Source organism: Pasteurella sp. WM03, assembly GCF_004570945.1.
Classification (GTDB): domain Bacteria; phylum Pseudomonadota; class Gammaproteobacteria; order Enterobacterales; family Pasteurellaceae; genus Rodentibacter.
In genome coordinates this window covers 173015-229560 of sequence record NZ_SPPO01000003.1, presented here as the reverse complement: position 1 = coordinate 229560, position 56546 = coordinate 173015, and the positions used below count along the sequence as shown (strand labels likewise).

Annotated in this window: 64 protein-coding genes, 3 tRNA genes, 2 pseudogenes and 1 riboswitch (2 of these 70 running past the window's edge); of the genes and pseudogenes, 28 read left to right on the top strand and 41 right to left on the bottom strand. The window is 40.0% G+C overall.

Annotation, left to right across the window (positions count from 1 at the left end; translation table 11 throughout):
* From secE to rplA, 4 genes are all read left to right on the top strand, one after another.
* Positions 1 to 219: the 3' portion of a preprotein translocase subunit SecE gene (gene secE / locus E4T92_RS05080; RefSeq protein WP_135093680.1), read on the top strand. Its footprint begins 195 nt before the window's first position; only the last 219 of its 414 coding nucleotides appear in the window; its start codon lies off the left edge, out of view; the stop codon is at positions 217 to 219.
* 1 nt (position 220) lies between these two features.
* A complete protein-coding gene (gene nusG / locus E4T92_RS05075; RefSeq protein ID WP_077542580.1) occupies positions 221 to 778 on the top strand; it encodes a transcription termination/antitermination protein NusG in 558 nt (185 codons plus the stop codon).
* Positions 779 to 1028: 250 nt separating this feature from the next.
* On the top strand, positions 1029 to 1457 hold the full coding sequence (rplK, locus tag E4T92_RS05070; protein ID WP_007241834.1) for a 50S ribosomal protein L11: 429 nt from the start codon (positions 1029 to 1031) through the stop codon (positions 1455 to 1457).
* A 4-nt stretch (positions 1458 to 1461) separates the two neighbouring features.
* Complete coding sequence (rplA, locus tag E4T92_RS05065; RefSeq protein WP_077542579.1) at positions 1462 to 2151, top strand: 50S ribosomal protein L1; 690 nt, start codon at positions 1462 to 1464, stop codon at positions 2149 to 2151.
* A 265-nt stretch (positions 2152 to 2416) separates the two neighbouring features.
* Here rplA and aspA read toward each other — a convergent pair whose 3' ends face one another.
* Positions 2417 to 3835 (bottom strand): aspartate ammonia-lyase, encoded by a 1419-nt coding sequence (aspA, locus tag E4T92_RS05060; RefSeq protein ID WP_135093679.1) that lies wholly within the window; start codon positions 3833 to 3835, stop codon positions 2417 to 2419.
* 218 nt (positions 3836 to 4053) lie between these two features.
* Here aspA and E4T92_RS05055 point away from each other — a divergent pair, with 218 nt between their 5' ends.
* From E4T92_RS05055 to galU, 8 genes are all read left to right on the top strand, one after another.
* A complete protein-coding gene (locus tag E4T92_RS05055) occupies positions 4054 to 4344 on the top strand; it encodes a co-chaperone GroES (RefSeq protein WP_135093678.1) in 291 nt (96 codons plus the stop codon).
* Between the two features lie 72 nt (positions 4345 to 4416).
* A complete protein-coding gene (groL, locus tag E4T92_RS05050) occupies positions 4417 to 6060 on the top strand; it encodes a chaperonin GroEL (RefSeq protein ID WP_077542576.1) in 1644 nt (547 codons plus the stop codon).
* Positions 6061 to 6173: 113 nt separating this feature from the next.
* Positions 6174 to 6722, top strand: a complete 549-nt coding sequence (locus E4T92_RS05045; RefSeq protein ID WP_077542575.1) for a YecA family protein — start codon at positions 6174 to 6176, stop codon at positions 6720 to 6722.
* A 57-nt stretch (positions 6723 to 6779) separates the two neighbouring features.
* Complete coding sequence (gene pepP, locus E4T92_RS05040; protein WP_135093677.1) at positions 6780 to 8075, top strand: Xaa-Pro aminopeptidase; 1296 nt, start codon at positions 6780 to 6782, stop codon at positions 8073 to 8075.
* Between the two features lie 96 nt (positions 8076 to 8171).
* Positions 8172 to 8597: a universal stress protein UspA gene (uspA, locus tag E4T92_RS05035; RefSeq protein ID WP_077542573.1), complete on the top strand. Its 426-nt coding sequence runs from the start codon at positions 8172 to 8174 to the stop codon at positions 8595 to 8597.
* 253 nt (positions 8598 to 8850) lie between these two features.
* Positions 8851 to 11475 (top strand): alanine--tRNA ligase, encoded by a 2625-nt coding sequence (alaS, locus tag E4T92_RS05030; RefSeq protein ID WP_135093712.1) that lies wholly within the window; start codon positions 8851 to 8853, stop codon positions 11473 to 11475.
* 81 nt (positions 11476 to 11556) lie between these two features.
* Entirely contained in the window at positions 11557 to 11748 is a 192-nt protein-coding gene (csrA, locus tag E4T92_RS05025; RefSeq protein ID WP_077414339.1) for a carbon storage regulator CsrA, read from the top strand.
* 30 nt (positions 11749 to 11778) lie between these two features.
* Positions 11779 to 12666, top strand: coding sequence for a UTP--glucose-1-phosphate uridylyltransferase GalU (galU, locus tag E4T92_RS05020; protein WP_135093676.1), 888 nt, complete (start codon positions 11779 to 11781; stop codon positions 12664 to 12666).
* 154 nt (positions 12667 to 12820) lie between these two features.
* On the opposite strand, the gene xerC is transcribed toward galU, so the two are convergent.
* Complete coding sequence (gene xerC / locus E4T92_RS05015; RefSeq protein WP_135093711.1) at positions 12821 to 13711, bottom strand: tyrosine recombinase XerC; 891 nt, start codon at positions 13709 to 13711, stop codon at positions 12821 to 12823.
* The gene (locus E4T92_RS05010) at positions 13711 to 14145 is read right to left on the bottom strand and encodes a GNAT family N-acetyltransferase (RefSeq protein WP_135093675.1); all 435 of its coding nucleotides are present in this window, start codon (positions 14143 to 14145) and stop codon (positions 13711 to 13713) included. Before E4T92_RS05010 ends, xerC begins: the two co-directional genes overlap by 1 nt.
* A gap of 173 nt (positions 14146 to 14318) precedes the next feature.
* On the opposite strand from E4T92_RS05010, the gene tpiA reads away from it, so the two are divergent.
* Complete coding sequence (gene tpiA / locus E4T92_RS05005; protein ID WP_135093674.1) at positions 14319 to 15089, top strand: triose-phosphate isomerase; 771 nt, start codon at positions 14319 to 14321, stop codon at positions 15087 to 15089.
* 134 nt (positions 15090 to 15223) lie between these two features.
* Here the strand turns inward: tpiA and E4T92_RS11210 are convergent.
* Positions 15224 to 15444: pseudogene (locus tag E4T92_RS11210) on the bottom strand (IS200/IS605 family transposase); the annotation flags it as partial.
* A 20-nt stretch (positions 15445 to 15464) separates the two neighbouring features.
* Here E4T92_RS11210 and E4T92_RS11065 point away from each other — a divergent pair.
* Positions 15465 to 15629 carry a hypothetical protein gene (locus tag E4T92_RS11065; RefSeq protein WP_167754009.1) on the top strand — a complete coding sequence of 55 codons (165 nt, stop codon included), beginning with the start codon at positions 15465 to 15467 and terminating at the stop codon, positions 15627 to 15629.
* Positions 15630 to 15733: 104 nt separating this feature from the next.
* Here E4T92_RS11065 and E4T92_RS05000 read toward each other — a convergent pair whose 3' ends face one another.
* The 16 genes from E4T92_RS05000 to ftsY form a co-directional block, all read right to left on the bottom strand.
* Entirely contained in the window at positions 15734 to 15979 is a 246-nt protein-coding gene (locus E4T92_RS05000) for a S24 family peptidase (protein ID WP_228063553.1), read from the bottom strand.
* 108 nt (positions 15980 to 16087) lie between these two features.
* On the bottom strand, positions 16088 to 16618 hold the full coding sequence (locus E4T92_RS04995; protein WP_077658350.1) for a helix-turn-helix domain-containing protein: 531 nt from the start codon (positions 16616 to 16618) through the stop codon (positions 16088 to 16090).
* Between the two features lie 308 nt (positions 16619 to 16926).
* Entirely contained in the window at positions 16927 to 17184 is a 258-nt protein-coding gene (gene rpsQ / locus E4T92_RS04990; protein WP_005625886.1) for a 30S ribosomal protein S17, read from the bottom strand.
* Entirely contained in the window at positions 17184 to 17375 is a 192-nt protein-coding gene (gene rpmC / locus E4T92_RS04985; RefSeq protein ID WP_018356233.1) for a 50S ribosomal protein L29, read from the bottom strand. Before rpmC ends, rpsQ begins: the two co-directional genes overlap by 1 nt.
* On the bottom strand, positions 17375 to 17785 hold the full coding sequence (gene rplP, locus E4T92_RS04980; protein WP_018356232.1) for a 50S ribosomal protein L16: 411 nt from the start codon (positions 17783 to 17785) through the stop codon (positions 17375 to 17377). Before rplP ends, rpmC begins: the two co-directional genes overlap by 1 nt.
* A 13-nt stretch (positions 17786 to 17798) precedes the next feature.
* Positions 17799 to 18506 carry a 30S ribosomal protein S3 gene (gene rpsC, locus E4T92_RS04975; RefSeq protein WP_077542566.1) on the bottom strand — a complete coding sequence of 236 codons (708 nt, stop codon included), beginning with the start codon at positions 18504 to 18506 and terminating at the stop codon, positions 17799 to 17801.
* Between the two features lie 17 nt (positions 18507 to 18523).
* Positions 18524 to 18856: a 50S ribosomal protein L22 gene (gene rplV / locus E4T92_RS04970; protein WP_018356230.1), complete on the bottom strand. Its 333-nt coding sequence runs from the start codon at positions 18854 to 18856 to the stop codon at positions 18524 to 18526.
* Positions 18857 to 18867: 11 nt separating this feature from the next.
* Complete coding sequence (rpsS, locus tag E4T92_RS04965; RefSeq protein ID WP_005539416.1) at positions 18868 to 19143, bottom strand: 30S ribosomal protein S19; 276 nt, start codon at positions 19141 to 19143, stop codon at positions 18868 to 18870.
* A 25-nt stretch (positions 19144 to 19168) separates the two neighbouring features.
* Positions 19169 to 19990 (bottom strand): 50S ribosomal protein L2, encoded by an 822-nt coding sequence (gene rplB, locus E4T92_RS04960; protein ID WP_077426744.1) that lies wholly within the window; start codon positions 19988 to 19990, stop codon positions 19169 to 19171.
* A 17-nt stretch (positions 19991 to 20007) separates the two neighbouring features.
* On the bottom strand, positions 20008 to 20307 hold the full coding sequence (rplW, locus tag E4T92_RS04955; protein ID WP_018356228.1) for a 50S ribosomal protein L23: 300 nt from the start codon (positions 20305 to 20307) through the stop codon (positions 20008 to 20010).
* Positions 20304 to 20906 (bottom strand): 50S ribosomal protein L4, encoded by a 603-nt coding sequence (gene rplD, locus E4T92_RS04950; protein WP_077436054.1) that lies wholly within the window; start codon positions 20904 to 20906, stop codon positions 20304 to 20306. The genes rplW and rplD overlap by 4 nt, the downstream gene beginning before the upstream one ends.
* Before the next feature lie 15 nt (positions 20907 to 20921).
* Positions 20922 to 21548 (bottom strand): 50S ribosomal protein L3, encoded by a 627-nt coding sequence (rplC, locus tag E4T92_RS04945; RefSeq protein WP_018356226.1) that lies wholly within the window; start codon positions 21546 to 21548, stop codon positions 20922 to 20924.
* Positions 21549 to 21564: 16 nt separating this feature from the next.
* Positions 21565 to 21876, bottom strand: coding sequence for a 30S ribosomal protein S10 (rpsJ, locus tag E4T92_RS04940; RefSeq protein ID WP_001181005.1), 312 nt, complete (start codon positions 21874 to 21876; stop codon positions 21565 to 21567).
* 321 nt (positions 21877 to 22197) lie between these two features.
* Positions 22198 to 23130 (bottom strand): permease-like cell division protein FtsX, encoded by a 933-nt coding sequence (gene ftsX, locus E4T92_RS04935; RefSeq protein WP_135093673.1) that lies wholly within the window; start codon positions 23128 to 23130, stop codon positions 22198 to 22200.
* 9 nt (positions 23131 to 23139) lie between these two features.
* Positions 23140 to 23796 (bottom strand): cell division ATP-binding protein FtsE, encoded by a 657-nt coding sequence (gene ftsE, locus E4T92_RS04930; protein ID WP_077494150.1) that lies wholly within the window; start codon positions 23794 to 23796, stop codon positions 23140 to 23142.
* Between the two features lie 9 nt (positions 23797 to 23805).
* Entirely contained in the window at positions 23806 to 25113 is a 1308-nt protein-coding gene (gene ftsY / locus E4T92_RS04925; RefSeq protein WP_167754014.1) for a signal recognition particle-docking protein FtsY, read from the bottom strand.
* 97 nt (positions 25114 to 25210) lie between these two features.
* On the opposite strand from ftsY, the gene rsmD reads away from it, so the two are divergent.
* Together rsmD and trmL are read left to right on the top strand one after the other, a co-directional pair.
* Complete coding sequence (gene rsmD, locus E4T92_RS04920; protein WP_135093671.1) at positions 25211 to 25792, top strand: 16S rRNA (guanine(966)-N(2))-methyltransferase RsmD; 582 nt, start codon at positions 25211 to 25213, stop codon at positions 25790 to 25792.
* An 8-nt stretch (positions 25793 to 25800) separates the two neighbouring features.
* Positions 25801 to 26280 (top strand): tRNA (uridine(34)/cytosine(34)/5-carboxymethylaminomethyluridine(34)-2'-O)-methyltransferase TrmL, encoded by a 480-nt coding sequence (trmL, locus tag E4T92_RS04915; protein ID WP_135093670.1) that lies wholly within the window; start codon positions 25801 to 25803, stop codon positions 26278 to 26280.
* A gap of 27 nt (positions 26281 to 26307) precedes the next feature.
* On the opposite strand, the gene xylB is transcribed toward trmL, so the two are convergent.
* Complete coding sequence (xylB, locus tag E4T92_RS04910) at positions 26308 to 27789, bottom strand: xylulokinase (RefSeq protein WP_135093710.1); 1482 nt, start codon at positions 27787 to 27789, stop codon at positions 26308 to 26310.
* A gap of 56 nt (positions 27790 to 27845) precedes the next feature.
* Complete coding sequence (gene xylA / locus E4T92_RS04905) at positions 27846 to 29165, bottom strand: xylose isomerase (protein WP_135093669.1); 1320 nt, start codon at positions 29163 to 29165, stop codon at positions 27846 to 27848.
* Between the two features lie 238 nt (positions 29166 to 29403).
* Between xylA and xylF the strand changes: the two genes are divergently transcribed.
* The 4 genes from xylF to E4T92_RS04885 all read left to right on the top strand — a co-directional run bounded on the left by xylF (position 29404) and on the right by E4T92_RS04885 (position 34353).
* Positions 29404 to 30402 (top strand): D-xylose ABC transporter substrate-binding protein, encoded by a 999-nt coding sequence (gene xylF / locus E4T92_RS04900; RefSeq protein ID WP_135093668.1) that lies wholly within the window; start codon positions 29404 to 29406, stop codon positions 30400 to 30402.
* Between the two features lie 45 nt (positions 30403 to 30447).
* Complete coding sequence (gene xylG / locus E4T92_RS04895; RefSeq protein WP_135093667.1) at positions 30448 to 31959, top strand: D-xylose ABC transporter ATP-binding protein; 1512 nt, start codon at positions 30448 to 30450, stop codon at positions 31957 to 31959.
* A 3-nt stretch (positions 31960 to 31962) separates the two neighbouring features.
* Positions 31963 to 33090: a sugar ABC transporter permease gene (locus E4T92_RS04890; protein ID WP_135093666.1), complete on the top strand. Its 1128-nt coding sequence runs from the start codon at positions 31963 to 31965 to the stop codon at positions 33088 to 33090.
* A gap of 99 nt (positions 33091 to 33189) precedes the next feature.
* Positions 33190 to 34353, top strand: a complete 1164-nt coding sequence (locus E4T92_RS04885) for a XylR family transcriptional regulator (RefSeq protein ID WP_135093665.1) — start codon at positions 33190 to 33192, stop codon at positions 34351 to 34353.
* Positions 34354 to 34411: 58 nt separating this feature from the next.
* Here E4T92_RS04885 and ribB read toward each other — a convergent pair whose 3' ends face one another.
* A complete protein-coding gene (ribB, locus tag E4T92_RS04880; protein WP_135093664.1) occupies positions 34412 to 35059 on the bottom strand; it encodes a 3,4-dihydroxy-2-butanone-4-phosphate synthase in 648 nt (215 codons plus the stop codon).
* A gap of 88 nt (positions 35060 to 35147) precedes the next feature.
* Positions 35148 to 35316: riboswitch (FMN riboswitch) on the bottom strand.
* Here ribB and nadR point away from each other — a divergent pair.
* Positions 35311 to 36529 (top strand): annotated as a pseudogene (nadR, locus tag E4T92_RS04875) (multifunctional transcriptional regulator/nicotinamide-nucleotide adenylyltransferase/ribosylnicotinamide kinase NadR). It overlaps the preceding riboswitch by 6 nt.
* Before the next feature lies 1 nt (position 36530).
* Positions 36531 to 37214, top strand: coding sequence for a metallophosphoesterase (locus E4T92_RS04870; protein WP_077542552.1), 684 nt, complete (start codon positions 36531 to 36533; stop codon positions 37212 to 37214).
* Between the two features lie 59 nt (positions 37215 to 37273).
* Here the strand turns inward: E4T92_RS04870 and E4T92_RS04865 are convergent.
* The 7 genes from E4T92_RS04865 to waaA all read right to left on the bottom strand — a co-directional run bounded on the left by E4T92_RS04865 (position 37274) and on the right by waaA (position 41719).
* Positions 37274 to 37350 (bottom strand) — tRNA-Arg (locus E4T92_RS04865).
* 55 nt (positions 37351 to 37405) lie between these two features.
* A tRNA-Arg gene (locus tag E4T92_RS04860) sits at positions 37406 to 37482 on the bottom strand.
* A gap of 20 nt (positions 37483 to 37502) precedes the next feature.
* Positions 37503 to 37595: transfer RNA gene (locus tag E4T92_RS04855), tRNA-Ser, on the bottom strand.
* Positions 37596 to 37741: 146 nt separating this feature from the next.
* A complete protein-coding gene (rep, locus tag E4T92_RS04850; RefSeq protein ID WP_135093709.1) occupies positions 37742 to 39754 on the bottom strand; it encodes a DNA helicase Rep in 2013 nt (670 codons plus the stop codon).
* Positions 39755 to 39759: 5 nt separating this feature from the next.
* Positions 39760 to 39972, bottom strand: a complete 213-nt coding sequence (locus E4T92_RS04845) for a YceK/YidQ family lipoprotein (RefSeq protein ID WP_135093662.1) — start codon at positions 39970 to 39972, stop codon at positions 39760 to 39762.
* Positions 39960 to 40439, bottom strand: a complete 480-nt coding sequence (gene coaD / locus E4T92_RS04840) for a pantetheine-phosphate adenylyltransferase (protein WP_135093661.1) — start codon at positions 40437 to 40439, stop codon at positions 39960 to 39962. Before coaD ends, E4T92_RS04845 begins: the two co-directional genes overlap by 13 nt.
* Entirely contained in the window at positions 40436 to 41719 is a 1284-nt protein-coding gene (waaA, locus tag E4T92_RS04835; RefSeq protein WP_135093660.1) for a lipid IV(A) 3-deoxy-D-manno-octulosonic acid transferase, read from the bottom strand. Before waaA ends, coaD begins: the two co-directional genes overlap by 4 nt.
* Before the next feature lie 61 nt (positions 41720 to 41780).
* Here waaA and E4T92_RS04830 point away from each other — a divergent pair, with 61 nt between their 5' ends.
* The 4 genes from E4T92_RS04830 to E4T92_RS04815 all read left to right on the top strand — a co-directional run bounded on the left by E4T92_RS04830 (position 41781) and on the right by E4T92_RS04815 (position 44319).
* Positions 41781 to 42539, top strand: coding sequence for a glycosyltransferase family 2 protein (locus E4T92_RS04830; RefSeq protein WP_135093659.1), 759 nt, complete (start codon positions 41781 to 41783; stop codon positions 42537 to 42539).
* A gap of 117 nt (positions 42540 to 42656) precedes the next feature.
* Entirely contained in the window at positions 42657 to 43109 is a 453-nt protein-coding gene (gene exbB, locus E4T92_RS04825) for a TonB-system energizer ExbB (RefSeq protein WP_077542547.1), read from the top strand.
* Between the two features lie 2 nt (positions 43110 to 43111).
* Positions 43112 to 43534: a TonB system transport protein ExbD gene (gene exbD, locus E4T92_RS04820; RefSeq protein WP_077542546.1), complete on the top strand. Its 423-nt coding sequence runs from the start codon at positions 43112 to 43114 to the stop codon at positions 43532 to 43534.
* Between the two features lie 8 nt (positions 43535 to 43542).
* On the top strand, positions 43543 to 44319 hold the full coding sequence (locus E4T92_RS04815) for an energy transducer TonB (RefSeq protein ID WP_135093658.1): 777 nt from the start codon (positions 43543 to 43545) through the stop codon (positions 44317 to 44319).
* Positions 44320 to 44372: 53 nt separating this feature from the next.
* Here E4T92_RS04815 and rhlB read toward each other — a convergent pair whose 3' ends face one another.
* The 11 genes from rhlB to efp all read right to left on the bottom strand — a co-directional run bounded on the left by rhlB (position 44373) and on the right by efp (position 55333).
* A complete protein-coding gene (gene rhlB / locus E4T92_RS04810) occupies positions 44373 to 45620 on the bottom strand; it encodes an ATP-dependent RNA helicase RhlB (protein WP_167754007.1) in 1248 nt (415 codons plus the stop codon).
* Positions 45621 to 45809: 189 nt separating this feature from the next.
* The gene (gene fis / locus E4T92_RS04805; protein WP_135093656.1) at positions 45810 to 46109 is read right to left on the bottom strand and encodes a DNA-binding transcriptional regulator Fis; all 300 of its coding nucleotides are present in this window, start codon (positions 46107 to 46109) and stop codon (positions 45810 to 45812) included.
* Positions 46103 to 47083, bottom strand: a complete 981-nt coding sequence (gene dusB, locus E4T92_RS04800) for a tRNA dihydrouridine synthase DusB (RefSeq protein ID WP_135093655.1) — start codon at positions 47081 to 47083, stop codon at positions 46103 to 46105. The genes fis and dusB overlap by 7 nt, the downstream gene beginning before the upstream one ends.
* 162 nt (positions 47084 to 47245) lie before the next feature.
* The gene (gene prmA / locus E4T92_RS04795) at positions 47246 to 48133 is read right to left on the bottom strand and encodes a 50S ribosomal protein L11 methyltransferase (RefSeq protein ID WP_135093654.1); all 888 of its coding nucleotides are present in this window, start codon (positions 48131 to 48133) and stop codon (positions 47246 to 47248) included.
* Positions 48134 to 48332: 199 nt separating this feature from the next.
* Positions 48333 to 49205, bottom strand: a complete 873-nt coding sequence (locus E4T92_RS04790) for a DMT family transporter (RefSeq protein ID WP_077542541.1) — start codon at positions 49203 to 49205, stop codon at positions 48333 to 48335.
* A gap of 101 nt (positions 49206 to 49306) precedes the next feature.
* Positions 49307 to 50767: a sodium/pantothenate symporter gene (gene panF / locus E4T92_RS04785; protein ID WP_135093653.1), complete on the bottom strand. Its 1461-nt coding sequence runs from the start codon at positions 50765 to 50767 to the stop codon at positions 49307 to 49309.
* Positions 50764 to 51021 carry a DUF997 family protein gene (locus E4T92_RS04780; protein ID WP_077542539.1) on the bottom strand — a complete coding sequence of 86 codons (258 nt, stop codon included), beginning with the start codon at positions 51019 to 51021 and terminating at the stop codon, positions 50764 to 50766. The genes panF and E4T92_RS04780 overlap by 4 nt, the downstream gene beginning before the upstream one ends.
* 15 nt (positions 51022 to 51036) lie before the next feature.
* The gene (locus E4T92_RS04775) at positions 51037 to 52470 is read right to left on the bottom strand and encodes a surface lipoprotein assembly modifier (protein WP_135093652.1); all 1434 of its coding nucleotides are present in this window, start codon (positions 52468 to 52470) and stop codon (positions 51037 to 51039) included.
* 70 nt (positions 52471 to 52540) lie between these two features.
* Entirely contained in the window at positions 52541 to 53485 is a 945-nt protein-coding gene (locus tag E4T92_RS04770) for a Slam-dependent surface lipoprotein (RefSeq protein WP_135093651.1), read from the bottom strand.
* A gap of 294 nt (positions 53486 to 53779) precedes the next feature.
* Positions 53780 to 54586, bottom strand: a complete 807-nt coding sequence (locus E4T92_RS04765) for a Slam-dependent surface lipoprotein (RefSeq protein ID WP_135093650.1) — start codon at positions 54584 to 54586, stop codon at positions 53780 to 53782.
* A 180-nt stretch (positions 54587 to 54766) separates the two neighbouring features.
* Positions 54767 to 55333, bottom strand: coding sequence for an elongation factor P (gene efp, locus E4T92_RS04760; protein ID WP_135093649.1), 567 nt, complete (start codon positions 55331 to 55333; stop codon positions 54767 to 54769).
* A gap of 34 nt (positions 55334 to 55367) precedes the next feature.
* Between efp and epmB the strand changes: the two genes are divergently transcribed.
* The gene (epmB, locus tag E4T92_RS04755; RefSeq protein ID WP_135093648.1) at positions 55368 to 56384 is read left to right on the top strand and encodes an EF-P beta-lysylation protein EpmB; all 1017 of its coding nucleotides are present in this window, start codon (positions 55368 to 55370) and stop codon (positions 56382 to 56384) included.
* 102 nt (positions 56385 to 56486) lie between these two features.
* Positions 56487 to 56546, top strand: partial view of an opacity-associated protein OapA gene (gene oapA, locus E4T92_RS04750; protein ID WP_135093647.1) — the 5' end (the start) only. Its footprint extends 1260 nt past the window's final position; 60 of the gene's 1320 nt are visible here — the first part of the coding sequence; it begins with the start codon at positions 56487 to 56489; its stop codon lies off the right edge, out of view.

Here is a 56546-nt window from a genome sequence, read left to right as displayed (position 1 = left end):
TTTGTTTTTGCTGCGATCACGAATCAGGGTACAAAAGCGCGTCATTTCTTTAAAGAAGCAAAAAATGAAGCGCGTAAAGTGGTATGGCCGACTCGTTCAGAAACGCGTCAAACGACGTTAATTGTCATGGGGGTGACTGTCGTGGCCTCATTGTTTTTCTGGGCGACAGACTCTATTATCGTATCAATTATTAACTTCTTAACCGATTTGAGATTCTAAAATGACGGAAGAAACAACAGTATCAAAAAAACGTTGGTATGTACTACAAGCGTTTTCCGGTTTTGAAAGCCGTGTTGCATTGACTTTACGTGAATATATTAAACAGCACCAAATGGAAGATCAGTTTGGTGAAGTGCTAGTGCCTACTGAAGAAGTTGTAGAAAATGTTGCGGGCAAACGTCGCAAAAGTGAACGTAAATTCTTTCCTGGCTATGTGCTTGTTGAAATGGAAATGAATGATGATACGTGGCACTTAGTGAAAAGTGTCCCACGCGTAATGGGCTTTATTGGTGGAACGCCAGACAAACCCGCTCCGATCTCTAAACGTGAGGCAGACATTATTTTAAACCGTTTAGAGCAAACTGCGGATAAACCTCGCCACCGTAACGAATATCACCCGGGTGAGGAAGTTCGAGTTACGGAAGGACCATTTGCTGATTTCAATGGCACGGTAGAAGAAGTCGATTATGAAAAAGGTCGATTGAAAGTATCTGTTTCCATCTTTGGTCGTGCAACACCGGTTGAGTTGGAATTTGGTCAAGTGGAAAAAACGCTCTAATCTCAATTTTTCCAATTATATTGAACTATAACCGCATTTTTATTCTTAAAGTGCGGTTGTTTTTTAGCAATTTTCCTATGTTTTTATTTGAATTGCTTGAAAAGCAATCGCCCTTTTTATATAATCCGCAACCTGTTTATAAGCCGTTTATCGGCTTATATTTTTGTATGACACAGTATCTTTTATGAACAGTGTCGAAATCATCGGGGAGCTATTTATAGCGCTATGACCCAATTAGAGGAAAACTAAAATGGCAAAAAAAGTCCAAGCCTACGTTAAGTTGCAAGTTGCAGCGGGTATGGCAAACCCATCACCACCGGTTGGTCCGGCATTAGGTCAACAAGGTGTAAACATTATGGAATTCTGTAAAGCATTTAATGCTCGTACTGAGAGCTTAGAGAAGGGTTTACCGATTCCTGTTGTTATCACTGTCTATGCTGACCGTTCATTTACCTTTATTACTAAAACTCCACCGGCTGCCGTATTATTGAAAAAAGCAGCAGGCATCAAATCTGGTTCTGGTAAGCCGAACAAAGACAAAGTGGGTAAAGTAACTTTAGATCAAATCCGTCAAATTGCTGAAACTAAAGCAGCAGATATGACTGGTGCGACTATTGAAACCAAAATGAAATCAATCGCTGGTACTGCTCGTTCTATGGGCTTAGTGGTGGAGGAATAATACGATGGCTAAATTGACTAAAAAAATGAAAGCAATCAAAGCTGGCGTAGATTCTACTAAAGCATATGAAATCAACGAAGCAATTGCGTTATTAAAACAATTCGCAACCGCTAAATTCGTTGAAAGCGTTGATGTTGCAGTAAACTTAGGTATTGATCCTCGTAAGTCTGATCAAAACGTGCGTGGTGCAACCGTGTTACCACATGGTACAGGTCGTGAAGTTCGCGTAGCTGTATTCACTCAAGGCGCAAACGCAGATGCGGCAAAAGCAGCGGGTGCTGACTTAGTGGGTATGGAAGATTTAGCAGAGCAAATCAAGAAAGGTGAAATGAACTTTGATGTGGTTATCGCTTCTCCTGATGCAATGCGTGTTGTAGGTCAATTAGGTCAAGTATTAGGTCCACGTGGTTTAATGCCAAACCCTAAAGTTGGTACTGTAACACCAAATGTTGCTGAAGCAGTAAAAAATGCGAAATCTGGTCAGATCCGTTATCGTAACGATAAAAACGGTATCATCCACACCACCATTGGTAAAGCAAACTTCTCTGAAGAACAATTAAAAGAAAACCTTCAAGCATTATTGGCAGCTTTAACAAAGGCAAAACCAAGCACAGCAAAAGGTATCTTCATTAAGAAAGTCAGCATCTCTACTACTATGGGTGCAGGTGTCGCAGTTGACCAAGCATCACTATAATTGTGACTAACACTCTGAAAAATTTAACCGCACTTTTATTGAAGTGCGGTTTTCTTTTGTCTATTTTTTATCAAAGTTCCAACTTGAATAGATAAATTGTAATTAAATAATAAAATATTCATTCTAAAAAATTCTTGGATTGCTCTAAACATCAGATAATCGGGATTTTCATCAGCTCATATGGGGTTAATGTTGAAAAGAATAAAAAAGTGCGGTTAAAATCCGTTAAGAATTTTAATCGCACTTCATTTATCATTCTATGAAACTATTTATTCAATTTCGCTTTGTAAGTCGGGTTCATTAGGTTTTCAACGGAAAGAATATCGTCTAATTGTTCCGCCGTTAATAATCCTTTCTCTAACACAACTTCACGTACACCTTTACCGGTTTCGGCACAGATTTTACCCACTAAGTCACCATTGTGGTGACCGATAAATGGATTTAAGTAAGTCACAATACCGATTGAGTTGAATACATAGTTTTCACAAATTTCTTTGTTGACGGTAATGCCGTCCACGCATTTATCACGCAAGTTCACACAGGCATTGGTTAGTATGTCGATAGATTCAAACATGGCTTGACCAATTACTGGCTCCATCACATTCAATTGTAATTGACCGGCTTCAGATGCAAAGGTGACAGTGGTGTCATTGCCAATCACTTTAAAGCAGACTTGGTTGACTACTTCAGGGATCACCGGATTCACTTTAGCCGGCATAATAGAAGATCCGGCTTGCAATTCCGGTAGATTGATCTCTTTTAAGCCCGCACGAGGACCGGAAGAAAGTAAACGTAAGTCATTGCATACTTTAGAAAGTTTCACGGCAGTACGTTTTAATGCACCGTGTACCATGACATAAGCGCCACAATCGGAGGTAGCTTCAATGAGGTTTTCTGCTGGTGTGCAAGGTAAGCCCGTTACGTTTGCCAAGTGCTTGACGACTAATTCGGTATAACCTTGTGGCGTATTTAATCCCGTTCCGATAGCAGTTGCTCCGAGATTCACTTCTAACAACAATTCTCCGGTTCGTTTTAAATTGCGTACTTCTTCCTCAAGCAATACGGCAAAGGCTTTAAATTCTTGCCCAACGGTCATTGGTACGGCATCTTGCAATTGAGTACGTCCCATTTTTAATACGTTGCTAAACTCTTTTGCTTTATTTTCAAAACCTTCTTGTAAGTATTGAATTTTATCGACAAGTTTCAAAATACTGTTATAAACAGCAATACGGAATCCTGTTGGATAGGCATCGTTAGTCGATTGGCTGGCATTGACGTGATCCATCGGGTTGATGATATGGTAATCGCCTTTTTGGTGACCTATTTTTTCCAGTGCAAGATTTGCCACAACTTCATTGGTATTCATATTCACCGATGTCCCCGCTCCACCTTGGTAAACATCCGATGGGAATTGATCTAAGCACTTTCCTGTTGTCAGAATTTCATCACAGGCCTCCACAATGGCTTTTGCAATGTTTGTTGGAATTGCACCTAATTCACCGTTGGCGAGAGCCGTCGCTTTTTTAACCATCACCATCCCACGTACAAACTCCGGTACATCAGAAATAGTGACATTGGAAATATTAAAATTTTCAACCGCTCTTAGTGTATGAATGCCCCAGTAAGCCTCTGCAGGGACTTCGCGTTCACCAAGTAAATCGACCTCTGTTCTAAATTGAGCCATGTTAATCCACCTATATTGGTTAGTTAATTTGTGTTAATTATAGGAATTTCTGCAATAAAAAGATTGATAAAGATCACATTTTTAAAATGTGGTATCACGACATATTTTCATTTTTCGCATTAGTTTTTTTAGGGCAAATTTTTTTATTTTCCCCTTGAAAGGACGATTTTGCACCCTATTATAGTAAACGCATTTCAAACTTTAGAAGGAAATTAACAATGAATATTCGTCCATTACATGATCGTGTCATTATCAAACGTGAAGAAGTGGAAACCTTATCCGCAGGCGGTATTGTGTTAACCGGTTCTGCTGCAACAAAATCGACTCGTGCAAAAGTGTTGGCGATGGGGAAAGGTCGCATTTTAGAGAATGGTACCATTCAGCCTTTAGATGTAAAAGTAGGTGACACTATCATTTTCAATGAGGGTTATGGCGCAAAAAGTGAAAAAATCGATGGGGAAGAGGTCTTAATCATTTCTGAAAGTGATATTTTAGCGATTGTCGAATAATTTAGTGTAGGGTGGGAATCTCACCTAAGATGCATTTAATCGGATGTATAAATAATAAAAGGAAAGAAGAAAATGGCAGCAAAAGACGTAAAATTTGGTAATGATGCTCGTGCAAAAATGTTGAAAGGCGTGAATGTGTTAGCGGACGCAGTAAAAGTCACTCTTGGACCGAAAGGGCGTAATGTGATTTTAGATAAATCATTTGGCGCGCCAACTATCACTAAAGACGGTGTATCTGTCGCACGTGAGATTGAATTAGAAGATAAATTTGAAAATATGGGCGCACAAATGGTGAAAGAGGTTGCCTCTAAAGCTAATGATGCGGCCGGTGATGGTACAACGACTGCGACGGTTCTTGCACAAGCGATTGTTAGCGAAGGATTAAAAGCCGTGGCTGCGGGTATGAACCCAATGGATTTAAAGCGTGGTATTGATAAAGCGGTAAGTGCGGTTGTTTCTGAGCTTAAAACCCTTTCTAAACCTTGCGAAACTTCAAAAGAAATTGAACAAGTGGGGACGATTTCTGCAAATTCAGATAGCGTAGTGGGTCAATTGATTGCTCAGGCGATGGAAAAAGTGGGGAAAGAAGGTGTCATCACGGTAGAAGATGGTACCGGTCTTGAAGATGAATTAGCGGTTGTGGAAGGTATGCAATTCGATCGCGGTTATCTCTCTCCATATTTCATTAACAAACCGGAAACCGCAACCGTTGAATTGGATAATCCATATATCTTGTTAGTGGATAAAAAAATTGCCAATATTCGCGAATTACTACCTGTATTAGAAGCGGTGGCGAAAGCGGGTAAACCATTACTAATTATTGCTGAAGATGTGGAGGGTGAAGCCCTTGCGACTTTAGTGGTGAACACGATGCGTGGTATTGTGAAAGTGGCTGCGGTGAAAGCGCCGGGCTTTGGTGATCGTCGTAAAGCCATGTTGCAAGATATTGCAATCTTAACTGCTGGTACAGTGATTTCTGAAGAAATTGGTATGGAGCTTGAAAAAGCGACATTAGAAGATCTTGGTCAAGCAAAACGTGTGGTGATTAACAAAGATAACACGACTATCATTGATGGGGTGGGTGAGCAAGCTCAAATTAATGGTCGAGTAGCTCAAATTCGTCAGCAAATTGAAGAATCTACCTCTGATTATGACAAAGAAAAACTTCAAGAGCGTGTAGCGAAATTAGCAGGTGGTGTTGCGGTGATCAAAGTTGGTGCGGCAACAGAAGTGGAAATGAAAGAGAAAAAAGACCGTGTAGATGATGCATTACACGCAACCCGTGCAGCAGTGGAAGAAGGTATCGTTGCCGGTGGTGGCGTAGCCTTGGTGCGTGCAGCCTCTAAAGTGGCAGCAAGCCTACAAGGTGATAATGAAGAGCAAAATGTGGGAATCAAACTTGCATTGCGTGCGATGGAAGCGCCTTTACGTCAAATTGTCACCAATGCCGGAGAAGAAGCCTCTGTTGTGGCTAGTGCAGTGAAAGCAGGAGAAGGTAACTTCGGTTATAACGCAAGCACTGAACAATATGGTGATATGTTGGAAATGGGTATTCTAGATCCAACAAAAGTTACCCGCTCAGCATTACAATTCGCGGCATCGGTAGCCGGCTTAATGATTACCACTGAGTGTATGGTTACTGAGCTTCCAAAAGAAGAAAAAGCAGATTTAGGTGCCGGAATGGGTGGTATGGGAGGCATGGGCGGAATGATGTAATTTTTCCTCCTATGACAAGATAGAAAGGGCGGTCGTTTTTCCATTGGAAAAGCGATCGCTTTTTTATTGATAAAGGTTTACACTGAAAAGCCTTTTTACTAAGGAAATAAATAATGACGATTTCTCAAACCGAACTTAATCAGCAACTCAAATCCAACGGCATAGGTATTAACGCAACAGAACTTCACGGTTTCTTAAGTGGCTTAATTTGTGGTGGTATCAAAGACCAAAGTTGGCAACCGCTAGTTTACCAATTTACCAACGAGAATCATGCTTATCCGACTATACTTTTGGAAACGGTGACTAAACTTTATCAAATAATTTCTAAAACATTGGCGGATGTTGAAAGCTTTTCTTTTGAGTTAGGGCTAGTGGAACATGATAATGTATTTGCACGTGCAGATAGTTTATCTGAATGGGCGAATCATTTTTTACTTGGCTTAGGATTAGCACAACCGTATTTGGATCGAGAAAAAGGTGAAATTGCCGAGGCTGTAGATGATTTACATGATATTTGCCAACTGGGGTATGATGAAGATGACGATGAAGAAGAAATGGCCGAAGCGCTTGAGGAGATCGTTGAATATGTTCGGACGATTGCGACCTTGTTTTATACTCAATTTAATCAATCGTCAGCAGTAGGAAAACAACTATTACACTAAAATAGCAGTAAAATAACATCTTTACTCCCTTAAACGGCTCATATAAAGGATAAAAAAATGGATCTAGCGTATATGGCAGAATTGCCACAAGAAGAATTTGTAGAACGCCGTCAAAAAGTGCTGGCGAAAATGCAGACTAATTCAGCGTTGTTACTGTTTTCTGAAATTGAAAAACGTCGTAATAATGATTGTACTTTTCCGTTTCGCCAAGATAGTTACTTTTGGTATTTAACCGGTTTTAATGAACCGAATGCCGCCTTACTATTGGTGAAGACCGAACAATTTGAAAAAACAATCATTCTTCTTAGACCGCGAGATCCTTTACTTGAAACTTGGAACGGCCGTCGTTTAGGCGTAGAATGGGCCCCTGAAAAACTCAATATAAATGAGGCATATTCTATTGATGATTTTAATGTCGTTTTTCCTAAAATTACTGAAAATCTGACCGCACTTTACTATGCGCCGGAGCTTCATTTGTGGGGAGACAAATTACTGTCAGAAAGTGCGGTTAATTTTGCTGAAATTTTAGATTGGCGTCCTATCATTAGTGAAATGCGCTTGATTAAATCCCCTAATGAAATTCGATTAATGCAACAAGCCGGACAAATTACTGCATTAGCGCATATCAAAGCAATGCAAGAAACCCGCCCTAATCGCTTTGAGTATGAAATTGAAAGTGAAATTTTGCATGAATTTAATCGTCATGGGGCACGTTTTGCTTCTTATAATTCCATTGTCGCTGGGGGGGATAATGCCTGTATTTTGCATTACACAGAAAATGATCAACCACTGAAAGAGGGTGATTTAGTTTTAATTGATGCAGGATGTGAGTTTGCGATGTATGCAGGTGATATCACCCGTACGTTTCCTGTAAATGGCAAATTTACTCAAGCTCAGCGTGAGATTTATGACTTAGTACTGAAAGCGCAAAAACGTGCGATAGAATTATTGGTACCGGGTAATTCAATTAAAAGTGTGAATGATGAAGTGATCCGTATTAAAGTACAAGGATTAGTCGACTTAGGCATATTACAGGGAAATGTCGAGTCGTTGATAGAACAAAAAGCCTATCGCCAATTTTATATGCACGGGTTAGGGCATTGGCTGGGCTTAGATGTGCACGATGTGGGGGAATATGGCGAAGAACGTTGCCGAACCCTAGAAGTCGGTATGGTGCTCACCGTTGAGCCGGGGTTGTATATCTCCGAAGACGCGAAGGTGCCGGAGCAATATAGAGGTATTGGCGTGCGTATTGAAGATAATTTACTTATAACGGAATATGGCAATAAAATCTTAACAGCAGCCGTACCAAAAGAGATTGATGCTATTGAAAATCTAATGCAAAAAAAATGAACAATTTCTCAAAATGTGATCGAGAGCAAGTTTTTTTGAGAATTGAAGTGCTACTATGATGTGGAAAGATAGTTCCAATCAGATAAGGAGTCGATTATGTATAAGCATATTTTAGTTGCAGTGGATCTTTCCGATGAAAGCGCTTTCTTACTAAAAAAAGCGGTTGGCATTGCCAAGCGCCATGAGGCTAAACTTTCAATTATCCATGTAGATGTGAATTTTTCGGATCTTTATACCGGATTGGTTGATGTCAATATGTCATCTATGCAAGATCGAATTTCAAGTGAAACTCAGAAGGCATTATTAAGCCTCGCAGAAAATGCAAGTTATCCGGTTCAGGAAAAATTGAGTGGTAGTGGTGATTTACGTCAGGTACTGACGGATGCGATTGAGCAGTATGATATTGATTTATTGGTAACAGGTCATCATCAAGATTTTTGGAGTAAATTAATGTCATCAACACGTCAAGTGATGAATACGGTTAAGATTGATATGTTAGTTGTTCCGCTTCGTGATGAATAATAGTATTTGTTTGTTAACAACCTGAAATAAATTTTAACCGCACTTCTTCAGATTGAATGATGAAGTGCGGTTTTATTTTTAAGTTTCAGTGAGTATTTTATGCAAGTATGTTTTATAAAAAGTAATAGGTCGTTTAAATAATAAACAAAGATGGATAATTACTATTAAAAAGCCTTTCTCTAAACTCAAAAAGTATGCAAGAATAATGCGTTTCAGTTTTTAACTTTAAATTATTTGTAACGACAGGTTTGTGATGAAAACAACAGCGGAAATTAGACAATCGTTCCTTGATTTTTTCCATAGTAAGGGACATCAGGTGGTGGCGAGTAGTTCACTTGTTCCTGAAAATGATCCGACATTGCTTTTTACCAATGCTGGAATGAACCAATTTAAAGATGTATTCCTTGGTTTAGATAAACGCCCTTACTCGCGAGCAACAACAGCACAACGTTGCGTTCGAGCAGGTGGAAAACACAATGACTTAGAAAATGTGGGTTATACCGCACGCCATCATACTTTCTTTGAAATGTTGGGTAATTTCAGTTTCGGGGATTATTTCAAGCATGATGCTATTAATTTTGCATGGGAGTTTTTAACTTCTCCTCAGTGGCTCGGTTTACCTAAAGAAAAATTGTGGGTTACCGTATATGAAACGGATAATGAAGCCTATGATATTTGGAATAAAGAAATTGGTGTGCCGGTAGAGCGTATTATCCGAATTGGTGATAATAAAGGGGCACCTTATGCATCTGACAATTTCTGGGCAATGGGAGATACCGGTCCTTGTGGACCATGCACTGAAATTTTCTACGATCATGGTGAGCATATTTGGGGGGGGCCTCCAGGTTCGCCTGAAGAAGATGGCGATCGTTATATTGAAATTTGGAATGTTGTTTTCATGCAATATAATCGCTTGGCAGACGGTACCATGGAGAAATTGCCTCGTCCATCTGTAGATACCGGTATGGGGTTAGAACGTATTTCTGCCGTATTGCAACATGTGAATTCAAATTATGATATTGATATTTTTAAAGCATTAATTGCAAAGGCTGCTGAAATTGTCGGAACAACAGATTTAAGTAATAAATCCTTACGTGTTATTGCCGATCATATTCGCTCTTGCGCTTACTTAATTGCAGACGGAGTAATCCCGTCAAATGAAGGTCGTGGTTATGTATTGCGCCGTATTATTCGTCGTGCGGTACGTCATGGTCATTTACTGGGTGCAAAAGAAGCATTTTTCTATAAACTGGTGCCGACTTTGATTGACGTAATGGCAGAAGCCGGTAGAGATGTTAAAGAAAAACAGGCGAATGTTGAAAAATTATTGCGTTTAGAAGAAGAGCAATTTGCCCGTACATTAGAGCGAGGTTTAACCTTGTTGGATGAGGCGCTTGCAGAAGTTAATAACGGCGTGCTTTCCGGTGAAGTTGCTTTCAAACTTTATGATACCTACGGTTTCCCATTGGATCTTACTGCTGATGTTTGTCGTGAACGTAATATTGCTATTGATGAAGAAGGTTTTGAGAGAGAAATGGAAGTACAACGCTCTCGAGCGCAAGCGGCAAGTCAATTTGGGGTAGATTACAACAATGTTATTCGTGTTGAAGGTGAAACTAAATTTGAAGGCTATACGGAATCGGAATCCTTAGCAAAAATTACCGCACTTTTCTATGAGGGGCAATTGGTAGAACAAATTTCCGCTGGGCAAAGTGCGGTTGTGATACTAGAAAACACACCATTCTATGCTGAATCGGGTGGTCAAATCGGTGATAGTGGTCATTTACTGGCACAAGGTATCACCTTTAACGTAAAAGATACACAAAAATATGGCCAGGTATTTGGTCATATTGGTGAGCTGGAACAAGGTACACTCACGGTTGGTCAAATAGTAAATGCAGTGGTTGATATTGAGCGTCGTCATCAAACCTCTCTTAATCATTCTGCAACACATTTATTACATGCTGCACTACGCAAATTGCTCGGTACCCACGTTGTCCAAAAAGGGTCTCTGGTTTCAGAAAAAGCATTACGTTTTGATTTTTCACACCCAGAAGCAATCAGCAAAGATCAGATTGCGGAAATAGAGCGTCTTGTAAACCAAAAAATACGTCAAAATTTCCTGATTCAAACGGATATTATGGAGATTGAAGCCGCAAAAGCGAAAGGCGCAATGGCATTATTTGGTGAGAAGTATGCAGAGCAGGTTCGTGTCTTAACAATGGGAGATTTCTCCATTGAACTATGTGGGGGAATTCATGCAAAACGAACCGGTGATATCGGTTTATTTAAAATTACCTCTGAAACTGCTGTTGCTGCGGGTATTCGCCGTATTGAAGCGGTAACCGGTGAAAATGCCATAAATTGGATTTTAGACCAACAATGTATTTTGAACCAAAGTGCAGAATTATTGAAGTCAGATGTTAATACCCTTGCGGATAAAATTCAACAGCTTCAAGATAAAGCGAAGAAAGCTGAGAAAGAACTGCAAAGTCTGAAAGAGAAGGCAGCTATGAAAGCGGGTTCGGATTTAGTAAAAAGTGCGGTCAAAATTAACGATGTTTCAGTGATTATGCATCAATTAGATGGTATTGAAACAAAATCGCTACGTGTCATGGTTGATGACCTCAAAAATCAACTTGGCTCAGGTGTTATTGTATTTGCATCTGTTTTAGATGAAAAAGTCAACCTCGTCGTTGGCGTGACAAGCGATTTAACCACTAAAGTTAAAGCTGGTGAGCTTGTGAATTTTATGGCTCAACAGGTTGGTGGTAAAGGCGGTGGTCGCCCGGATATGGCAATGGCAGGCGGCTCCCAACCGGAAAATGTGGCACAAGCATTAGTGGTGGCACAGAACTGGTTAAACGAAAATCTGTAGTACAAGCCTTGGTTGGTGGGATTGCCAACCTTTCCTTGATTGATAGGGATATCTAATAAATGCAAACTAAGGAGATAAAAGATGTTAATCTTAACTCGTAAAGTTGGCGAAAGTGTACTTATTGGAGATGATATTTCTATCACGGTTTTGAGTGTACGTGGAAACCAAGTAAAGCTCGGTGTTCAAGCGCCTAAAGAAGTATCAGTTCACCGAGAAGAAATTTACCAACGAATTAAGCAGACGCAAGATGAATCTTCAAATGATTCACCTTGATGATTCAAAAATTTAACGGATTTGTAAAGTATGAAAGCGATTATTCCTGTTGCCGGTTTAGGCACACGTATGTTACCTGCTACGAAGGCGATTCCAAAAGAAATGCTCACGTTGGTAGATAAACCTCTGATTCAATACGTGGTAAATGAATGTGTAGCTGCAGGCATTAAAGATATTGTGCTTGTGACCCATTCATCAAAGAATGCTATCGAGAACCACTTTGATACCTCTTTTGAGCTTGAGACGATGTTAGAAAAGCGTGTTAAACGTCAGCTTCTCGAAGAAGTGCGCTCTATTTGTCCAAAAGATGTGACGATTATGCACGTGCGTCAAGGTAATGCGAAGGGGTTGGGACATGCAGTGCTATGTGGGCGTCCAATTGTGGGAAATGAACCTTTTGCTGTGGTCTTACCCGATGTATTACTTGCTGATTTTAGTGCGGATCAATCCAAAGAGAATTTATCAGCCATGATCAAGCGTTTCAATGAAACTCAAGCAAGCCAAATAATGGTTGTTCCTGTCGCTCAAGAGGACGTGAGTAACTATGGTGTAGCTGATTGTGGTGGTATGGCTTTACATGGCGGTGAAAGTATTAAAATTAATAACATCGTTGAAAAGCCTTCAGTTGAGAATGCTCCATCAAACCTTGCAGTTGTTGGGCGTTATGTTTTTTCTGCAGCTATTTGGGATTTATTGGAAAGAACTCCTATAGGGGTTGGTGATGAAATTCAATTAACTGATGCGATTGATATGCTCATTGAAAAAGAAACTGTAGAGGCTTTCCATATGACTGGTGATACTTTTGATTGTGGTGACAAAATTGGCTATATGCAAGCATTTGTTGAATACGGTATTCGTCATAATAAATTAGGTGAAGATTTTAAGGTATTTATTAAAAACCTTGCGAAAAGGTTGTAGATTGAGGAGGGGAGTAAGTCCTCCTTTTGATACAGGATGGTTTGTTACACCATATTAAATAATATAAACCCCATTTATTATAATGGGGTTTATCGTACTGAAAATGAATATCATATTGTGTCAGTACTGGCTAAATATAATTTGAAAGGTAGACTCATTTATTTTTGCGTTTTGCTCGGGGGTGAGCTTGGTCGTAAGCTTCGGTGAGACGTTGGAAGTTAAGGTGGGTGTAAATTTGTGTAGTGGAAAGATTACTATGTCCCAACAACTCTTGTACCGCCCGAAGATCTGAGCTTGCTTCCAACATGTGTGTGGCAAAAGAATGGCGGAGCTTATGTGGGGTTAAATGGTTGTTTAACCCTTGACGGATTCCCCAAGTTTCTAAACGTTTCTGAATAGAGCGATGAGAAATACGGTTTCCCAGTTGGCTCACAAACAGCGCATCATCTTTTGGATTAAATAGTAACCGCACTTTGAGCCATTCTTGGATAGCATGAGAGGCGTAGCGACCAAAAGGCACGATACGCTCTTTGTTGCCCTTCCCAAGTACTCTAACTTCACGGGTACGAGTATTAATACTCGTTAAGTTTAACCCTTGTAGTTCAGACAGGCGTAAGCCTGAGCTATACATTAATTCTAAAATAGCGCGATCACGAATATCAATAGGCTCTTTGCTATCGTTGGCAAGTAGCTGCTGAATTTGTTCTCCGTCAATGTTTTTAGGTAAATGTTTTCCCTGTCTAGGGGGAGAGATTCCTATAGCAGGGTTTGCTTTTAATTGCCCTTGTTGAACTAAATATCCGAGAAACATTCTTAGGGCGGATAAACGTAGAGCCAGACTTTTTTCTTTCAACCCTTCTTTTTTACTTTGCGCCAAAATAAAACGTACTACACTCGGTGTGATATGTTCCCATTGATTTATGTCTTGCTTGGCAAGCAATGTGACGATAGCCTCTAGTTGGTGTTTGTAATTAGAGAGAGTATGAGGGCTGACCTGACGTTCAATACGTAAATAATCCCAGTAAGATTGTAATTCGGTATACATCATAAACTCAGCTCAAATAGGCTTTTCTTTGGGTTTAATTTAAAGCCTTCGTATTCAAGTAACTCATGCTGCGCTGGCTCTAATTCAGTGACTAAGCGATTTGATTGAGTATAAAGTACAAATTCTTTGGCTTTGGAAATTAATGCGGTATAAATCTCGGTTTTCTGAGTATTGTTAATGACATAAATATCAGTGAGTTGCCAGTAACGTTGTAGTTGGAGTGATGATAGGCGAGGATAAAGTTGAATAAATCCAACAGCTTCATCTTGTGAATTAATGGCAATAAAAAAGAGGCTTTCATTAAAGCGAATGCGATTAGTGAGGAAGGTTAAACTGCGGTCAGGATTTTCTGTCATTCCATTACTAAGACGGTAATGTTCAAAAAGAGGCAAAAGCACCTCAATATTCCACTGCTCGGCCTTGAAAATCTTCATATTAATAAAATTGGCTATTTTTTATTTGAACTATACAGTGAATTGTAGCTTTTTCACATTGAAGAATCACGTACTCAGGAAAAAAATTTTTAAGATTTGTGATTTTGAACAAAGAATCAAGGTGAAAATTTGGTATAGTAAGCAAGTCTATTAACTAATATGGAGAAATAAAAATGGCACGTCGTCCTTTAGTCATGGGTAACTGGAAATTGAATGGTGACAAAAGCTTTACTAAGGAATTGATTGAAAATTTAAAATCAGAGCTAGTAGGTGTGAACGGTTGTGATGTTGCAATTGCCCCTCCAGTAATGTATTTAGCGGAAGCTGAAACCTCTCTAATTGGTAGCCAAATTGTACTTGGTGCACAAAATGTCGATGTGAATGTGAAAGGCGCATTTACTGGTGATATTTCAACGGAAATGTTAAAAGATTTTGGCGCAAAATATATTATTATTGGTCATTCTGAGCGTCGCACTTATCACAAAGAAAGCGACGAGTTTATTGCGAAAAAATTTGCCGCATTAAAAGAAGCTGGTTTAGTCCCTGTATTATGTATTGGTGAATCAGAAGCTGAAAATGAAGCAGGTAAAACTGAAGAAGTGTGTGCTCGTCAAATTGATGCCGTCATTAATGCATTAGGCGTGGAAGCGTTTAATGGTGCGGTGATTGCTTATGAACCAATTTGGGCAATCGGTACTGGCAAGTCGGCTACTCCTGAACAGGCACAATCTGTTCATGCCTTTATTCGCGGTCATATTGCTACCAAATCTCAAGCGGTGGCTGATCAAGTGATCATTCAATATGGTGGCTCTGTAAATGATGCGAACGCAGCGGAATTATTTACCCAACCAGATATTGATGGTGCATTAGTAGGTGGTGCATCTCTTAAAGCGCCTGCATTTGCTGTGATCGTGAAAGCGGCTGAGGCAGCGAAAAATTATTAAATCATTATTATGTAGCAAACTCACAAAGAGGAAAATATGGAGCTACTGTGTAGCTATCCCTACTTGGTAAATAAAACACAAGTTTGTGCGATTGTTACGTTAGAAATAACAACCCGTACGTAAAACGTGCGGGTTTAGGCTTTCCTCAAGGGGTTGCGAAATTTAATGCACTCCTTGATTATCGTTGGTAGATTATCCTGAATCGTATCCTCTTTTTCTTGATTCCTTATATATTCCTCTATCATCTTTTACTTAAGCTAGCTGTACTCATAACCAGCTGTGCTCACTAAAATTCTTTTGTCCAAAAGTGACGATTTCTTTTAAGTTAGCCATGTCTTTCGAATATTATTAGTGCTTATGGGGTAGTGACAATATTTGCATAAAGAAAAAATTTGGGTCGAAAAAATTGGCTTGAGGCTTGTGTGGTGGGGATTGGGCGGTTTTGGTGGGGAATTTTATGCAAAAAATGAAAATGGTGGGGATTGGTTGAAAATGGGCGGAAATTGGTTTTTTATTTGCATAAAAATTGGCGGTGTTTAGGTGGTTTTTAAACAGTTTTTAAAATGCGTTTTAAGGGGCTTTAAATTGTGAATGGTAGGCTGGGTTATCCAGCCTTTTTTATTGGTTTTAAATCGCTGTAATAGCTAAAAATCACGGTAGCTACGCACTACTTGCCCGATAATGATTAAGCTGTTGGCTTCTTCGGTATCCAGTTTTAATGGGCGATATGACGGATTGTCGCTGATAAGCTCTACACCGTTATAAGTGAACTGCACTTTTTTCACTAACATTGCTCTGTTGTGATTTAGTACGAATATTTTCCCTTCGATTAATTCGTGTTTTGATCGGTCTACAATAATTTCTTCGCCGTCTTTCAATGTTGGGTACATACTGTAGCTATCAATAAAGGACTACACAGTAGGTATTTTTTACTGTGTAGTTACAGATACTTTTTATAACGGTACACAGAACGAAAAAAAACAAATAAAATTAATTAGTTATAAAATTTTATAACTTTTTTTAGATTTTTGTTTTATGTAGTCCAACTGTTCTTTTTCTGTGTATTCGGCTAGCCGCATCTTGGTGATGAAATAATCGCAACACATTTTGGCTGTTTTAGATATTAATTGCTTACCTTGATTATCACTCCTTCTAAAATTTGCCAATAAATCTATTTCATCCATAGTGAGCAAAACAGGGCTTACAGCATCGGAAGGCTTAATTAATGAGGGGGAAATTTTTATAGGATACTCATCCATATCTATCTCAGTTGTTTTAATTGCATTCACTAACTCTTCATGTTGAACTTTATTCGGATCTCTAACCCCAAATAATATGTAATTGATATCCAACTTTAAATCCGGATGTTTAAGTTCTGATAATCTTAAAGCCTCTTCTGGAAACACTCCTCTACGCTTTCTTTCTGCAAAAGCACTTTTTGACATTCCCAAAAATTCAGCCACATCTTTATCCATTGTTACGGATAGTTCAGTTTTTAATCGATTAACAACATCTGTGAAATTTTTCATAAAAAACCTCTTGAAAATCATAAAATCCATATATATTATGAACTCAGCAAATAATAATGAACTATATGAATTGATATTAAAAAATATCATTATTTTAGTTCAAAATGTGTTTTTAGTCCATAAAAAAGGTGATTTATGCAAAAGAAAACTCGTGATGAAGTGCTGATTTATCTTTTAGACAGCATATAAAACCTGAGACTGATAGTTAGGGAGGATTTAATAGTTGGATATGGCCGACATTGAGTGAGTCTGCACAATTAAAAAGCCAATAGCTACAAGCTATTGGCCTTATTCTTATATCTTGTGAATTAAGCGATAACCGCTTTTTCAACAACGCGAACTAATGTCCAAGATTTGGTTTTTGATAGAGGGCGACATTCGCGAATCTCTACAGTATCACCAACTTTGGCTTCATTGTTTTCATCGTGTACATGTAATTTTGTTGTACGACGGATAAATTTACCGTATAACGGGTGTTTTACCTTACGTTCAATCGCAACAACGAAAGATTTTTCCATTTTGTCGCTAACAACTTTACCTTGTACGCTACGAATTTTATCAGTCATTACTCACCCGCCTTTTCGGTTAATACAGTTTTTACACGTGCAATATCACGACGCACTTGTTTAGCCTGATGGGTTTGTTGAAGCTGACCGGTGGCTGTTTGCATACGCAATTTGAATTGTTCACCTAGAAGGTTTAATAATTCAGCATTCAGCTCTTCAACACTTTTTGTACGTAAATCTTGAGCTTTCATTACATCACCGTCTTAGTTACGAAGGTAGTCTTAACCGGCAATTTCGCCGCAGCTAATGCAAATGCATTTCTTGCCACTTCTTCAGACACACCATCCATTTCATAAAGCACTTTACCCGGTTGGATCAAGGCTACCCAGTATTCAACGTTACCTTTACCTTTACCCATACGGACTTCTAATGGTTTTTCAGTAATTGGTTTATCTGGGAATACTCGAATCCAGATTTTACCTTGACGTTTTACCGCACGAGACATCGCACGACGTGCCGCTTCGATTTGACGAGCGGTTAAACGACAACGACCAACAGCTTTTAAACCGTAAGTACCGAAGCTCACTTCAGTACCATTTGCGATACCACGGTTGCGGCCTTTGTGAACTTTACGGAATTTTGTACGTTTTGGTTGCAACATTTAGCGTTTCTCCTTACTTACGACCTTTACCGCGAGGCGCTCTTTTAGGCTTGTCGGCAGGTTGTTGTTCTGATTGCGCAACGGCAGCCATTCCACCAAGAATTTCACCTTTGAAGATCCACACTTTTACGCCGATTACGCCGTAAGTTGTGTGTGCTTCTGCAGTGTTATAATCGATGTCTGCACGAAGAGTATGGAGAGGTACACGACCTTCACGATACCATTCTGAACGTGCAATTTCTGCACCACCTAAACGACCGCTAACCTCAACTTTGATACCTTTCGCACCTAAACGCATTGCGCTTTGTACCGCACGTTTCATTGCACGGCGGAACATTACACGACGTTCTAATTGAGAAGCGATGCTTTCTGCAACTAATTTCGCATCTAATTCAGGTTTTTTCACTTCAGCGATGTTAATTTGAGCCGGAACGCCAGCAATTTTAGAGACTGCGTTACGTAATTTTTCAACATCTTCGCCTTTTTTACCGATTACGATACCAGGACGAGCTGTGTGAATAGTGACACGAATACTTTTAGCCGGACGCTCAATAGTAATACGTGAAACTGAAGCATTTGCTAATTCTTTATTTAAGAATTGACGTACTTTGAAATCGCCTTCAAGATTGTCAGCGAAGTCTTTTGTATTCGCGAACCAAGTAGAGCTCCAAGGTTTTACAATACCTAGGCGAATACCATGTGGATGTACTTTTTGACCCATTGCTATTCTCCTACTGATTAACGATCTGACACAACCACAGTGATGTGGCTAGTACGTTTTAAAATACGATCTGCACGACCTTTAGCACGTGGCATAACACGTTTCATGCTAGGACCTTCATCTACGAAGATTTTAGCAACTTTAAGATCATCAATATCTGCACCATCATTGTGCTCTGCGTTTGCAATAGCTGACTCTAAAACTTTCTTCACTAAAGACGCAGCTTTTTTGTTTGTGAAAGTTAAGATTTCTAATGCTTGCGCAACTTTTTTACCACGAATTAAATCGGCAACTAAGCGAGCTTTTTGGGCAGAAGTGCGAGCGTAACGATGTTTTGCGATAGTTTCCATCTCTTTACCTCTTATTTCTTAGCTTTCTTATCTGCCGCGTGACCGCGGTATGTACGAGTCGGTGCAAATTCACCTAATTTATGACCGATCATTTCATCAGATACATAAACTGGAACGTGCTGACGACCATTATGGACTGCGATGGTCAATCCGATCATTGATGGAATGATCATTGAACGACGGGACCAAGTTTTGATTGGTTTTTTATCCCCGCTTTCCACCGCCTTCTCTACCTTCTTCAACAAGTGTAGGTCAAGGAAAGGACCTTTCTTGAGAGAACGTGGCATGGCTAATCCTCTTTAATTTAATCTATTATTTGCCACGACGACGTACGATATATTTATCAGTACGTTTGTTGTGACGAGTTTTCTTACCTTTGGTTTGAACGCCCCATGGAGTAACAGGGTGTTTACCAAAGTTACGGCCTTCACCACCACCGTGTGGGTGGTCAACTGGGTTCATTGCAGTACCACGAACTGTCGGGCGAATACCTCTCCAACGGTTAGCACCGGCTTTACCCAATACGCGAAGCATATGTTCTGAGTTACCAACTTCACCAATTGTCGCAACACATTCCGCTAATACTTTACGCATTTCGCCTGAGCGTAAACGTAAAGTCACATAGTTTCCTTCACGTGCGATAATTTGTACATACGCACCAGCAGAACGAGCAATTTGACCACCTTTACCAGGTTTTAATTCAACGTTATGTACAGTTGAACCTACAGGGATATTACGCATTGGTAACGCATTACCCACTTTAATCGGTGAATTTACACCGGCTTGGATTTGATCGCCTACTGACAAGCCTTTCGGTGCTAAAATATAACGACGTTCACCGTCTTTATAAAGCACTAAAGCGATGTTAGCGGAGCGGTTTGGATCATATTCTAAGCGCTCAACAACCGCTGGGATATCTAACTTGTTACGTTTGAAATCGATTAAACGGTAGTGTTGTTTATGACCGCCACCAATGTGACGAGTTGTAATACGACCATAGTTGTTACGACCACCGGTTTTAGATTTAGTATCTAGTAATGGTGCGTAAGGTTTACCCTTGTGTAATTCAGGGTTCACGATTTTAACAACGTGACGACGACCAGCGGAGGTCGGCTTACATTTTACGATAGCCATTCTCTATTTTCCTCCGATTACTCTGCACTGTCCACGAAGTCCAAATTTTGGCCTTCAGCTAAAGTTACATAAGCTTTTTTCCAGTCGCTGCGACGACCCATTTTAGTACCACGGCGTTTAGTTTTACCTTTAACAACCACAGTACGAACAGAATCTACTTTTACCTCAAATAATTGAGCAACAGCAGCAGCAATTTCAGCTTTGTTCGCATCTAAAGCAACTTTAAGTACAACAGTGTTAGATTTTTCAGCATTGTTAGTTGCTTTTTCAGAGATATGCGGTGCACGAAGCACGCTCAGCAAACGTTCTTGACTCATGCTAAAATCTCCTCAATTTGTTTCACAGCATCAACAGTAACAATCACTTTATCAAAAGCAATTAAGCTTACCGGATCGATACCTTGTACATCACGTACGTCAACTTTATATAAGTTACGTGCGGCTAAGAATAGATTTTCATCTAAACTCGCTGTGATAATTAACGCATCTTCAACTGCTAAATCTTTTAATTTTTGTACTAAAACTTTAGTTTTTGGTGCATCAATTTCAAATTTTTCAACAACCATTAAACGGTCTTGACGAACTAATTCAGAAAGAATGCTTTTAATTGCACCACGGTACATTTTTTTGTTCACTTTTTGGCTGTGATCTTGTGGTTTTGCCGCAAAGGTTGTACCACCAGAACGCCAAATTGGAGATTTAATATCACCAACACGAGCACGACCTGTACCTTTTTGACGCCAAGGTTTTTTACCTGAGCCAGACACTTCAGCACGAGTTTTTTGAGCACGAGTACCTTGACGCGCACCTGCTGCATAAGCAACAACAACTTGGTGGATCAATGCTTCGTTAAACTCACGTCCGAAGGTAGTTTCAGAAACAGTGAGTGCATTTGCACCTACAACTTGTAATTCCATCTCTATCTCCTAGACTTATGCTTTAACTGCCGGCTTAACGATAACATCGCCATTGATAGCACCAGGTACAGAACCTTTTACTAATAGCAATTTACGCTCAGCATCTACACGAACAACTTCAAGTGATTGAACGGTTACACGCTCAGCACCTAAATGTCCTGCCATTTTTTTACCTTTAAACACACGACCCGGAGTTTGGTTTTGACCAATAGAACCAAGAACACGATGTGATAAAGAGTTACCGTGGGTAGCATCTTGAGTACGGAAATTCCAACGTTTAACACCACCTTGGAAACCTTTACCTTTAGAAGTACCGGTAACATCCACTTTTTTAACATCTGCAAAGATGTCAACATTGATTTCTTGACCTAAAGTGAATTCTTCACCTTCAGTACGGAATTCCCATAAACCGCGACCAGCTTCAACACCTGCTTTCACGAAATGACCTGCTTCAGGCTTAGTTACACGATTCGCTTTTTTAGAACCAGTAGTAACTTGAATTGCAGTATAGCCATCGTTTTCAAGAGTTTTAACTTGAGTTACGCGGTTGGCTTCGATTTCGATAACGGTAACTGGTACTGACACACCGTCTTCATTGAAGATACGGGTCATACCAACTTTACGACCGACTAAACCAATCATTGTAATAACCTCTTAATTAACCTAGGCTGATCTGCACGTCAACGCCGGCAGCCAAATCTAAACGCATTAATGCATCAACAGTTTTTTCTGTTGGCTCTACGATATCTACTAAACGTTTGTGAGTACGAATTTCGTATTGGTCACGAGCATCTTTGTTCACGTGTGGAGAAATCAACACGGTGAAACGTTCTTTACGAGTTGGTAAAGGAATCGGACCACGAACTTGCGCACCGGTACGTTTAGCTGTTTCTACGATCTCCGCAGTAGATTGGTCGATCAAACGGTGATCGAACGCTTTTAAGCGGATACGGATTCTTTGGTTCTGCATTAGACCAGAGCTCCAATAAAATTTAGCTAATAAAAAAACTAACACCAATCACAATTCTAACTTCAACATAGAAAAGGAGGTGCAAGTTACCTGTTATATAGTCTCCAAATCGGAAACATTGTTTAGCGCAACATATCGTTACGCACGTTTAATAAATGATTACATTAAACGGCTCTCATATCGAAAGCCCGCAAATACTACATAAAACCGAAACGGATTGCAAGGTATTTATTCAAAAATATACAAAAAGTGCGGTTATTTTTCCAATTGTTTCAAAATCAAAACAAGATGGAAAATGACCGCACTTTTCAATATCAACACTTAAATTCGTTTATCAATCAACGCAATGTGTCTTTTAGCGGCGATCCAAGCGCCAACATATCCCATAATCAAACAGCTGACTAAGAGAAAAATCAATTCTCCGACAGCTAAACCGTTTAGGGCAAACTGTACGGCGAAAATATCGGTGACATACTTCACTGCAGAAGTGAAATAGCCAATGATAAAACTACTAAAAATGGCAGCAACAAAACCACCCAACAGGGCATAAATCATACCGGTGTAAAGGTAAGGACGAAGGATAAAATGATCGGTTGCACCGAGTAATTTCATCACGTCAATATCAGCCCGGCTACTATACACATCGGAACGAATACTGTTGCCAATCACTAAGAAGACGGCGATTGCCATCAATACGGTGCAAAAAATCGCCACGTGTGCCACCAGCCATGAAAGTGCGGTTAATTTTTCCATCCAATCATTATCTAATCGAACCTCTTGTACGCCTTTGATTTTATCAAGACTGGCACGTAGTATTTCACGTTTCTCAGAAGCATTAAATTCTTTAGTAGGTTTCACCATGACTACGGCGGGCAGAGGATTATCATCAAGAATATCCAATTCTTCGCCAAACCCAGACCAACTTTTAAAATCTTTCAAGCTTTCTTGACGAGAAACATAATTGAGCGATTCCACCCCTTTTTGTTGACGAATTTTTTCTACCACCAAATTAGCATCTTCTTCACTTAAATTTTTGTGTAAATAAATGGTGAGTTCGCTTTCCGGATAAAATTGCGTGGTAGCTAAATGTAAATTTTTCCACATTAAATAGCTGACAGTAGGAATGGTGAGCGAAACGGCAATCACTAAAATAGTGAGTAAAGTACCGAATTTGCGTTGCCACAAATCCGCCCACACCGCGCGTAAGGTGTAAGCCGTTTGCACAAAAAAAGAAGCATCAGTTGATCGGCTCATGGTTTTTCCTTAATAACGTAAATAGCCTTGTTCAAGCACCAAACAAGGTTTTGGTTTTTGTTGGATTAAATTAATATCGTGGGTAGCGATTAACACCGTCATGCCTAAACGATTAAATTCTTCAAAAAGATTAAAAATGCCTAATGATAGCTCATCATCGAGATTTCCCGTTGGTTCATCCGCCAATAAAAGTTGCGGTTTATGCACAATCGCACGAGCAATATCGACCCGTTGTTGTTCTCCACCGGAAATTTGTGGTGGCAAATAATGCGCTTTATTACGCAACCCTACACGATCAAGAGAGGCCATAGCACGTGAATGCGCATCTTTCGGGTGCATGCCGGCAATGATAAGCGGTAATGCGACATTTTCTACTACACTGCGATCCGTCAATAAACGATAATCTTGGTGAACCATACCGATTTGGCGACGCAAAAACGGAATTTCATACTTTGACAGACGAGTGATGTCATGGCCGTTAAACCAAATTTGTCCCGCATTGGCTTTTTCCATGCCCATAATTAATTTAAGCAAGGTACTTTTTCCCGCACCGGAATGACCCACAAGATAGGTCATGCTACCGACTGGTAAATGAAAATTTAGCCCTTGTAACGCTGGTTGGGTCGCACCATGATAGGCTTTGGATACATTAGAGAATTTAATCACGATCTGTCCTTATTCTTCTTCCTGGATAAATAATGCGTCAATAAATTCTTTAGCATTAAATTCGCGTAAATCTTCAATTTTTTCACCCACACCAATATAACGAATCGGTAACCGGAACTGATCGGCAATCGCGAAAATCACCCCACCTTTTGCCGTGCCATCCAGTTTTGTGAGAGAAATACCTGTTAACCCAACTGCTTCATTAAACAATTTCGCTTGGCTAATCGCATTTTGACCGGTTCCCGCATCCAAAGTGAGTATAATTTCATGTGGTGCGCTTTCATCATACTTTTTCATCACCCGAACGATTTTTTTCAGTTCGTCCATCAAATTATTTTTATTTTGTAAACGCCCTGCCGTATCGGCAATTAAGATATCAATGTTGCGTGCAGCCGCAGATTGCATCGCATCAAAAATAACGGAGGCAGAATCCGATCCCGTACTTTGTGCGACAACCGGAATATTATTTCGCTCGCCCCACACTTGCAGCTGTTCCACAGCAGCCGCACGGAAAGTATCGCCGGCGGCTAACATCACGGATTTACCTTCCGCTTGGAATTTTCGTGCAAGTTTGCCAATCGTGGTGGTTTTTCCTACACCGTTCACCCCGACCATTAAAATCACATAAGGTTTTTTCGTGCTATCAATGACTAAGGGTTGAGCTACCGGTTCAAGAATTGCCGCCATTTCAAGTTTGAGTTGTTGATAAAGCAACTCCGCATCTTGTAATTGTTTGCGACTTGCGTGTTCAGTGAGGTTTTTAATGATTTTAGAGGTTGTTGGCACACCAATATCGGCAATTAGCAACTGCTCTTCCAATTCCTCAAATAATTCATCATCAATTTTTTTGCCTAAGAAAAAACTGAGAAAACCGGCACCGATATTTTGCTTGGTTTTGAGTAAGCCTTTCACTAAACGGCTGAAAAAACCGCCTTCGCTTGGTTTTTCACGGGGTTCACTTTGCACTTCCGCTTGTGTTTCGGAATGAAATTCTTGTTTAACTTCTTCGATAATATCGGCATCAATTTCTATCCCTTCAACGGTGTGATTTTCTTCTACATTTTCAGGTTCAATAATCGTATCAGGCTGCTCAAGTGTGGTTGAAATTTCTGAGTTTTTTTCTTCTATTTCGGCTTGTTCCACCTCATCTAATGGTTCCGTTACCTTTTCAACAGAAGATTCGATAATTTCGGTTTCAACTGCCGTTTCCTTGATTTTTTCTTCTTCAATGATGGGTTCAATTTGCGTGCTTTCTTGTTTTTTATTACGCCCAAATAATGATGCCCAAAATCCGCCTTTTTTCTTTTCTTCTGCCATAAATTGTTCTCTTAACTGCTGTCCGATAAAAATGTGGTTCATTCTAGCAAAAAATCGTCTAAACTAAGCACAATTTTCACTAAAAATACGCTTCTTTATGAAAAAATCACAAGGACAATCGCCAAAAGGCGAAGTTCGCATTATTGCCGGACTTTGGCGAGGTCGAAAATTGCCGGTGTTAAATGCGGAGGGATTACGCCCCACCGGCGACCGTGTAAAAGAAACCTTATTCAATTGGTTAATGCCCTACATTCACAATGCAAAATGTTTAGACGGTTTTGCCGGTAGCGGTTCGTTGGGGATTGAGGCGCTTTCCCGTCAAGCCGAAAAAGTGACCTTTTTAGAAAAAGACAAAACCGTTGCCCATCAACTGAAAAGAAACCTGCAAACGCTAAAATGTACAGTAGAACAGGCTCAAGTACTCAATCAAAGTTGTTTGGATTTTTTAAAACAATCGCAAAATCAACCGCACTTTGATGTGGTTTTTCTCGATCCACCTTTTCATTTTGGCTTGGCAGAGCAAGCGATTCGACTGCTTGCTGAAAATAACTGGCTACATCCGAACGCCCTCATTTATGTGGAAACGGAAAAACAAAATCACCTCAACACACCTGAAAATTGGACATTATTAAAAGAGAAAACCACCGGAATGGTGAGTTATCGTTTATATCAAAACTGAGAAAAATTATGTTAGACATTGTTTTATACGAGCCGGAAATCCCCCAAAACACCGGCAATATCATCCGCCTTTGTGCCAACACCGGATTTCGCCTGCATTTAATCGAGCCTCTTGGCTTCACTTGGGATGATAAACGATTGCGCCGTTCGGGCTTGGACTATCACGAATTTGCCCTTATTAAACGTCATAAAACTTTTGAGGCATTTTTGGAAAGCGAAAAACCAAAACGATTGTTTGCCCTCACAACCAAAGGATCTCCGGCTCACAGCCAAGTGAAATTCGAGTTGGGCGATTATTTAATGTTCGGCCCCGAAACCCGCGGTATCCCGATGTCGATTTTAGACAGCCTACCGATGGAACAGAAAATCCGAATCCCGATGACCGCCAACAGCCGCAGTATGAATTTATCCAATTCCGTGGCGGTTACCGTGTATGAAGCTTGGCGACAGTTAGGCTATGAAAGTGCGGTCAATTTTTCTAATAAATAAAACGAAAGGTGGGGTAGCCCACCTTTTTTAATGAAGAGAATGAAGATAGGCAAGATAACGTTGGTAAACCCTTTCATAGGATTCAACGTTTTCTTGATGCGGGAAACATCTTGAATCCGGGTCTAAATGCACAAATGCTTCACATAATACGTCTAACTCACCTTCGCCATTTGCCCACATGGCTTGAATTGCTCCTCCAAGCGCTGCCGCTTCGTCTTCCAACAAACACACCACTTCTGTGTTCATCACATCGGCTATTATTTGTCGCCAAAGTACACTTTTCGACCCTCCGCCGATCAAACGAATTTGTGACGTTGCCAACCCAGCTTGTCGGAAAAGATCCAACCCGTAACGCAAGGTAAAAGTTGCACTTTCCATCATGGCACGGCAAAGATTGGCTTGGGTGAAATTACTTGAATCTAAACCTAAAATACGGGCTTTTTCATTCGGTAAAGGCGGGACACGCTCACCGTTGAAAAATGGCAAAATTGTCACCCCTTCCGATCCAATCGGTGCTTGTTGTGCAAGATGATTAAATTCCTCCACATCAATATTAAGCAAATTCATCACCTGTTTATTTGATGACGTCATATTCATCACACAGATGAGCGGCAACCAACCATTATTACTCGAACAAAAATTAGCAATCATCGGAGGTAAATCCTGCAACGGTTTATGTGTGTAAGCATAGAGGGTGCCGGATGTACCAAGACTCATCGTGGCAATGCCCTCACAGATATTTCCTGTGCCTATTGCACCCATCATATTATCGCCACCGCCAGTAGAAACCACGACATATTCGTTAAAACCGAATTGAGCCGCAATGTCAGGTTTTATCATACCAAGTTTTGTTTCAGCAGAAAGCAAGGTTGGCAATACCTCCTCCATATTTAATTCCGGTGCAATTTGTGCAAATACGGTTGGATTCCATTGCCGTTTTACAATATCAAAATAACCGGTACCGGAAGCATCACCAAACTCCGTACAAAAATTACCGGTAAGCCAATAATTAAGATAATCGTGAGGTAACATAATTTTTCGGATTCGTCCAAAAAGTGGCGGATAATGCTGGCGAAACCAACACAATTTAGAGGCAGTATAGCCTGTTTGGCACATAATACCGAGTTGATGAAATGCTTTCTCTTCGCCTCCAAGACGCTCAATCAACGCGGCATTTTCATCTGCCGTTTCCGTATCACACCAAAGTTTTGCGTTGTATAAAGGTTGATCGACCTCGTCCAACAAAACTAAACCGTGTTGCTGACCAGAAATCCCAATGCCTTTCACTAAACGTGGCGAAAAGTGTGGTAAAGTTTGCGCCTGTTTTAACGCCATGCTTAATGCTTGGTTGAATGCGTCAAGCCACCAACTTGGATGCTGCTCACGCCGTCCGTTTGATTGTTCAATCAAATCATGCGCGGCATACCCCACTCCGATCACTTTTTTCTGTACAGAATCTACAACAATCGCTTTCGTGCCCTGCGTACCACAATCAATGCCGATATACATACTGCCTCCCAAACCAAAAAGTGCGGTGAAAAATGACCGCACTTTTGAACTAAACCTTAACGATAAATGACTTGATTCACAATATTTTCTAAATATTCTTGCTGACCAGATACCGGTTTTGGATCAAATCCTTTTTCTTGAACAAGCCGGGCAAGTTGTTCCAAAGAAAGCTGACCTTGCAAAATTTGTTGACCGAGTTCACCGTTCCAACCGGCATAGCGCGCTTCAACAATTTTGTGTAGCGTTTCTTCTTCGATCATTTTTGCTGCACGTTTTAAAGATAATGCTAACACATCAATTGCCCCAATATGACCATGAAATAAATCATAAGGATCGGCACTTTGGCGACGAATTTTTGCATCAAAATTAAAACCACCCGTGGTAAATCCGCCATGTTTCAAAATTTCATACATCACTAAGGTGTTTTCCTCCACACTGTTCGGGAATTGATCCGTATCCCAACCAAGTTGCGGATCGCCACGGTTGGCATCAATAGAACCGAAAATATCTAATGCACAAGCGGTTGCCACTTCATGTTGGAAACTGTGTCCGGCAAGTGTCGCATGATTAGCTTCAATATTCACCTTAATTTCTTTTTCCAATCCAAATTGTTTTAGGAAACCATAAACGGTTGCCACATCATAATCATATTGATGTTTTGTCGGTTCTTGCGGTTTCGGCTCAATCAATAACGTGCCGTTGAAACCAATTTTATACTTATGTTCCACCACCATTTGCATAAAACGACCGAGTTGTTCACGCTCACGTTTAAGATCCGTGTTAAGCAAGGTTTCATAGCCTTCACGCCCGCCCCACAATACATAGTTTTCCCCTCCTAAGCGTTTTGTGGCATTCATTGCATTGAATACCTGCATCACCGCCCATGCAAAGACTTCGGGATTCGGATTGGTCGAGGCACCGGACATATAACGCGGATGGGTAAAACAATTTGCTGTTCCCCATAGCAGTTTTACACCGTTTTCCGCTTGTTTGCGTTCTAAAATATCCACGACATGATGGAAATTTTGTAAATATTCTTTTGCAGAATTGCCTTCCGGTGCGACATCCACATCATGAAAACAATAATAAGGTACGCCCAATTTACTGAAAAACTCAAAGGCAATCTCTGCTTTTTGTTCTGCTCCGGCAAGGGCATCGGTATGTTTTTGCCAGTTCCGTTCAAACGAGCCTTGTCCAAACATATCATTCCCATTCCAACAAAAAGTATGCCAATAGCACACGGCTAAGCGCAGATGTTCCGACATCGTTTTGCCTAAAATGATCTGATTCGCATCATAATGTTTAAAGGCAAAAGGATTGGTTGAATCTACCCCTTCAAAGGTGACTTTTTCAATTTTATCGAAGTAGTTTGCCATAGGATTTTCCTCTTTGAATGATGAAATTTCCTGTATTTTTATGAAAAACACCTTATTCATCAATTACGTTATTTTGTTTTCCAATGGCGATAATTTGCAATTGTGGCATAGATCACAATTGTGAAAAAACGTAATAATAGTGAAAGATTTTATAATTGAAAGAGAGGGTTAAAAGAAGAAAACTAACCATCGGAGCAACCGCTCTACCTTCTATTCAATTAACTATTGAGGTATCAGTATGAAAATTAAATCAGCTTTACTCACCCTTGCAGCAGCATTAACGGTATTGAGTAGTTCTGCCTATTCCAAAGATCTTAAAATCGGTTTATCTATTGATGACTTGCGTTTAGAAAGATGGCAAAAAGATCGCGATATTTTCGTCAAAAAAGCGGAATCTATGGGCGCAAAAGTTTTCGTACAATCCGCAAACGGTGATGATTCGGCACAAATCTCTCAAATTGAAAATATGATCAATAAAGATATTGATGTTTTAGTGATTATTCCGCACAACGGTGAAGTCTTGAGCAATGTTATCGCCGAAGCGAAAAAAGAGGGAATTAAAGTATTGGCTTATGACCGTTTAATTAATAATGCTGAATTGGATTTTTATGTTTCTTTTGATAATGAAAAAGTCGGGGAATTACAGGCGAAAAGCGTTGTTGCGGTAAAACCGGAAGGTAATTATTTCTTAATGGGCGGCTCACCGGTCGATAACAATGCAAAATTATTTAGAAAAGGGCAAATGAAAGTCTTAGATCCTTTAATTAAAACGGGGAAAATCAAAGTGGTTGGCGATCAGTGGGTAGATTCTTGGCTCGCCGAAAAAGCATTACAAATTATGGAAAATGCACTCACTGCCAATAAAAACAATATTGATGCCGTTGTTGCTTCAAATGATGCGACTGCCGGCGGGGCGATTCAAGCATTAAGCGCGCAAGGATTATCGGGTAAAGTGGCTATTTCAGGTCAAGATGCGGATTTAGCCGCAATTAAACGCATCGTCAGCAGCTCACAAACCATGACCGTTTATAAACCTATTACAAAACTCGCAGATAAAGCGGCTCAAATCGCAGTACAGCTAGGTAAAAACGAAAAAGTTGAATCTAATGCAGAACTGAATAATGGGCTAAAAAATGTCCCTGCCTATTTACTTGACCCGATTGCCGTTGATAAATCCAACCTTGATGAAACCATCATTCAAGACGGTTTCCACACAAAAGAAAGCATTTATCAATAAGCTTAAAGGGGAATAGTCTTCCCCTCCATTTTAGGGAGTATAGCTATGGCATTGTTAGAAATGAGAAACATCACAAAAAAATTTGGTGATGTGACTGCACTTCGCAATATTTCCATTGAGCTTGAAGCCGGGGAAATCCTATCCTTATGTGGTGAAAATGGTTCAGGGAAATCCACACTAATGAAAGTGCTTTGCGGTATTTATCCTTATGGCGATTACAGTGGCAATATTTATTTTTCAGAAAGTGAATTAAAAGCCAAAAATATCAAGGAGACTGAGGAAAAAGGCATTTCCATTATCCATCAGGAACTCACTCTGGTTAAGAATATGTCAGTGTTAGAAAATATCTTCTTGGGTAACGAAGTGACACATAAATGTATCACCGCAGATAATGAAATGTATCTGCGCTGTAAAACATTACTGCAACAAGTCCAATTAGATATTGATCCTAATACCCGTGTGGGGGAATTAGGACTTGGTCAACAGCAATTGGTTGAAATTGCAAAAGCACTAAACAAACAAGTGAGATTATTAATTCTTGATGAACCTACCGCCTCATTAACCGAAAAAGAAACCGCCATTCTATTAACGCTCGTTAAAGATTTAAAAGCACATAATATTGCCTGTATCTATATTTCTCATAAGTTAAATGAAGTAAAAGAAATTTCTGACAAAATCTGTGTCATTCGAGATGGTGAACATATCGGAACGAAAGATGTCGACACAATGAGTGAAGATGACATTATCACCATGATGGTGGGAAGGGAAATCACTTCCCTCTACCCTCATGAACCTCACGAAATTAAAGATGAGATTTTACGTGTTGAAAATCTTTCTGCTTGGCACCCTATCAATACACATATTAAACGAGTGAACAATGTGAGTTTTAACCTTCATTCCGGTGAAATTCTCGGTGTTGCCGGACTTGTCGGTTCCGGTCGAACCGAAATGGTACAATGCTTATTCGGCTCTTATCAAGGTAAATATGAAGGAAAGATTTTTATCGATCAAAAACAAGTACACATCAAAAATTGTACTCAGTCGATTGAACACAAAATTATGATGGTACCGGAGGATCGTAAAAAACACGGCATTGTCTCCATTATGGGAGTAGGTAAAAATATTACGCTTTCTTCCTTAAAACAATATTGCTTTGGCAGAACAGTCATCAATGAAGCAAAAGAACAACAAGTTATTGATTCTGCAATTAAACAATTAAAAGTAAAAACCTCATCACCTGAACTTCCTATCGGACGGCTAAGTGGTGGAAACCAACAAAAAGCCATTCTGGCAAAATGCTTATTACTCAATCCTAAAATTCTTATTTTAGACGAGCCGACACGAGGAATTGATGTTGGTGCAAAATATGAAATTTATAAATTAATCAACCAATTAGCTAAAGAAGGGATGGCTATTATTGTTATTTCCTCCGAATTGCCTGAAGTGTTGGGCATTAGTGACCGAGTTCTCGTAATGCACCAAGGTAAACTCAAAGCCAGCCTGATTAATAACGGTCTTACCCAAGAACAAGTTATGGAAACTGCACTTAAGGAGTAATCTATGTTTAAGTTAAAATCCGTAAATTTACAAGTTTATATTATGTTAATTGCCATAGCGGTGATTATGGTATTTTTCACTATTACAACGGACGGTGCTTATTTAAGTGCACGAAATATTTCTAATCTACTGCGTCAAACATCAATCACCGGTATTCTTGCCATTGGCATGGTATTTGTCATTATCTCTGCCGAGATTGATTTATCCGTTGGTTCTCTAATGGGACTATTGGGGGGATTTGCCGCCATTGCAGATGTCTGGTGGGGATTGCCGCTCCCTATCACAATCATTGCAACCCTTGCTTTAGGTTTACTCTTCGGTATTTGGAACGGCTGGTGGGTTGCCTATCGTAAAGTCCCTTCATTTATCGTCACACTCGCCGGTTATCTCGCGTTCCGCGGAATCTTAATCGGTCTCACCAATGGCACGACCGTATCTCCGATTAGCGGTTCAATGACGATCATTGGGCAAGGTTATCTTTCCGATATAACCGGATTTATACTTGGCGGAATAGCGGTCATTGGTTTTGTTCTCTGGGGGAATTACCAACGCAAAAGCCGCCAGCAGCTTCAACTTAACGTTCCTCCATTATCAAAAGATTTTTCAAAATATGCCTTGTTTGCCATCATTGTATTAGGTGCCATTTATTTATTAAACGATTATCGCGGCATTCCGTTTCCCGTATTAGTGCTTGCCATTCTCGCTATATTTGGGTTATTTCTTTCCCGTAAAACCGCTTTCGGTCGCCATGTTTACGCCATTGGGGGAAATATTGAGGCAGCCAAATTATCCGGTATTAACGTAGAAAAAACTAAGCTCATCATCTTTGCTATGAATGGGGTATTAGTCGCCATTGCCGGATTAATTTTAAGTGCCCGTTTAGGTGCTGGCTCACCTTCTGCCGGACAAAATGCCGAACTAGACGCCATTGCTGCTTGTGTCATTGGCGGTGCGAGTTTGGCAGGTGGTGTCGGGAGTGTCTTCGGTGTAGTCATTGGTGCGTTGATTATTGCATTATTAGATAACGGCATGAGTATGCTTGATGTCCCGACGTTCTGGCAATATATCGTCAAGGGTGCAATTTTATTACTTGCCGTATGGATTGATACCAGTAGCAAGAAAAAAATGTAACATATTATCGCCATTGAAAAATGGCGATTTTTCTATCCGCACTTTTATAAAAATCCATTTTCCGCTATATTTCTTACAACCCAATCAACGGACAAAACAATGGCGGAGCAATACTACAAAATCGCACTCTTATTTAATGCCAATAAAGTCTATGATAGGCAAGTGGTGGAGGGCATTGGGCAATATATTCAGGCTTCACAATGTACGTGGGATATATTCGTAGAAGATGAATTTATTTACCATGCCGACAGCATAAACCATTTATCTATTGACGGCATTATTGCCGATTTTGATGATCCTAAAACGGCGGAATTACTTGAACACTCCCAAATTCCTACGATTGCCGTTGGCGGCTCTTATAAACAGCCTCATTTTTATCCGCACTTTCCTTATGTTGCAACCGATAATTTCGCCCTTGTTGAACTTGCTCTTTCGCACCTTCAACAAAAAGGGCTGTCTCAATTTGCTTTTTACGGGATACAAGTAGAAACCGAAAAGCATTGGTCAAAGGAACGAAAGAATGCATTTATTGAATTAATGGAAAAAAATCATTATCCGCTCTACCTCTATGAATGCGGACAAATTGACGCACAAAATTGGCTGACTGAACAAGCAAAACTCATCAATTGGTTAAAAACTTTGCCGCCTCATACAGGCATCGTTGCCGTCACCGATGCACGAGCGAGACATCTATTGCAAGCCTGTGAATACAGCAAAATCGCCGTCCCGGAAGAACTTTGCGTAGTGGGTATTGATAATGAGGAATTGATTCAGTATCTATCTCGAGTCTCCCTTTCATCTGTCGAACAAGGCACTCGAGAAATTGGCTATCAAGCCGCCAAATTGCTACATCGTCAGCTAAATGGGCAAAAAGTCTCCCATACGCCGATTTTAATTCCACCTATCACCATACATTCGAGAAACTCCACCGATTATCGCTCGCTACATGATCCCCTCGTAATGCAAGCGATGCATTATATTCGCCACCGTGCGTGCCAAGGCATAAAAGTGGAACAAGTATTGGATCATCTTGAAACATCACGCTCTAATCTTGAGCAACGTTTCAAAAATGCGATGAATAAAACTATTCATCAGGTGATTCACGAAGAAAAAATCTCGCGTGCAAAGAATTTATTACAACAAACTGACATTTCCATTCAAGAAATCGCCGAGATTTGCGGCTATCCTTCCATTCAATACTTTTATTCCGTATTTAAGAAAGAATTTGGCATGACACCAAGGGAATTTAGAAAAAATAGTTAGATAAAAGAGCGGTTAAAAATCTCTGTAATTTTAACCGCTCTTTTATTTGTCCCCCAAATTAAACTTGGTGCGCCAAGCGATATTCGACCAAATCCTCTATCGTCAGCACGATGTAACCAAATTTTTGTGCAAATTCAACAATTTCAGGTGCGCGAGCCATGGTGCCGTCATCGTTGGTAATTTCGCAAATGACACCGGCCGGTTTAAAACCGGCAAGACGGGCTAAATCGACAGAGGCTTCTGTATGACCACGGCGGGCAAGTACACCGCCATTTACCGCACGAAGCGGGAAAATATGACCGGGACGATGTAAATCGGTCGGCACGGCGTTATCTGCAACAGCAGCTTGAATTGTGGTAACGCGATCAGCGGCAGATACTCCTGTGGATACGCCTTTCGCGGCTTCAATAGTCACGGTAAAAGCGGTTTTGTTTACGCTATTGTTGTTTTCCACCATTGGTGGTAAATCAAGTTGTTGGCAAAGCTCTTCCGTAATGCACAAACACACGATACCGCTACCGTAACGGATTAATTTCGCCATTTGCTCGGTGGTGATGGTTTCCGCCGGGAAGATTAAATCCCCTTCGTTTTCGCGATTTTCATCATCTAATACCAATACACCGTTGCCGTTTTTAAAGGCTTGGATAGCATTAAGTACACGTTCTTCGGCAGTTGTACCGAATGGAGATAAAATAGACTGATTCATCGTAATTTCCTTTATTTCTTAGATTAAAATTAACCAGAATCAGGGCTGAGAAATGTAAATAGAAAGAACGGGTTGGGATTCCAATCCGCTTTATTCTCTTTCATCCAGACTTTACTGTCGGCTTTGGAATTACACCAAATCTGCTAACCTTAAAAAGCGTTTAATGCGTCAAATTCTCGTTAAAAATTGACCGCACTTTTTAAGTGCTCGCGGGCTCTACCGCCGGTTGGGAATTTCACCCTGCCCTGAGAATGAGCATAAAGTATAGCGTAAAATCGTCAGGTGCAAAATCAGAACGTGAAAAATATTTGCATTTAGCCTACAATACGTGCACTTAATCCTTATGTGATTGTCAGGTAAAGCATGTCAGCAGTCCAAGAGAAAAAAATCGGTGTTATTTTTGGGAAGTTTTATCCCGTGCATACCGGTCATATTAATATGATTTATGAGGCGTTTAGTAAAGTCGATGAATTACACGTGATTGTGTGTAGCGATACCGAACGTGATTTGAAGCTCTTTTACGATAGCAAAATGAAACGTATGCCTACCGTGCAAGACCGCTTACGCTGGATGCAACAAATCTTCAAATATCAAAAAAATCAGATTTTTATCCACCATTTAATCGAAGACGGTATTCCGAGTTACCCTAACGGCTGGCAGGCTTGGAGCGAGGCAGTAAAAACTTTATTCAGAGAAAAAGAATTTGAACCCTCCGTGGTTTTCAGTAGTGAACCACAGGATAAAGCCCCTTATGAAAAATATTTAGGTTTAGAGGTTTCTTTAGTGGATCCCGACCGCACATTCTTTAATGTGTCAGCAACCAAAATTCGTACCACTCCTTTTCAATATTGGAAATTTATTCCGAAAGAAGTTCGTCCGTTTTTTGCCAAAACCGTCGCCATTTTAGGCGGGGAAAGCAGCGGTAAAAGTGTGTTGGTGAATAAACTTGCTGCGGTATTTAACACCACATCTGCATGGGAATACGGGCGTGAGTTCGTGTTTGAAAAACTGGGCGGTGATGAGCAAGCTATGCAGTATTCAGACTATCCGCAAATGGCATTGGGACACCAGCGTTACATTGATTATGCCGTTCGCCACGCACATAAAATCGCCTTTATTGATACAGATTTTATTACCACGCAAGCATTTTGTATTCAATACGAAGGAAAAGCCCACCCTTTCCTTGATTCCATGATCAAAGAATACCCCTTTGATGTCACAATTTTGCTAAAAAATAACACCAAGTGGGTAGATGACGGTTTGCGTAGTTTAGGATCTCAAAAACAACGTCAACAATTCCAACAATTGCTTAAAAAATTGTTAGATAAATACAAAGTGCCTTACATTGAGATTGAATCACCAAGCTATTTAGATCGTTACAATCAAGTTAAATCGGTGATTGAAAAAATATTAAATGAAGAAGAATTGGACAATTTACAAAACGGTCCAAAAACATTAAAGAGTAAATAAGATGATTCTATTTGCAGGTGATCCACACGGAAGTTATGAACATCTCTATCCCTTTGTACAAGAAAACGACAATGTTGCGTTGATTATTTTGGGTGACTTGCAACTGACCTCGCCCTGTGAATTGGATAAGCTCGCGAAATATTGTGATATTTGGTTTATTCACGGCAATCACGATAGCAAAACTGTCTCAGCGTTTGAGGCTATTTGGGGTTCGGAATGGAAAAATCGCAATTTACACAATCGTGTAGAGGAAATTCAAGGAGTGTATATTGCCGGATTAGGTGGGGTATTCCGTGGTCAAATTTGGATGCCGCCAAATCGTCCAATGTTTTTTGATCCTATCCATTATTGCCAATATAGTTCACAAGAAAAGATTTGGCGTGGTGGTGTGCCGCTACGTCATCGTACATCAATTTTTCCTTCCGATATTGAAATGCTTGAAAATAAACAGGCTGATATTTTAATTTGTCATGAAGCACCAAAACCGCACCCTATGGGATTTCAAGTGATTAATGAGCTTGCAGAAAAAATGGGGGTAAAACATATCTTCCATGGTCATCATCACGATAATTTTATTTATAAAACCCAGCATTCTTACAAAATTACAAACGTAGGATTCCGTAGCCTTGCTGACGTCAATGGAAATTATTTATTGAAAAATATTGATGATCGTGATGGAAGATAAAATACTATCTAATTAAATTAGTTAGTGGAAATTATTAGAAACGAAAGATAAGAGGGAAATGGCGCACCCGAAAGGATTCGAACCTTTGACCGCTCGGTTCGTAGCCGAGTACTCTATCCAGCTGAGCTACGGGTGCGTAAATAATGTTTAATTACTCCTAACCATTTTATTAAGATAGAGCCGTTCTAAAATGGCGCACCCGAGAGGATTCGAACCTCTGACCGCTCGGTTCGTAGCCGAGTACTCTATCCAGCTGAGCTACGGGTGCAGAATAAATAAAACCACAAATGGCGGTGAGAGAGGGATTCGAACCCTCGATGGAGTTTTTGACCCCATACTCCCTTAGCAGGGGAGCGCCTTCAGCCTCTCGGCCATCTCACCACAATCGGTGTGTGGGCGGTATGATACGTTTTTTTGAAAATATGTCAAACCCTTTTTTGAAAAAGGTAATGCGTTTGAATATTTTCTCTTCAGATTGTGTAAATAAAGTGCGTTGAGTAAAACGTTCGTTTTTCCGACCGCACTTTTTAACCATTCAAAATGGAACGTAAACGATCTAGCTGACTTTGTGTCTGCTGCTGTTTTTGTTCCGTCGTCAGTTTGGGTTTATCTCGTTCCCAAAGCACATCATCATACGGTAATTCAGTTAAAAATCGGCTCGGTTCTGGGCGAATCAGCTCGCCATATTGACGACGTTCTCGGCATAGGGAAAAAGTTAGTTCCTTCTGAGCCCTTGTGATCCCCACATAAGCCAAGCGGCGTTCTTCTTCTATATTATCTTCATCAATACTGGTTTGATGTGGCAAAATGCCTTCTTCCATACCGATCAAATACACGTAAGGAAATTCTAGTCCTTTCGAGGCATGTAACGTCATCAACTGGACTTGATCGCTTTCCTCATCATCTTCACCTCGTTCCAACATATCACGCAAGGTTAAACGAGTGACTACTTGATTAAGGTTCATTGGTTCATTGGTTTCATCGCCTTTCAGCATATCCGCCACCCAATCAAACAATGTGGCAACATTTTTACTTTGCATTTCAGCGGCTTTTGGCGTGGTGGCATATTCGTACAAATATTCTTCATAATGAATGGTGGACAACATAGCACGAACGGCATGTTCCGGTTCCGAACGTTGCACTTCGTCATTTAATTCGACTATCCAGCGTCCAAATTTTTGGAGGGCATTATAGGCTTTCGGTGTCACCCGTTGAATAAGCTCAAACTCAAAAATCGCCTCAAATAGGCTTATATGTTTTTCCTGTGCAAGCTCGCCCAGTTTTTGTAAGGTTGTCGCGCCGATCTCACGTTTTGGCGTATTTACGATACGCAAAAATGCTGCATCGTCATCTTGATTTACGACCAAACGCAAATACGCCATCATGTCTTTAATTTCCGCACGAGAGAAAAAAGAAGTGCCACCGGAAATTTTATAGGGAATACGGTTTTGCATTAACACTTTTTCCAACAAACGGGATTGATGATTGCCTCGATACAAAATCGCGTAATCCTTATATTTTGTCTTGCGACTAAAACGATGAGCGATCAATTCGGCAACAATGCGTTCAGCTTCGTGTTCTTCATTCTTCGCTTCAATCACCAATAATTTTTCACCCTCGCCGATGTTAGAAAACAATTTTTTGTCGAACACGTGTTGATTGTTATCAATCAAAATATTGGCACAATGCAAAATACGCTGAGTGGAGCGGTAATTTTGTTCCAATTTAATCACTTGTAAATTAGGAAAATCATCACGCAAACGCACCATATTCTCCGGTTTTGCCCCACGCCAGGAATAAATGGATTGGTCATCATCCCCCACCACGGTAAAACAGTCTCGTTTCCCCACCAGCAATTTGATTAACTCATATTGGCTGGTGTTAGTGTCTTGATATTCATCGACCAACAAATAACGAATTTTTTCCTGCCATTTTGACCGCACTTCTTCATTTTGTTTGAACAATAAAGTGGGAAGCATAATCAAATCGTCAAAATCTAACGCATTATAAGCACGAATTTGTGTCGCATAACGTTCATAACATTTGGCAAAGGTTTGATATTTCGCATCCCGTGCTAAAGCATAGGCTTGCTTTGGTGAAACTAAATCATTTTTCCAATTGGAAATCACCGAAGTTAATTCACGCAGCAGATCTTTGTCTTCTTTCAACACATCTGCGGTGAGTTCTTTTAACAAAGCAAATTGATCGTGTTCATCAAACAAGGTCATATTGGCTTTGAAACCCAATACCTTGTATTCCCGTTTGATGATGTCAAAACCGAGAGTATGAAAGGTGGAAACTGTCAAACCTTTGGTTCGCTCTTTTCCGATAGAATGCGCCACCCGCTCTTTCATTTCTCGTGCGGCTTTATTAGTGAAGGTCACCGCCGCAATTTGTTTCGGAGAATAACCGCACTTTGCGATCAAGTGCGCAATTTTATTAATAATCACACGAGTTTTTCCGGAACCTGCACCGGCAAGCACCAAGCAGGGACCGGTCACACATTCTACTGCGTGTTGTTGTTGGGGATTCAGTTTCATCATTGTTATTGAGCCCATGCGTAGGGCAGTAAAACAGTATCGAGTAAAAAGGAGAGAGGCAAATCCAAAATCGGTACGCCCCATTGTTTCGCCATTTCTAAGTCATAGGAGACACCAGCATAGGCGGTATAATCTTGCGAAGGATCAACCAATTTCACCACGGTACCACAGCCGGATAAGGCAAAAAGTGCGGTTAAAATGAAGGCTATTTTTGGCATCGTTCTTGCAAGGCATTGAAGACAGCCGGTGGTACAAGTTCAGCCACATCGCCACCATGTAAATAAATTTCACGCACGATAGTGGATGAGACAAACGTCCATTTTTCAGTCGGTGGAAAGAAAAGACTTTCAACGCCGTTTGTAAGTAGTCGATTAAGGGAAGCGAGCTGGAGTTCGTATTCAAAATCGGTTGTCGTTCGCACACCACGGATAACCGCCGCAACATTACGGGCTTTAATGACATTCGCCAACAAATCGGAGAAACCAAAGACTTCAACATTCGCTAAATGTGCAACGGATTGTCGGGCAAGTTCAATGCGTTCATCCAAAGAAAATAACGGCTTTTTACTCGGGCTATTCGCCACCGCCACGAAAACTTTGGGAAAAATGACCGCACTTCGCTCAATAATATCCAAGTGTCCGTTTGTGATAGGATCAAAAGTGCCAGGGTAAATCACCGTTGTCATACTTTACGCTCCAAATAAGGCTTTAATAAATCAAATAAACGCGATAATGCGCCCCGATTTTCCATTAATACTTCATAACCTGAATGACCTAAACGCAAACACACCTTTTTTGAGTCAAGTAATGACTCAACGGCTCGCTCTAATGCCTCAACAGTTGAATTAATTTCCAATACGCCTTGCACTTCTACGAGTGTTCTAAAAACTTCAGGGAAATTAAAGGTATGTTTCCCACTAATAACCGGGATCTTAAATGCCAAGGGTTCAAGAGGGTTATGTCCCCCGTGCTTGACAAGACTTCCCCCAACAAAAGCAATATCAGAAACACCATACATCAGCATCATTTCGCCCATGGTATCGCCCAAAATCACTTGGGTATTGGCATTGGGCAATTCACCGGAGGAGCGGCGAATAAATTGAAATTTTTCTTTTTCAATTAACATGGCGACTGAATTAAATCGCTCCGGATGGCGAGGGACGAGGAGTAAAAGTAAGTTAGGGTATTTTCTCAGCAACTGACGATGTGCTTGCAAAATCATTTCTTCTTCCCCTTCGTGTGTGCTTGCTGCAATCCAGATTTGACGCTCTCCCCCCCATTGCTCATTCAATATTTGAATTTTTTCAAGCAAGGTCTGGCTGACGGTTAAATCATACTTGATATTACCGGTCAGATTAATTTTTTCTTTTGGATAACCCAAATCGATAAAACGTTTCTCACTGATTTTATCTTGGGGCGCAACTAAGCTAATTTGCGACCACATTCCCTGTAAGTGTCGTCGTACCTTATCATAGCGTTTTGCAGAACGAGCGGATAAACGGGCATTTGCAACAATAAACGGCACATTATGTCGGTACAGTTGTTGAATTAAGTTCGGCCAAAGTTCTGTTTCAATCACAATACAAAGTTTGGGTTGAACAAAATCAATAAAACGATTGATTGCCCAAGGAATATCATAAGGTAAATAGTAGTGATTCACTGTATCACCAAAGGCATCTTTCACGCGATCAGATCCTGTTGGCGTCACTGTAGTGAAAATAATAGGTAAATCGGGGTAGTGCTGTTGAATACGACGAACTAAAGGTGTCGCGGCGATCACCTCTCCAACAGATGCTGCGTGAATAATCACACCGTTTGCATTCGGGCGAGCCAAATTTCCATAAAACCCATATCGCTCGCCTAATCTTTTACGATAGTTAGGAGCTTTGAAACTTCTTATCCACATAAAGAAAAGTAGCAAGGGTAGACTCAAATACATTATGCCGGTATAAAAAAAACGCCACATAGATTAAATTCGGTTATACTGGAAAAAATTTTGGGTAGTATAGCAAAAAAAGGATCAGAATATGCCAACAATTAGTGTTGCGATGATTGTAAAAAATGAAGCTAAAGATCTTGCATTGTGCCTAGATACAGTGAAAGATTGGGTAGATGAAATCATCATTTTAGATTCAGGCAGTACCGATAATACAAAGGAAATTGCGCTAAGCTATGGGGTAAAATTTTATGAGAATACCGACTGGCCCGGCTTTGGTAAACAACGTCAGATCGCTCAACAATATGTTACCTGTGACTATGTATTTTGGTTGGATGCCGATGAACGGGTGACACCTGAATTGCAGGCCTCAATTAAACAGGCGGTGCAACAAAATGCAGAAAATACCGTGTTTAAGATCCCACGGGTCAGCGAAGTATTTGGACGTGAAATTCGTCATTCGGGTTGGTACCCTGACTACGTAGTACGTTTATATCGTACAGATTATGCTGGCTATGATGACTCATTAGTACATGAAAAAGTTCGCTATCCAAGCCATACCCGTGTTGAAAAATTGGAAGGTGATTTACAACATTTCACTTATAAAAGCATTCATCACTATCTCGTGAAATCAGCCAATTATGCAAAAGCTTGGGCAGACCAACGCCAAGCAAAAAATAAAAAGGCGACACTCTGGCAAGGTTCAAGCCATGCTATTGCCTGTTTTGTCAAAATGTATATTTTGAAAGCTGGTTTCTTAGATGGAAAGCAAGGTTTTTTACTGGCTATACTTTCTGCCCACTCTACATTTGTGAAATATGCAGAACTGTGGGAACGGGATCAGCATTAAAAAAGTGCGGTTAAAAATTCCCGTGTTTATCCAATTCGTATTTACGATCTCTTTTCCTTTTGTTAGAATTTGTAATCTAATTGAAATCAATTCTCAATTGTTTTTTAAGGATAGGAAATGCCTCAACTTTTTGAATTTTTACAACAGTACAGTGACTACATCATTATCGGGCTTTTACTTGTTATGAGCGTTCTTATGCTTGCCATGGTTATTGAGCGCTTTATTTTCTTAACTAAAATAAATGTAAGTAAGTACGCTAATATCCATGCATTAGATATCGATCTGAACCGAAATATGACTATTATTTCAACAGTAGGGGCAAATGCACCTTATGTTGGTTTATTAGGTACGGTCATTGGTATTTTATTGACGTTTTATCAAATTGGTCAGGGGGGAGGCGATGTAGATGCCGGTGAAATTATGCTACACCTCTCTTTAGCATTAAAGGCGACGGCTCTTGGTATTTTAGTCGCTATCCCTTCAATGATTTTTTATAACGGCTTAAATCGTAAGATTGAAGTAAACCGCTTAAAGTGGAAAGTATTAAATTCACAAAAAGATAAGGAATAATCGTGAAGAGATTTGATGAAATTAATATTATTCCTTTCATTGATATTATGTTGGTGCTGTTAGCGATTGTACTAATTACGGCTTCGTTTATTTCACAGGGTAAAATTCAAGTTAATGTACCAAAAGCGAGTACGGCTGTTGCGTTTAAATCTGATGAACTTGCCAAACTTGTAACGGTTACTCAGAAAGGTGAGCTTTATTTTAATGATAAACCTATCTCTCGGGAGGCGCTAGAAACGGAAGTTAATCATTGGAATAAAGCACAAAAAGTAACATTAAAAATTGATGCAGAAGCGAGTTTTCAAGATTTTGTTAATATTACTGATTTACTGGCCAAAAATGAAATTAAGAATGTGGCAATCGTATCAATGAAGGATAGAGGGAGTAGTTCAAAATCTGTAATAGCGGAAGCAGCGACGAAATAGGAAAAGCAATGAAACAAGTTAAACGTTCATTTTTAGGTTTACTTATTTCTCTTTTTATTCATGGGGCGGTTGTAAGTGTATTATTGTGGAACTGGCATAAAGGAAATGATAGTGCGAATAGTCATGCAGGTGAATTAGCAACCAGTATTTCTATGGAAATGATACAAGGGATGCGTGTGGAGGAATCGCCTTCGGAACCATTACCTCAAAAAGCTGAATCTGAACTATTGCAAAAGGAGATTATTGCTGATCCAACTAAGAAAGCTGAAGTTGAGAAGAAAAAAGAGCCGGAGAGAAAGCCAGAAAAACCAAAAGATAAGGCAAAACCACAAAAAGAAAAACCTAAAAAAGAGGTGAAACCTAAAGAAACAGGACAAACCTTGCCAAAAAATTTACCGGTTGGAGAAAGAAATATAAATTCTACCTCTTCAGTAAGTTCAAAGGCGACGAGTACCGGTATGGTTAATACTCAGTCCAATATGGTTGGAAGTGGCTCAAATACGAATGAAATTGCTACTTATAAGGCTGCGTTATATCGTGAAATTGAGCGTCGTAAACAATATCCGACAAGGGCTAAAATGATGCGTAAACAAGGTATTGTTCACATATCGTTTAATATCGGGCATGATGGCGTGTTGAGTGGTGAAAATATTGTGAGATCCTCGGGTGATGAGAGTCTAGATAATGCGGCATTGAAAGCCGTGCAAAACGCAAAACCGGTAGGCCCTAAACCGGCAGGTCTTGCAAGCAAACTTTCTGTTCCTATTCGTTTTAGTTTACAATAATGGATAAAAAAAGCAGAGTTTTATCTCTGCTTTTTTGTTTATAAAATTCATTATCAATAGGTGCGATGATTTCTTGATAGCGTGCGGGTATGATTGTTAAATTTTGATTTCAACCGAAGTGGTTTTGGTAAATTTAATAGAGAAGTCGAATCATACTGGCTGACAGGAATTGAATGCCCGATATATTCTTCAATGGCCGGTAAGTTCATCGCATATTCCTCGCATGCAAAGCTAATAGAAACCCCACTTTCACCGGCACGACCGGTACGTCCAATGCGATGGACATAATCTTCACGATCATCCGGTAAATCATAATTAAAGACATGGGTAACATCCGAGATATGTAAACCTCGTGCAGCAACATCGGTGGCTACGAGAATATCTAACTGACCATCAGTAAATTGTTTTAACAAAGAAAGGCGCTTTTTCTGTGCAATATCACCGGTTAGTAATCCTACCCGATGTCCATCAGCCGCCAAATAACCCCAAATTTCTTCACATCTATGTTTAGTATTGGCAAACACAATACAGCGATCCGGCCATTCTTCCTCAATGAGTGTCAATAATAATGCCATTTTGTCACTATTTGATGGATAAAATAATTCTTCTTTAATACGATGCCCGGTTTTTTGTTCCGGCTCAATTTCGATGTATTCCGGAGTATTCATATCTTCAAAAGCAAGCTCCCGCACTTTGTAAGAAAGCGTGGCAGAAAAGAGCATCGTTAGACGATGTTGAGGCACAGGACATTTACGCAGTAAATAACGAATATCGCGAATAAAACCGAGATCAAACATTCGATCTGCCTCATCTAATACAACCACTTGAATTTGATCTAAATGAATAATCCCTTGCTTGACATAATCAATCACGCGCCCTGTTGTGCCAATTAAGATATCTACACCCTGTTCAATGGCTTGTAATTGTTTGTCATAGCCCTCGCCACCATAAGCAAGTGCGGTTTTTAATCCGGTTATTTTTGTAAACAACTCTGAATCATGACTAATTTGTACCGCAAGTTCACGAGTTGGAGCCAGAATGAGGGCTCTTGGTTGATTGTAACGAATGCTATTTTGGGGATTATTGAGTAAATGGTGAAAAGTCGCCGTTAAAAAAGCTAAGGTTTTACCCGTACCGGTTTGCGCTTGTCCGGCAACATCTCTGCCTTTCAATGTGATCGGTAATGAAAGGGCTTGGATAGGTGTGCAATATTCAAATTTATTATTTTGCAATGCTTTTAATACGATAGGGTGTAAAGCAAGATCTGAAAATCGTTGTTGGCTTAAGTGGTTTTGTGTCATAACAGTCATATTTTTTGAAAAAGTCGCTTAGGATAGCATGAATGGAGAAATTCCCCAATGAGTATGCCTATTAGCCGACTGATTATGAAGAGAAATAATGGAGTTGGATGACTTGTTTTTTAATGGAAGAAAAAAGCCTACTTGAGTTAAGTAGGCAATTTTTAGCATTAATTTATCGGAGGAATTTGATTAACCCATACCGTATTTTTTCAATTTTTTGCGCAAGGTGCCACGATTGATACCAAGCATATTAGCAGCACGGGTTTGGTTACCGCGGGTATATTGCATAACCATATCCAACATAGGGTGTTCAACTTCCGATAATACTAATTCGTAAAGATCATTCACATCTTGACCATCTAATTGTGATAAATAGTTACGTAATGCTTGTTTAACAGAATCACGTAATGGTTTATTGGTTACTTGTGATTGAGCGTTTAAAACTGAAACGGTTAATGCTTCAGATGGACTACTTTGTTGTTCTAACATTTCTCTCTATCCAAAATTGAATTTAAAAACTCTTCCAACACAATAAGCTGCTCTTTAGGATCACTAATTGTGTTAAAAGTCTGTCTAAAAACGGAATTGGGTTGAATTCCCTGTAAATACCAAGCTACATGTTTACGTGCAATACGATAACCTTTCTGCTCACCATAGAATTGATGTAATTCTTTAATATGATGCAAGATTTGACCGCACTTTTCACTTAGACTCGGTGTTTGAATTATCGAATCATGCTCAATGAAGGCATCTACTGCTTGAAATAGCCATGGATTACCGAGTGCAGCACGACCGATCATAATTGCATCAGCACCTGTATAATCAAGCACTGTTTTTGCTTTTTCAGCAGAATCAATATCGCCATTTGCAATTACTGGAATTGAAATAGCGCTTTTGACTGCACGAATATTGTCGTATTCAGCTTCACCTTCAAACAGACATTCTCTCGTCCGCCCATGAATCGTTAAAGCTTGAATACCCGATTGTTCGGCAATTTTACCGATTTGTATACAATTTCGATGGGATTTATCCCAGCCGGTGCGAATTTTTAAAGTAACAGGTACATTAACGGCATTGACCACTTCCTGTAGAATGTTTTCTACCAATTCAGGAAATTGCAATAAGGCTGAGCCTGCGAGTTTGCGATTTACCTTTTTAGCGGGACATCCCATATTGATGTCGATAATTTCTGCGCCGTATTCCACATTAATAGCAGCAGCCTGTGCCATTTCTAATGGATCGGAACCTGCAATTTGCACGGCATTAATGCCTAAGTCATCACTATGGGCTAAACGAAGTTTAGATTTCTCCGTATGCCAAACCTGCGGATTGGCGGACATCATTTCTGAGAATGTGAGCCCTGCACCATAATGCGTACAAAGACGACGAAAGGGCTTATCGGTAATGCCAGCCATTGGGGCGAGTAAAACACGATTTTTTAACTGGTATGAACCGATTCGCATTTTATCTTTACCACCTAAGCCAACCTAAATCCATTATCGTCACCACTATTATCACTGAATAGGGGCGACAACCGATAAGGCGTGCTATCATACGCATTTTACCCTAGTTTGCAAAGTGAAATTTGTTCAAAAAATACACTTTTTTTGATTGACAAAAAGAAATTAATGGTTTTTTAATTTACCTGTAATACGACACCACTCTTCACGCACGGATACAGGATCTAAAGTAAACGTTTGTGTGTAAGCTTCGCACACGGATTGGGCTTGGGTTTCTAAAATACCGGATAAGCCAAGTTCGCCGTTTTCTTTTACAAGCTGACTAATTACAGGATAAAGCTCTTTTAATGGACCGGCGAGAATATTGGCAACAACAACATCAGCTTTTAGATTTTCCGGTTTCTCATCAGATAAAAAGAGTTGTAAACGATCCGCCACACCGTTTTGCTCCGCATTATTACGGCTGGCAAGAATAGCTTGAGGATCGATGTCAATTCCGATTGCGTTCTTGGCGCCTAGCTTTAATGTGGCGATGGCTAAAATGCCTGAACCACAACCAAAATCAATTACTGTTTTACCTTCCAGATCTAACCCGTCTAACCATTCTAAACAAAGGGCTGTAGTAGGGTGTGTACCGGTACCAAATGCGAGGCCGGGATCAAGCATGACATTGACCGCATTTTCATCCGGCACTTCACGCCAACTTGGACAAATCCACAAACGTTTACCAAATTGCATAGGATGGAAATTATCCATCCATTCCCGCTCCCAGTCTTTATCTGCAATTTGTTCAACTTTGTAGGCGGTATTTTCATCTAAATGCCCTGCTTGTTTTAGCAAATCAACAATTTCCGTCATATTGGTTTCCGCATCAAATAAGGCAATCACATCCGTATTACCCCAAAGGCGGGTTTCACCCGGTAAAGGTTCAAAAATCGGCGTATCTTGGCTATCCATAAATGTGATGGACACCGAACCGATTTCTTCTAAAAAATCACTGATTTGTTCTGCTTTTTCATTTGTGCTGTTTAGGCGAATTTGAATCCAAGCCATATATTTTTCCTTTGTTTGCGATATTTATAGCAAATGCACGAATAAGAATGTCAATAAAACGTAGAGATACACGACATGCGTATGTCCGTAACATATTGAAATAAATTGGTTTTATAAGGGACATACTCAGTGTGTCCCTACAGATAAACCCGGCTTATGCAGTTGCTGTATGTTCATCATTGGGTGAATATGGGGTGCATTATACCGATTTTTTCAAAAATTTCGGCAGTAACGTCGAACCAAGTGTGGCAAACATAATGATTGTGATGCCAAGTGCGGTTGAAAATGAAAGCGTTTCGCCAAGTAATAAAACTGCAAATAAAATACCAAATAGGGGCTCAAGAGAGACTAAAACGCCGGAAAGGTTGGCATCTACACTATTTAGCCCCTTATTCCACAGCCAGTAAGCGAGCCAACTACAACCGATAGCGAGATAAAATAATCCGATGATACCGTATCCATTCAAATGAATTTCCCAGTTTTCGGTTAACACTAAGGTGAAGGGCAATGTGGTGATTGTACCTAATACAAGGGTTGCTGAAGTATAGGCTTGAGTAGATATTTTGGCGACAATAGATTGTGTCCAACGCAACACACAGGCAAAAATAATACCTGCCGATAACACTAATAAACAACCAAATAAGCTAATTTCATTGATCCCTTCATGGTGTTGTCCACCATTAATCATCACGGCAACGCCTAAAAATGCGAGACCACCGAAGAGCCAATGGAACCATTTTGCTTTGTCTTTGAAAAAGAAATGGCCAACGAATACGACAAGAAGAGGTTCTAGCCCAATCATCGTGACCGCACTGGAAGCAGAAGTATATTTCAAGCCGATAAATTGTAATAAGAAAACGGCGGTATAGTTAAAAAAGGCGAGCCACCACAATTGTTTTCTCATGGGATAGCTAATTTTTTTCCAACGACGTAAAAAGAGGGGAAAGACGAAAATCATTGCAATAATTAACCGCACTTGAACGACAAGCACGGGATCCATCATAGAATAGGTGAATTTAGCAGCGATTAATGAGCTACTCCAAAGCAGCAGAGCGATAATTTGATAGAGCATTATTTTTTGTTTATTTGTAGGGACACATATCTTGTGTCCAGTAATAACATATTAAAAATTTGATTTTATTTCAGGTCTGTGTCCCTGCCACATAATATCGGTTAATTCCTCAAGTGCGGTGATTTTTTCCGCAGTTTTTTCATACGGATCTCACCCAATTTATTCCCCACTAAAAATGCGATTAAACCGAATGTTAATGCCGGCACGATTTGATGGAATCCAAGCAGTTTCGTATTGAGTTGCGTGAGTAAAATATAACTGCCTAAGCCGACAATCATTGAGCTTAATGCCCCGTAAGCATTGGCTTTATCCCAATAAATTCCTAACACGATAACCCATAAAAAGGCGGCTTCCAATCCACCAAAAGCGAACAAGTTCAGCCAAATAATCATATCTGGCGGATTAAGAGCAGCAAGAATTAAAAGTGCGGTTAAAATCAGCGTAATAATGGAAGAAAAATAGCTGATTTTTTTCTCATTTTTAGCCGCATTTGGCTTGGCAGAAAGATATAAATCTTTGACAAAAATTGATGATGATTGAATCAGCTGTGCATCAATGGTGGACATTATGGCAGACATCGGGGCGGCTAAGAAAATCCCTGCCACAATAGGTGGAAGAACTTGCAACATGAGGGTGGGGATAACTTGATCCGCAATGGTTAAATTAGGGATAATAGCACGCCCTAATGCACCGGATAAGTGCATTCCGAACATAATTAAAGAAAGCACAATGGTGCCGATCAACATCCCTCGGTGCAGAGCTTTACTGTCTTTAAATGCCATACAACGCACCGCTGTGTGTGGTAGCCCTACCACACCAAAACAGACGAGCACCCAAAATGAAGCCATAAATTGAAAACCGAGCATATCGTTCGCTCCATAAGGGCTGACTAAGGCAGGATCAATTTCGGTTAATTTATTGACCGCACTTTCTACGCCACCAAGAGCATAAATGGTACCGCCTAGTAAAATCACCGTACCGATAATCATCACGGTGCCTTGAATGGTATCAGTCAGCACCACGGCACGGAAGCCGCCGATAAATGTATAAATCCCCACCGTGAAGGCGAAAAGTAAAAGCGCCTGTGTATAAGAAATCCCAATGGTCGTTTCAAGTAATCGTGCACCACCGATAAATTGCACGGTCATCGCCGCAAAAAAAGCGAGTAATAAGGCAAGACTTGAAACCCAAACAAGGTATTTATTTTTGTAGCGATACAAGAAAAGATCATTGATGGTGAGGGCGTTCGTTTCTCTTGAAAGGAGAGCAAATTTTTTGCCTAATACGCCCAAAGCAAGCCATACGGCAGGCACTTGGATCATGGCTAACAATACCCAACCCAATCCATATTTATAGGCGGCTCCCGGCCCCCCGACAAAAGAACTGGCGCTGGCATAGGTAGAGGCAGTGGTCATGGCAAGCACAAAACCTGTCATTGAGCGATTTCCGACATAATATTCTGTTAAAAAATCGCCTTTTGTTCGCTTCACATAAGCATAGATCGCCGCCCCAAATACAAAAGTGAGGTAGATGATTAAAGGAAGAATGATGCCGAGATTCATTGTTTATCTCCCTTATCTTTGATTTCTAAGGAAATATCCAGATAGACAATTTTGATGACCCAATAGCCGACAACGATAAACAAAATCGGTAAATAGATGCAGGAAAGCTCAAACCAAAGGGGGAAACCGATTGGACCTAAAGTTTCTTTTGGTAAGTAAGCGCATAAACACCAACCGATCACATATAAGAAGCTGAGCCCTAATGCCCATCTCGCTTCCTTAGCGGCTTGTTTGTATCGTTGTGTGAGTGTCATATTGTGTATCCTTAGTTAAAATGTTTTACTCATTTCTAAATAAATACGGTTTTTATCATAACGATAAAAAGGGTGGTTACTTTTTATTTTTTGATACGTCCAGGTTAGTTTTGGTGTCATTCCCCAAAAATAGAAATCACGATGCCACAAGGTTAGTGCAGTAAAATACTCATTATTTTTCTGACGAATTTGGAAGAAATCAATGTCTTTATATACTCGCCTTGCATAGGCAAGGTTTAATCGGGTGGAAATACCGAAAGCCCATTCTTGTCCCCAGCCTAAACGAATATTTTTTCTTTGGTAAGCATTATCGCGATCACGGGTATTTTCACGATTATAATCGATACCTGCAACCCAATATTGCCCACTCTTTGGAATATAAAGTAGGGTATTTGACCAAAGATAATTATTACCATTTAAATGTTTCCGCCAGTCATAACGTTGTTCACCATATTCAAGTGCGGTCGAAATTTGCCATTTTTCATTTAGCCAATAGTTTGTTTCTAATCGAATACCGGAATTTTTGGAATATTGTTTTAATGCCTCGCTGCCTGATGATCCACCGCCATACCAACGTTTTTCTATAAAGGGAGAGAGCGAACTCTCAAAGCGTGCGGTTTGATAGCCTAAACCTGCACCTATCCGAAGATTTATTTCATTATATTTCTTGTTATCCCAAAAATATTTTCCTTGCCCTTCAAACTGGAATTTTGTGAAAACGTTATTCGCCCAAGACCATTTTTTCTCAGCATTTAAATAATAGGAAAAACCTTGAGCACTTTCTCTTTCCCAAGCAAGCCAGTTGCCAATTTTTGTGCCGACTTTGGGAGCATTATTGATGTTTGATTCATTTAAATAACTGATTCCACCATTCACTTTCCATTGATTACGTTTGTTTAAGGCAGATAAATATTGATCGATAACCTGAATGGTTTCCGGCGAGACTTTTTCCGCACGCAGTTTTTGGAATTGGTCTTTTGCTGATTCGTTATCATTATTTAAAAAGAGTACTTGGGCTAATTGATAGCGTAAAGCGATAATGTCGGAATATTCACTAAATAAAGCACGATAATGTTTTACTGCCTGTGGAAAATCCCCTTGTTGACGCAGGACAATTGCTTCAGCCCAGGTTAACAAAGTAGGATCTTGATTGGGCAAATTTTTGTAAAGCGGGAGCAAAATTTCTACTGCTTCGCTATTATTTTGTAGTACGGCAGGAATCATTCCACGAACAATCAAATCCGGATATTGAGCAAGTTGTTCCTTGGTCATTGAAATGGTAGATTTTTCTTCTGTTGCGACATTTGGTGTTTGTTCACTAAGTTTTGGTGTTGCGATCTGAATGCGATCATTGGTTAGGTCATTTTTCGGTTGTGCTATTTCTGCTTGCACAACGGCGGAACATATTACGCCCAATAGTGTAGCTAATAAAGTTTTCGTTAATTTCATTTTGTATTATATAAAGATAGAAATAAAGCAAGCACAACGGCTTGCTTTATTAAATGAACAAAGAGGAAAATTATTGTTTTTTCGCACCATACACACCAAGGTAGCTTTCTTTGGTATTGATGTAACTACCTGCTAGCTCGCTTGCATTGTTACCGTAGAATCCACCCGCTGTTTCAGTACCGGCTGAACTTGTACCGTAGAATTTGTTACCGTTGATGTTGGCAGAAATATCAATAACCTTGTTACTCTCAGTTGTTAGGTTACCTGATAAGGTTTTATCTGAGAAGTTAGCAGTAAGTTTAGCTTTTGTTGGAACAAAGGTATCAATGGTGCCATCATCTGTTATAGAGTAAGTATGAGCACCATTACCTTCATAAGTGGCTGATCCAGAGGTCGGCATATTGCTTGTCCGGTTCACACCGTAAGCTAACAAATATTGATTTTGTAAGTCTTTATCAGCGATAAGACCCCAGCGAATATTTTCACCTCCACCTGAATAACGAAATTTTGTTGCATCCTTGATTGAGCTTATACCACCGAAGAAAGCTGGAGGTATAAGTGTGATAGATTTACCTTCAACATTAATCACATTGAAATTATTTCCGTATTCTCTCACAAATAATTGTTCAACATTACCACCTGATTTAGGAATTAAGAATCCGGCAGTTTGTTCATCAATTGAGTAAGTAGGTTCCACTGTTGGTGTTGATGGTTGTTCCGGATTAGATGGCTGTGGTTCAGTAGCATTTGCATTTTGGTCGTTTTTTTCGCCCGTTTGTGGCTCAGTTGCCGGTGGTGTAGCCTCAGGATTTACTACTTCTGGTTGTGAAGACTCAACGTTTGGCTGACTAGGTTGTGTCGGTTGTGAAGATTCAACATTTGGTTGGCTAGGTTGTGCTGGTGTTATTGGTTGCGGATCGCTATTACCGCCACTTCCACTGCTTCCACAAGCTGAAACAATTAATGCTGCTAGGGCAGCGAAACCAAATTTTGCCAATGAAATTTTTTGCGTCATAAGATCTCCTATAATTAACGCAAGATGAGTCAGATTCTAAATTGCTAAAAAGTCTATCAAAACTCATATTACTTGTTAAGTGAATTAAAGGCTGAAATAACTAAAAATAAAAGATTACTTTACTCGGAGATATTCACCCACACGGGGAAACTGCCATTTCTGTCTGGGCATTGACGACAAACAATGAAGAAAGAGTAGAAAGAAAATCTTACCGGATTTCATTAATTTGAGTTCCCTTAGATATGAATAAAGCAAGCACGACAGCTTGCTTTATAATTCTAGGTGTTCATTTTATTACTGTTTTGCTGCACCGAAAGTGGCACCCCAAGATTTATTATCGCTTGCAAGGCCTGCCATTTCTTTTGCATTATTGCCGTAGAATTTCCCTTCTACCTGACCTGATGGTAAAGAGGCTGAATTTGCAGTACCAGTAAATGAATTGCCTGAAATTTTAGCATTAATATCCACCGGTTGAATATTTGGAATTGTAAGCGCACCATTTAGTGTTTTATCGCCAAAATTGACATTAAATTCAGATTTACCAACGTGGTAATCTTCATCCTCCAATGCTGCTACATTTTCGGCTGAAATAATTGCTTCACCGGAATAAGTTGCGGTACCTGACGTTGGCATATTTTGAGTTGGGTTACCGTTATAGAACATATAGCCTGCATCATAAGAATCGCTTACACCAAAGCGAATATCGGAGTAACGACCACAACATACTTTTAGGTCGCCAATGGTTGCCCAACTGTTGGCATGAATACCTGGATATCCTATAGTAATATTGGTGCCATCAACATTTATGGAGGTGGTGTTGTAACCATTTAATGTTGCAGTTCGCTGCTTAACATTATCATCTTGTCCGGGCATTACAAATGCTGCACCTGTCCCATTTCTTATTTGAGCTTGGTTATTAGATGTTTGATTGGTTTGTGAATTATTTGTCGGTTGACTTGGTTGAGTATTGTTTGATGCGTTATTTTGTTGTGGCTGATTATCGCTACTGCTACCACTGCCGCTACTTCCACAAGCTGAAACAATTAACGCTGCGAGGGCAGCAAAGCCAAATTTTGTCAATGAAGTTTTTGTTTGTGTCATAAGAGACCTCCTATAATTAAAGAAATTAGATGAATCAGATTTTAAATTGATAAAAAGTCTATCAAAACTCATATTACTTGTTAAGTGAATTAAAGAGTGAATTCTTAACTAGCTGAAAAACAAAAGAGCGGTCAAAAATTCACGAGATTTTTTGACCGCTCTTTTTATCCTAAAAAAGGATTATTTCACACGAGAAACATATTCGCCCGAACGGGTATCCACTTTAATTACTTCACCGATTTGAACGAATAGAGGCACTTTTACGACTGCACCGGTGCTGAGGGTTGCCGGTTTGCCGCCGGTACCAGCGGTATCACCTTTTAAGCCAGGGTCGGTATCCACGATTTCTAATTCAACGAAGTTTGGTGGAGTTATGGTAATTGGCGCACCGTTCCATAGAGTAACGATACAATCTGCTTGGTCTAATAACCATTTTTCTGCATCTCCCACTGCTTTTGCATCGGCAGAATACTGCTCGAAGGTTTCAGGGTGCATAAAATACCAAAATGCGTCGTCTTTGTATGAATAGGTTAAGTTAAGATCCATAACGTCAGCCGCTTCAACAGAAGTACCGGATTTAAAGTTTACATCCAACACTTTGCCGGAAATTAATTTACGAATACGGGTACGGGTAAATGCTTGACCTTTTCCCGGTTTGACAAATTCATTTTCAACGATCACGCAAGGTTCGCCATCTTGCATAAATTTTAGACCCGGTTTGAAATCACTGGTAGTATATGTAGCCATATTAAATATCCTAAAAATAGAGACAGTTTCAAAAGTGCGTATTCTAACTCAAGATCCTGTTCTTAGAGAAGAACAAAATTGGCTCGCGATTCTAAAACATGCGATTTCTGATCCTAAAATATTGCTAAAACTCCTTGAGTTACCGGAAAAGGATTTTGAGCAGGCGTTAAATGCCCGCAAACTTTTTGCTCTTCGGGTTCCTCAGCCTTTTGTCGCAAAGATGGAAAAAGGTAACCCGAACGATCCGCTTTTTTTGCAAGTGATGTGTTCCGATTTAGAATTTGTGCAGTCTGAAGGATTTTCAACGGATCCTCTTGAGGAGCAAAATGCCAATGCTGTGCCGAATATTTTGCATAAATATGGCAATCGTCTTTTGTTTATGGTGAAAGGCGGTTGTGCGGTGAATTGTCGTTATTGCTTTCGCCGTCATTTTCCTTATGATGAAAATCCGGGGAATAAACAAAGTTGGCAACAGGCGCTGGATTACATCGCCGAACATGATGAAATTGAAGAGGTGATTTTTTCCGGTGGCGATCCGCTGATGGCGAAAGATCATGAGTTGGAATGGTTGATAAAACGTCTCGAAAATCTACCGCACTTACAACGTTTACGCATTCATACTCGTTTGCCGGTGGTGATTCCACAGCGAATCACCGATGAATTTTGTCATATTTTGGCGAATAGCCGTTTACAAGCGGTATTGGTGACTCATATTAATCACCCTAATGAAATTGATGAGCCTTTAGACTATGCGATGAAAAAACTTCATCATTCAGGGATAACGCTCCTTAACCAATCCGTCTTGTTGAAAGGCATTAATGATGATGCACAAATTTTGAAAAAACTTAGTGATAAATTATTTCAAATAGGGATTTTACCTTATTACCTACATTTGTTGGATAAGGTACAAGGGGCAAGTCATTTTTTAATCAGTGATAAACAAGCTATGGTGATTTATAAAACCTTGCAATCACTTACATCCGGTTATCTTGTGCCTAAACTTGCTCGTGAGATTGCAGGTGAGCCAAATAAGACTTTATACGCTGAATAAGATCCGATAGAATACACGCAATTTTTTCACCGCACTTTTGTGAGTGGCGATAACAATAAAAAACGGCCAATAATTATTAAACTGAGGTAATCTGTGAATTCTATGAATGGCAATCAATCAAACGATAACAAATCACAAGGCGAACTTGAGCTTGGGTTAAGC

Bases quoted from the DNA above. Each gene is read 5' to 3' on its own strand.
- nusG (WP_077542580.1), top strand. From the start codon at position 221: ATGACGGAAGAAACAACAGTATCAAAAAAACGTTGGTATGTACTACAA.
- rplK (WP_007241834.1), top strand. From the start codon at position 1,029: ATGGCAAAAAAAGTCCAAGCCTACGTTAAGTTGCAAGTTGCAGCGGGT.
- rplA (WP_077542579.1), top strand. From the start codon at position 1,462: ATGGCTAAATTGACTAAAAAAATGAAAGCAATCAAAGCTGGCGTAGAT.
- aspA (WP_135093679.1), bottom strand. From the start codon at position 3,835: ATGGCTCAATTTAGAACAGAGGTCGATTTACTTGGTGAACGCGAAGTC.
- E4T92_RS05055 (WP_135093678.1), top strand. From the start codon at position 4,054: ATGAATATTCGTCCATTACATGATCGTGTCATTATCAAACGTGAAGAA.
- groL (WP_077542576.1), top strand. From the start codon at position 4,417: ATGGCAGCAAAAGACGTAAAATTTGGTAATGATGCTCGTGCAAAAATG.
- E4T92_RS05045 (WP_077542575.1), top strand. From the start codon at position 6,174: ATGACGATTTCTCAAACCGAACTTAATCAGCAACTCAAATCCAACGGC.
- pepP (WP_135093677.1), top strand. From the start codon at position 6,780: ATGGATCTAGCGTATATGGCAGAATTGCCACAAGAAGAATTTGTAGAA.
- uspA (WP_077542573.1), top strand. From the start codon at position 8,172: ATGTATAAGCATATTTTAGTTGCAGTGGATCTTTCCGATGAAAGCGCT.
- alaS (WP_135093712.1), top strand. From the start codon at position 8,851: ATGAAAACAACAGCGGAAATTAGACAATCGTTCCTTGATTTTTTCCAT.
- csrA (WP_077414339.1), top strand. From the start codon at position 11,557: ATGTTAATCTTAACTCGTAAAGTTGGCGAAAGTGTACTTATTGGAGAT.
- galU (WP_135093676.1), top strand. From the start codon at position 11,779: ATGAAAGCGATTATTCCTGTTGCCGGTTTAGGCACACGTATGTTACCT.
- xerC (WP_135093711.1), bottom strand. From the start codon at position 13,711: ATGTATACCGAATTACAATCTTACTGGGATTATTTACGTATTGAACGT.
- E4T92_RS05010 (WP_135093675.1), bottom strand. From the start codon at position 14,145: ATGAAGATTTTCAAGGCCGAGCAGTGGAATATTGAGGTGCTTTTGCCT.
- tpiA (WP_135093674.1), top strand. From the start codon at position 14,319: ATGGCACGTCGTCCTTTAGTCATGGGTAACTGGAAATTGAATGGTGAC.
- E4T92_RS05000 (WP_228063553.1), bottom strand. From the start codon at position 15,979: ATGTACCCAACATTGAAAGACGGCGAAGAAATTATTGTAGACCGATCA.
- E4T92_RS04995 (WP_077658350.1), bottom strand. From the start codon at position 16,618: ATGAAAAATTTCACAGATGTTGTTAATCGATTAAAAACTGAACTATCC.
- rpsQ (WP_005625886.1), bottom strand. From the start codon at position 17,184: ATGACTGATAAAATTCGTAGCGTACAAGGTAAAGTTGTTAGCGACAAA.
- rpmC (WP_018356233.1), bottom strand. From the start codon at position 17,375: ATGAAAGCTCAAGATTTACGTACAAAAAGTGTTGAAGAGCTGAATGCT.
- rplP (WP_018356232.1), bottom strand. From the start codon at position 17,785: ATGTTGCAACCAAAACGTACAAAATTCCGTAAAGTTCACAAAGGCCGC.
- rpsC (WP_077542566.1), bottom strand. From the start codon at position 18,506: ATGGGTCAAAAAGTACATCCACATGGTATTCGCCTAGGTATTGTAAAA.
- rplV (WP_018356230.1), bottom strand. From the start codon at position 18,856: ATGGAAACTATCGCAAAACATCGTTACGCTCGCACTTCTGCCCAAAAA.
- rpsS (WP_005539416.1), bottom strand. From the start codon at position 19,143: ATGCCACGTTCTCTCAAGAAAGGTCCTTTCCTTGACCTACACTTGTTG.
- rplB (WP_077426744.1), bottom strand. From the start codon at position 19,990: ATGGCTATCGTAAAATGTAAGCCGACCTCCGCTGGTCGTCGTCACGTT.
- rplW (WP_018356228.1), bottom strand. From the start codon at position 20,307: ATGAGTCAAGAACGTTTGCTGAGCGTGCTTCGTGCACCGCATATCTCT.
- rplD (WP_077436054.1), bottom strand. From the start codon at position 20,906: ATGGAATTACAAGTTGTAGGTGCAAATGCACTCACTGTTTCTGAAACT.
- rplC (WP_018356226.1), bottom strand. From the start codon at position 21,548: ATGATTGGTTTAGTCGGTCGTAAAGTTGGTATGACCCGTATCTTCAAT.
- rpsJ (WP_001181005.1), bottom strand. From the start codon at position 21,876: ATGCAGAACCAAAGAATCCGTATCCGCTTAAAAGCGTTCGATCACCGT.
- ftsX (WP_135093673.1), bottom strand. From the start codon at position 23,130: ATGAGCCGATCAACTGATGCTTCTTTTTTTGTGCAAACGGCTTACACC.
- ftsY (WP_167754014.1), bottom strand. From the start codon at position 25,113: ATGGCAGAAGAAAAGAAAAAAGGCGGATTTTGGGCATCATTATTTGGG.
- rsmD (WP_135093671.1), top strand. From the start codon at position 25,211: ATGAAAAAATCACAAGGACAATCGCCAAAAGGCGAAGTTCGCATTATT.
- trmL (WP_135093670.1), top strand. From the start codon at position 25,801: ATGTTAGACATTGTTTTATACGAGCCGGAAATCCCCCAAAACACCGGC.
- xylB (WP_135093710.1), bottom strand. From the start codon at position 27,789: ATGTATATCGGCATTGATTGTGGTACGCAGGGCACGAAAGCGATTGTT.
- xylA (WP_135093669.1), bottom strand. From the start codon at position 29,165: ATGGCAAACTACTTCGATAAAATTGAAAAAGTCACCTTTGAAGGGGTA.
- xylF (WP_135093668.1), top strand. From the start codon at position 29,404: ATGAAAATTAAATCAGCTTTACTCACCCTTGCAGCAGCATTAACGGTA.
- xylG (WP_135093667.1), top strand. From the start codon at position 30,448: ATGGCATTGTTAGAAATGAGAAACATCACAAAAAAATTTGGTGATGTG.
- E4T92_RS04890 (WP_135093666.1), top strand. From the start codon at position 31,963: ATGTTTAAGTTAAAATCCGTAAATTTACAAGTTTATATTATGTTAATT.
- E4T92_RS04885 (WP_135093665.1), top strand. From the start codon at position 33,190: ATGGCGGAGCAATACTACAAAATCGCACTCTTATTTAATGCCAATAAA.
- ribB (WP_135093664.1), bottom strand. From the start codon at position 35,059: ATGAATCAGTCTATTTTATCTCCATTCGGTACAACTGCCGAAGAACGT.
- E4T92_RS04870 (WP_077542552.1), top strand. From the start codon at position 36,531: ATGATTCTATTTGCAGGTGATCCACACGGAAGTTATGAACATCTCTAT.
- rep (WP_135093709.1), bottom strand. From the start codon at position 39,754: ATGAAACTGAATCCCCAACAACAACACGCAGTAGAATGTGTGACCGGT.
- E4T92_RS04845 (WP_135093662.1), bottom strand. From the start codon at position 39,972: ATGCCAAAAATAGCCTTCATTTTAACCGCACTTTTTGCCTTATCCGGC.
- coaD (WP_135093661.1), bottom strand. From the start codon at position 40,439: ATGACAACGGTGATTTACCCTGGCACTTTTGATCCTATCACAAACGGA.
- waaA (WP_135093660.1), bottom strand. From the start codon at position 41,719: ATGTGGCGTTTTTTTTATACCGGCATAATGTATTTGAGTCTACCCTTG.
- E4T92_RS04830 (WP_135093659.1), top strand. From the start codon at position 41,781: ATGCCAACAATTAGTGTTGCGATGATTGTAAAAAATGAAGCTAAAGAT.
- exbB (WP_077542547.1), top strand. From the start codon at position 42,657: ATGCCTCAACTTTTTGAATTTTTACAACAGTACAGTGACTACATCATT.
- E4T92_RS04815 (WP_135093658.1), top strand. From the start codon at position 43,543: ATGAAACAAGTTAAACGTTCATTTTTAGGTTTACTTATTTCTCTTTTT.
- rhlB (WP_167754007.1), bottom strand. From the start codon at position 45,620: ATGACACAAAACCACTTAAGCCAACAACGATTTTCAGATCTTGCTTTA.
- fis (WP_135093656.1), bottom strand. From the start codon at position 46,109: ATGTTAGAACAACAAAGTAGTCCATCTGAAGCATTAACCGTTTCAGTT.
- dusB (WP_135093655.1), bottom strand. From the start codon at position 47,083: ATGCGAATCGGTTCATACCAGTTAAAAAATCGTGTTTTACTCGCCCCA.
- prmA (WP_135093654.1), bottom strand. From the start codon at position 48,133: ATGGCTTGGATTCAAATTCGCCTAAACAGCACAAATGAAAAAGCAGAA.
- E4T92_RS04790 (WP_077542541.1), bottom strand. From the start codon at position 49,205: ATGCTCTATCAAATTATCGCTCTGCTGCTTTGGAGTAGCTCATTAATC.
- panF (WP_135093653.1), bottom strand. From the start codon at position 50,767: ATGAATCTCGGCATCATTCTTCCTTTAATCATCTACCTCACTTTTGTA.
- E4T92_RS04780 (WP_077542539.1), bottom strand. From the start codon at position 51,021: ATGACACTCACACAACGATACAAACAAGCCGCTAAGGAAGCGAGATGG.
- E4T92_RS04775 (WP_135093652.1), bottom strand. From the start codon at position 52,470: ATGAAATTAACGAAAACTTTATTAGCTACACTATTGGGCGTAATATGT.
- E4T92_RS04770 (WP_135093651.1), bottom strand. From the start codon at position 53,485: ATGACGCAAAAAATTTCATTGGCAAAATTTGGTTTCGCTGCCCTAGCA.
- E4T92_RS04765 (WP_135093650.1), bottom strand. From the start codon at position 54,586: ATGACACAAACAAAAACTTCATTGACAAAATTTGGCTTTGCTGCCCTC.
- efp (WP_135093649.1), bottom strand. From the start codon at position 55,333: ATGGCTACATATACTACCAGTGATTTCAAACCGGGTCTAAAATTTATG.